The 57,671-nt window shown below is 38.8% G+C and carries 58 protein-coding genes and 1 tRNA gene (1 of these 59 running past the window's edge); 26 read left to right on the top strand and 33 right to left on the bottom strand.

Annotation, left to right across the window (positions count from 1 at the left end; genetic code table 11):
- On the bottom strand, window positions 1-516 hold the 5' portion of the coding sequence (gene asnS, locus EOK74_RS15340) for an asparagine--tRNA ligase (RefSeq protein WP_133470913.1). It extends 882 nt beyond the left edge of the window; only the first 516 of its 1,398 coding nucleotides appear in the window; the start codon lies at window positions 514-516; its stop codon lies off the left edge, out of view.
- Window positions 517-904: 388 nt separating this feature from the next.
- On the opposite strand from asnS, the gene EOK74_RS15335 reads away from it, so the two are divergent.
- Both EOK74_RS15335 and EOK74_RS15330 read left to right on the top strand, forming a co-directional pair.
- On the top strand, window positions 905-1,216 hold the full coding sequence (locus EOK74_RS15335; RefSeq protein ID WP_133471035.1) for a hypothetical protein: 312 nt from the start codon (window positions 905-907) through the stop codon (window positions 1,214-1,216).
- A gap of 114 nt (window positions 1,217-1,330) precedes the next feature.
- Complete coding sequence (locus tag EOK74_RS15330) at window positions 1,331-1,672, top strand: 5-carboxymethyl-2-hydroxymuconate Delta-isomerase (RefSeq protein WP_133470912.1); 342 nt, start codon at window positions 1,331-1,333, stop codon at window positions 1,670-1,672.
- An 8-nt stretch (window positions 1,673-1,680) separates the two neighbouring features.
- Here the strand turns inward: EOK74_RS15330 and pdxR are convergent, their stop codons facing one another.
- Window positions 1,681-3,138, bottom strand: a complete 1,458-nt coding sequence (pdxR, locus tag EOK74_RS15325; protein WP_133470911.1) for a MocR-like pyridoxine biosynthesis transcription factor PdxR — start codon at window positions 3,136-3,138, stop codon at window positions 1,681-1,683.
- Between the two features lie 91 nt (window positions 3,139-3,229).
- On the opposite strand from pdxR, the gene EOK74_RS15320 reads away from it, so the two are divergent.
- The 6 genes from EOK74_RS15320 (at window position 3,230) to EOK74_RS15295 (ending at window position 9,424) form a co-directional block, all read left to right on the top strand.
- Window positions 3,230-3,850 (top strand): GNAT family N-acetyltransferase, encoded by a 621-nt coding sequence (locus EOK74_RS15320; RefSeq protein WP_133470910.1) that lies wholly within the window; start codon window positions 3,230-3,232, stop codon window positions 3,848-3,850.
- Window positions 3,837-4,481, top strand: coding sequence for an FMN-binding negative transcriptional regulator (locus EOK74_RS15315; RefSeq protein WP_133470909.1), 645 nt, complete (start codon window positions 3,837-3,839; stop codon window positions 4,479-4,481). The genes EOK74_RS15320 and EOK74_RS15315 overlap by 14 nt, the downstream gene beginning before the upstream one ends.
- Before the next feature lie 20 nt (window positions 4,482-4,501).
- The gene (locus tag EOK74_RS15310) at window positions 4,502-5,032 is read left to right on the top strand and encodes a DUF6817 domain-containing protein (protein ID WP_133470908.1); all 531 of its coding nucleotides are present in this window, start codon (window positions 4,502-4,504) and stop codon (window positions 5,030-5,032) included.
- 287 nt (window positions 5,033-5,319) lie between these two features.
- Window positions 5,320-6,693, top strand: coding sequence for a Na+/H+ antiporter NhaC family protein (locus EOK74_RS15305; protein ID WP_133470907.1), 1,374 nt, complete (start codon window positions 5,320-5,322; stop codon window positions 6,691-6,693).
- A 504-nt stretch (window positions 6,694-7,197) separates the two neighbouring features.
- Window positions 7,198-8,931 carry a diguanylate cyclase domain-containing protein gene (locus EOK74_RS15300; RefSeq protein ID WP_133470906.1) on the top strand — a complete coding sequence of 578 codons (1,734 nt, stop codon included), beginning with the start codon at window positions 7,198-7,200 and terminating at the stop codon, window positions 8,929-8,931.
- 25 nt (window positions 8,932-8,956) lie between these two features.
- Window positions 8,957-9,424, top strand: coding sequence for a DUF2919 family protein (locus tag EOK74_RS15295; RefSeq protein WP_133470905.1), 468 nt, complete (start codon window positions 8,957-8,959; stop codon window positions 9,422-9,424).
- 35 nt (window positions 9,425-9,459) lie between these two features.
- Here EOK74_RS15295 and EOK74_RS15290 read toward each other — a convergent pair whose 3' ends face one another.
- Together EOK74_RS15290 and tcdA are read right to left on the bottom strand one after the other, a co-directional pair.
- Entirely contained in the window at window positions 9,460-9,873 is a 414-nt protein-coding gene (locus EOK74_RS15290; RefSeq protein WP_133470904.1) for a hypothetical protein, read from the bottom strand.
- A gap of 94 nt (window positions 9,874-9,967) precedes the next feature.
- Window positions 9,968-10,792 carry a tRNA cyclic N6-threonylcarbamoyladenosine(37) synthase TcdA gene (gene tcdA, locus EOK74_RS15285; protein WP_133470903.1) on the bottom strand — a complete coding sequence of 275 codons (825 nt, stop codon included), beginning with the start codon at window positions 10,790-10,792 and terminating at the stop codon, window positions 9,968-9,970.
- Between the two features lie 176 nt (window positions 10,793-10,968).
- On the opposite strand from tcdA, the gene EOK74_RS15280 reads away from it, so the two are divergent.
- The 3 genes from EOK74_RS15280 (at window position 10,969) to EOK74_RS15270 (ending at window position 14,383) form a co-directional block, all read left to right on the top strand.
- Entirely contained in the window at window positions 10,969-12,390 is a 1,422-nt protein-coding gene (locus EOK74_RS15280) for a mannose-1-phosphate guanylyltransferase/mannose-6-phosphate isomerase (protein WP_133470902.1), read from the top strand.
- Window positions 12,391-12,431: 41 nt separating this feature from the next.
- Complete coding sequence (locus EOK74_RS15275) at window positions 12,432-13,877, top strand: phosphohexomutase domain-containing protein (RefSeq protein WP_133470901.1); 1,446 nt, start codon at window positions 12,432-12,434, stop codon at window positions 13,875-13,877.
- A 110-nt stretch (window positions 13,878-13,987) separates the two neighbouring features.
- Window positions 13,988-14,383, top strand: a complete 396-nt coding sequence (locus EOK74_RS15270; RefSeq protein ID WP_133470900.1) for an ACT domain-containing protein — start codon at window positions 13,988-13,990, stop codon at window positions 14,381-14,383.
- A gap of 105 nt (window positions 14,384-14,488) precedes the next feature.
- Here the strand turns inward: EOK74_RS15270 and lipA are convergent, their stop codons facing one another.
- The 14 genes from lipA to leuS form a co-directional block, all read right to left on the bottom strand.
- Window positions 14,489-15,451 carry a lipoyl synthase gene (gene lipA / locus EOK74_RS15265; RefSeq protein WP_133470899.1) on the bottom strand — a complete coding sequence of 321 codons (963 nt, stop codon included), beginning with the start codon at window positions 15,449-15,451 and terminating at the stop codon, window positions 14,489-14,491.
- On the bottom strand, window positions 15,444-16,103 hold the full coding sequence (gene lipB / locus EOK74_RS15260; RefSeq protein WP_133470898.1) for a lipoyl(octanoyl) transferase LipB: 660 nt from the start codon (window positions 16,101-16,103) through the stop codon (window positions 15,444-15,446). The genes lipA and lipB overlap by 8 nt, the downstream gene beginning before the upstream one ends.
- Before the next feature lie 24 nt (window positions 16,104-16,127).
- The gene (gene ybeD / locus EOK74_RS15255; RefSeq protein WP_133470897.1) at window positions 16,128-16,391 is read right to left on the bottom strand and encodes a DUF493 family protein YbeD; all 264 of its coding nucleotides are present in this window, start codon (window positions 16,389-16,391) and stop codon (window positions 16,128-16,130) included.
- Complete coding sequence (locus tag EOK74_RS15250; protein ID WP_133470896.1) at window positions 16,391-17,560, bottom strand: serine hydrolase; 1,170 nt, start codon at window positions 17,558-17,560, stop codon at window positions 16,391-16,393. The genes ybeD and EOK74_RS15250 overlap by 1 nt, the downstream gene beginning before the upstream one ends.
- A 145-nt stretch (window positions 17,561-17,705) precedes the next feature.
- Window positions 17,706-18,515, bottom strand: a complete 810-nt coding sequence (locus EOK74_RS21220; protein ID WP_133470895.1) for a septal ring lytic transglycosylase RlpA family protein — start codon at window positions 18,513-18,515, stop codon at window positions 17,706-17,708.
- 32 nt (window positions 18,516-18,547) lie between these two features.
- A complete protein-coding gene (mltB, locus tag EOK74_RS15240; protein WP_133470894.1) occupies window positions 18,548-19,516 on the bottom strand; it encodes a lytic murein transglycosylase B in 969 nt (322 codons plus the stop codon).
- Between the two features lie 69 nt (window positions 19,517-19,585).
- Window positions 19,586-20,704, bottom strand: coding sequence for a rod shape-determining protein RodA (gene rodA, locus EOK74_RS15235; RefSeq protein ID WP_133470893.1), 1,119 nt, complete (start codon window positions 20,702-20,704; stop codon window positions 19,586-19,588).
- A gap of 4 nt (window positions 20,705-20,708) precedes the next feature.
- Window positions 20,709-22,634: a penicillin-binding protein 2 gene (gene mrdA / locus EOK74_RS15230; protein ID WP_133470892.1), complete on the bottom strand. Its 1,926-nt coding sequence runs from the start codon at window positions 22,632-22,634 to the stop codon at window positions 20,709-20,711.
- Window positions 22,635-22,636: 2 nt separating this feature from the next.
- Window positions 22,637-23,107, bottom strand: a complete 471-nt coding sequence (gene rlmH, locus EOK74_RS15225; protein ID WP_133470891.1) for a 23S rRNA (pseudouridine(1915)-N(3))-methyltransferase RlmH — start codon at window positions 23,105-23,107, stop codon at window positions 22,637-22,639.
- An 18-nt stretch (window positions 23,108-23,125) separates the two neighbouring features.
- Window positions 23,126-23,443, bottom strand: a complete 318-nt coding sequence (gene rsfS / locus EOK74_RS15220) for a ribosome silencing factor (RefSeq protein WP_133470890.1) — start codon at window positions 23,441-23,443, stop codon at window positions 23,126-23,128.
- Between the two features lie 53 nt (window positions 23,444-23,496).
- Window positions 23,497-24,189: a nicotinate-nucleotide adenylyltransferase gene (gene nadD, locus EOK74_RS15215; protein ID WP_133470889.1), complete on the bottom strand. Its 693-nt coding sequence runs from the start codon at window positions 24,187-24,189 to the stop codon at window positions 23,497-23,499.
- 3 nt (window positions 24,190-24,192) lie between these two features.
- The gene (gene holA, locus EOK74_RS15210) at window positions 24,193-25,227 is read right to left on the bottom strand and encodes a DNA polymerase III subunit delta (protein WP_133470888.1); all 1,035 of its coding nucleotides are present in this window, start codon (window positions 25,225-25,227) and stop codon (window positions 24,193-24,195) included.
- Window positions 25,227-25,769, bottom strand: coding sequence for an LPS-assembly lipoprotein LptE (locus EOK74_RS15205; RefSeq protein WP_133470887.1), 543 nt, complete (start codon window positions 25,767-25,769; stop codon window positions 25,227-25,229). The genes holA and EOK74_RS15205 overlap by 1 nt, the downstream gene beginning before the upstream one ends.
- A 5-nt stretch (window positions 25,770-25,774) precedes the next feature.
- Window positions 25,775-28,366, bottom strand: a complete 2,592-nt coding sequence (leuS, locus tag EOK74_RS15200) for a leucine--tRNA ligase (RefSeq protein ID WP_133470886.1) — start codon at window positions 28,364-28,366, stop codon at window positions 25,775-25,777.
- A gap of 377 nt (window positions 28,367-28,743) precedes the next feature.
- Here leuS and EOK74_RS15195 point away from each other — a divergent pair, with 377 nt between their 5' ends.
- Complete coding sequence (locus tag EOK74_RS15195) at window positions 28,744-31,131, top strand: Lon protease family protein (protein ID WP_133470885.1); 2,388 nt, start codon at window positions 28,744-28,746, stop codon at window positions 31,129-31,131.
- An 88-nt stretch (window positions 31,132-31,219) separates the two neighbouring features.
- Entirely contained in the window at window positions 31,220-31,711 is a 492-nt protein-coding gene (locus EOK74_RS15190) for an FKBP-type peptidyl-prolyl cis-trans isomerase (RefSeq protein WP_133470884.1), read from the top strand.
- A gap of 91 nt (window positions 31,712-31,802) precedes the next feature.
- Here EOK74_RS15190 and yhbY read toward each other — a convergent pair whose 3' ends face one another.
- Window positions 31,803-32,099, bottom strand: a complete 297-nt coding sequence (yhbY, locus tag EOK74_RS15185; protein ID WP_133470883.1) for a ribosome assembly RNA-binding protein YhbY — start codon at window positions 32,097-32,099, stop codon at window positions 31,803-31,805.
- A 448-nt stretch (window positions 32,100-32,547) separates the two neighbouring features.
- On the opposite strand from yhbY, the gene ftsH reads away from it, so the two are divergent.
- The 6 genes from ftsH to EOK74_RS15155 all read left to right on the top strand — a co-directional run bounded on the left by ftsH (window position 32,548) and on the right by EOK74_RS15155 (window position 38,117).
- Entirely contained in the window at window positions 32,548-34,500 is a 1,953-nt protein-coding gene (gene ftsH, locus EOK74_RS15180) for an ATP-dependent zinc metalloprotease FtsH (RefSeq protein ID WP_476704078.1), read from the top strand.
- 91 nt (window positions 34,501-34,591) lie between these two features.
- Complete coding sequence (gene folP / locus EOK74_RS15175; protein WP_133470881.1) at window positions 34,592-35,422, top strand: dihydropteroate synthase; 831 nt, start codon at window positions 34,592-34,594, stop codon at window positions 35,420-35,422.
- Window position 35,423: 1 nt separating this feature from the next.
- The gene (gene glmM / locus EOK74_RS15170) at window positions 35,424-36,764 is read left to right on the top strand and encodes a phosphoglucosamine mutase (protein ID WP_133470880.1); all 1,341 of its coding nucleotides are present in this window, start codon (window positions 35,424-35,426) and stop codon (window positions 36,762-36,764) included.
- 99 nt (window positions 36,765-36,863) lie between these two features.
- Window positions 36,864-37,610, top strand: coding sequence for a triose-phosphate isomerase (tpiA, locus tag EOK74_RS15165; protein WP_133470879.1), 747 nt, complete (start codon window positions 36,864-36,866; stop codon window positions 37,608-37,610).
- Between the two features lie 9 nt (window positions 37,611-37,619).
- Window positions 37,620-38,018, top strand: coding sequence for a preprotein translocase subunit SecG (gene secG / locus EOK74_RS15160; RefSeq protein WP_133470878.1), 399 nt, complete (start codon window positions 37,620-37,622; stop codon window positions 38,016-38,018).
- Between the two features lie 14 nt (window positions 38,019-38,032).
- Window positions 38,033-38,117, top strand: a tRNA-Leu gene (locus tag EOK74_RS15155).
- 401 nt (window positions 38,118-38,518) lie between these two features.
- On the opposite strand, the gene smpB is transcribed toward EOK74_RS15155, so the two are convergent.
- Window positions 38,519-38,995 carry an SsrA-binding protein SmpB gene (gene smpB, locus EOK74_RS15150; protein ID WP_133470877.1) on the bottom strand — a complete coding sequence of 159 codons (477 nt, stop codon included), beginning with the start codon at window positions 38,993-38,995 and terminating at the stop codon, window positions 38,519-38,521.
- A gap of 139 nt (window positions 38,996-39,134) precedes the next feature.
- Between smpB and EOK74_RS15145 the strand changes: the two genes are divergently transcribed.
- The 3 genes from EOK74_RS15145 to EOK74_RS15135 all read left to right on the top strand — a co-directional run bounded on the left by EOK74_RS15145 (window position 39,135) and on the right by EOK74_RS15135 (window position 41,303).
- Window positions 39,135-39,566 carry a type II toxin-antitoxin system RatA family toxin gene (locus EOK74_RS15145; RefSeq protein WP_133470876.1) on the top strand — a complete coding sequence of 144 codons (432 nt, stop codon included), beginning with the start codon at window positions 39,135-39,137 and terminating at the stop codon, window positions 39,564-39,566.
- A gap of 4 nt (window positions 39,567-39,570) precedes the next feature.
- The gene (locus EOK74_RS15140; protein WP_133470875.1) at window positions 39,571-39,897 is read left to right on the top strand and encodes an RnfH family protein; all 327 of its coding nucleotides are present in this window, start codon (window positions 39,571-39,573) and stop codon (window positions 39,895-39,897) included.
- Window positions 39,898-40,100: 203 nt separating this feature from the next.
- The gene (locus EOK74_RS15135) at window positions 40,101-41,303 is read left to right on the top strand and encodes an EAL and HDOD domain-containing protein (protein WP_133470874.1); all 1,203 of its coding nucleotides are present in this window, start codon (window positions 40,101-40,103) and stop codon (window positions 41,301-41,303) included.
- Between the two features lie 32 nt (window positions 41,304-41,335).
- Here the strand turns inward: EOK74_RS15135 and EOK74_RS15130 are convergent, their stop codons facing one another.
- From EOK74_RS15130 to ppsR, 10 genes are all read right to left on the bottom strand, one after another.
- Window positions 41,336-41,857: a DUF3833 domain-containing protein gene (locus tag EOK74_RS15130; protein ID WP_133470873.1), complete on the bottom strand. Its 522-nt coding sequence runs from the start codon at window positions 41,855-41,857 to the stop codon at window positions 41,336-41,338.
- Complete coding sequence (locus EOK74_RS15125) at window positions 41,854-42,396, bottom strand: DUF2878 domain-containing protein (protein WP_133470872.1); 543 nt, start codon at window positions 42,394-42,396, stop codon at window positions 41,854-41,856. The genes EOK74_RS15130 and EOK74_RS15125 overlap by 4 nt, the downstream gene beginning before the upstream one ends.
- A complete protein-coding gene (locus EOK74_RS15120) occupies window positions 42,371-43,633 on the bottom strand; it encodes an SAM-dependent methyltransferase (RefSeq protein ID WP_133470871.1) in 1,263 nt (420 codons plus the stop codon). Before EOK74_RS15120 ends, EOK74_RS15125 begins: the two co-directional genes overlap by 26 nt.
- A gap of 8 nt (window positions 43,634-43,641) precedes the next feature.
- The gene (locus EOK74_RS15115) at window positions 43,642-44,367 is read right to left on the bottom strand and encodes a DUF1365 domain-containing protein (protein ID WP_133470870.1); all 726 of its coding nucleotides are present in this window, start codon (window positions 44,365-44,367) and stop codon (window positions 43,642-43,644) included.
- Window positions 44,364-45,617 carry an NAD(P)/FAD-dependent oxidoreductase gene (locus EOK74_RS15110; protein ID WP_133470869.1) on the bottom strand — a complete coding sequence of 418 codons (1,254 nt, stop codon included), beginning with the start codon at window positions 45,615-45,617 and terminating at the stop codon, window positions 44,364-44,366. Before EOK74_RS15110 ends, EOK74_RS15115 begins: the two co-directional genes overlap by 4 nt.
- Window positions 45,614-46,339, bottom strand: a complete 726-nt coding sequence (locus EOK74_RS15105) for an SDR family NAD(P)-dependent oxidoreductase (protein WP_133470868.1) — start codon at window positions 46,337-46,339, stop codon at window positions 45,614-45,616. Before EOK74_RS15105 ends, EOK74_RS15110 begins: the two co-directional genes overlap by 4 nt.
- Entirely contained in the window at window positions 46,336-46,764 is a 429-nt protein-coding gene (locus EOK74_RS15100) for a nuclear transport factor 2 family protein (RefSeq protein ID WP_133470867.1), read from the bottom strand. The genes EOK74_RS15105 and EOK74_RS15100 overlap by 4 nt, the downstream gene beginning before the upstream one ends.
- A gap of 145 nt (window positions 46,765-46,909) precedes the next feature.
- Window positions 46,910-47,554 carry a ChrR family anti-sigma-E factor gene (locus EOK74_RS15095; protein ID WP_133470866.1) on the bottom strand — a complete coding sequence of 215 codons (645 nt, stop codon included), beginning with the start codon at window positions 47,552-47,554 and terminating at the stop codon, window positions 46,910-46,912.
- Window positions 47,547-48,176 (bottom strand): sigma-70 family RNA polymerase sigma factor, encoded by a 630-nt coding sequence (locus EOK74_RS15090; RefSeq protein ID WP_133470865.1) that lies wholly within the window; start codon window positions 48,174-48,176, stop codon window positions 47,547-47,549. Before EOK74_RS15090 ends, EOK74_RS15095 begins: the two co-directional genes overlap by 8 nt.
- A 195-nt stretch (window positions 48,177-48,371) precedes the next feature.
- Window positions 48,372-49,184: a posphoenolpyruvate synthetase regulatory kinase/phosphorylase PpsR gene (ppsR, locus tag EOK74_RS15085; protein ID WP_133470864.1), complete on the bottom strand. Its 813-nt coding sequence runs from the start codon at window positions 49,182-49,184 to the stop codon at window positions 48,372-48,374.
- 208 nt (window positions 49,185-49,392) lie between these two features.
- Here ppsR and ppsA point away from each other — a divergent pair, with 208 nt between their 5' ends.
- Window positions 49,393-51,765, top strand: coding sequence for a phosphoenolpyruvate synthase (gene ppsA, locus EOK74_RS15080; protein WP_133470863.1), 2,373 nt, complete (start codon window positions 49,393-49,395; stop codon window positions 51,763-51,765).
- Window positions 51,766-51,868: 103 nt separating this feature from the next.
- Here ppsA and EOK74_RS15075 read toward each other — a convergent pair whose 3' ends face one another.
- Window positions 51,869-52,087, bottom strand: coding sequence for a tellurium resistance protein TerC (locus EOK74_RS15075; RefSeq protein ID WP_205964673.1), 219 nt, complete (start codon window positions 52,085-52,087; stop codon window positions 51,869-51,871).
- Between the two features lie 259 nt (window positions 52,088-52,346).
- Here EOK74_RS15075 and ydiJ point away from each other — a divergent pair, with 259 nt between their 5' ends.
- The 3 genes from ydiJ (at window position 52,347) to EOK74_RS15060 (ending at window position 56,189) form a co-directional block, all read left to right on the top strand.
- Complete coding sequence (gene ydiJ, locus EOK74_RS15070) at window positions 52,347-55,370, top strand: D-2-hydroxyglutarate dehydrogenase YdiJ (protein ID WP_133470861.1); 3,024 nt, start codon at window positions 52,347-52,349, stop codon at window positions 55,368-55,370.
- 310 nt (window positions 55,371-55,680) lie between these two features.
- Window positions 55,681-55,932, top strand: a complete 252-nt coding sequence (locus tag EOK74_RS15065; RefSeq protein ID WP_133470860.1) for a type II toxin-antitoxin system Phd/YefM family antitoxin — start codon at window positions 55,681-55,683, stop codon at window positions 55,930-55,932.
- Window positions 55,929-56,189, top strand: coding sequence for a Txe/YoeB family addiction module toxin (locus EOK74_RS15060; protein ID WP_133470859.1), 261 nt, complete (start codon window positions 55,929-55,931; stop codon window positions 56,187-56,189). The genes EOK74_RS15065 and EOK74_RS15060 overlap by 4 nt, the downstream gene beginning before the upstream one ends.
- A 72-nt stretch (window positions 56,190-56,261) precedes the next feature.
- Here EOK74_RS15060 and EOK74_RS15055 read toward each other — a convergent pair whose 3' ends face one another.
- Both EOK74_RS15055 and EOK74_RS15050 read right to left on the bottom strand, forming a co-directional pair.
- The gene (locus tag EOK74_RS15055; RefSeq protein ID WP_133470858.1) at window positions 56,262-56,765 is read right to left on the bottom strand and encodes a zf-TFIIB domain-containing protein; all 504 of its coding nucleotides are present in this window, start codon (window positions 56,763-56,765) and stop codon (window positions 56,262-56,264) included.
- A gap of 397 nt (window positions 56,766-57,162) precedes the next feature.
- Complete coding sequence (locus EOK74_RS15050) at window positions 57,163-57,648, bottom strand: hypothetical protein (protein ID WP_133470857.1); 486 nt, start codon at window positions 57,646-57,648, stop codon at window positions 57,163-57,165.
- Window positions 57,649-57,671: the final 23 nt, after the last annotated feature.

Here is a 57,671-nt window from a genome sequence, read left to right as displayed (position 1 = left end):
CGCGCCTTCGGTATCGCTGGCGGTTAAAATTGGTGTACTGATCCAACAATAGCCTTGCTCATGGAAAAAGCGATGGATTGCTTGTGATAGGCAGTTTCTAACGCGAGTTACTGCACCACCTACGTTTGTTCTTGCTCTTAAATGGGCGTGTTCACGAAGGTATTCCATACTATGACGCTTTGGTGCCATAGGGAAGGTGTCTGGGTTTTCAACCCAGCCGACTATCTCAATACTTTGAGCTTCTATTTCTAAAGACTGTCCTTGCCCTTGAGACTCTTTAAGGGTGCCGGTTACAATTAATGAGCAACTGGTTGTGAGTTTTTGAATGTCTGAATAATTCTCAATGGAGTTTAGAGCTATCACTTGGATGGGATCAAAGCAGCTACCGTCGTGCACTGCAATAAAAGATAAACCGGCTTTGGAATCTCTGCGAGTACGTACCCAGCCCTTTATTGTAACCTGTTCACCTATTGAATATTTACCGGCAAAAATCTCTGCCACCGGGGCGTGCGCCATCTATATCTCTCCACTTTAATGGGATTTAAGGTCTTTAGACCTGTAATCAAATTTAAACGTCAAATTACTTTATTATAGTAATTTTGGGGGTATCTAAACCTTGCTAAAACTGTTTATAGATAAACAATTAAAGAAGATAAAAAAGCTATTGAAATTGTTTTACTAGCCGAAAACATAGGCGATGTTACTATAAGACTCGACTAACGTTTCATTGGCTATTATTACAAGGTGTGTAATCTTACGCAGCTAGCGCTTAGACTCAAGAAAAATCGATTTAAAAACACTATTTTGAGAACTTATTTATTATATGAAGCAAAATCAACCTTTACATAGTCGTAGCCCAAATAGGCGGAGAATCCGTAGAGAGAATGATCTGTTTTTTAGGTGCATGGTTTTTGTGAATGTACTAGGCTGGTTTACATTTATAGGTGCCTTGTTGGTTTTTCATAATGCCAGACCCGAATTCGTATCGGGTGTTCAAGCTTTTTGGGGATTGGAAAGACGACAAGAATGGTCACAGACACTCAGTATCTACCTTGTAGTGCTATTAGCTTTATGTGTGGTGATAAGTATCGCTGTTTTAATCATGAAGCGGTTTCGTAACCGACGTGCAAAAGATCATTTTGGGATCAATGGATATGTTTTATTGATAACGGCAATATCTAGTCTGATTATTTTATATTTTGAGTTTAATCCCTGATGTTTTCTGTAATGGTCGCTTGGTGTTTTGAAGGGTGAGTCATTAGTTATTTGAAAAAAGATGTTAGTTTTTTTGGAGGGGATTGAATTACCCTTGCGTTAATTAAGAGGTTTTATGCCACACTGTATCGTTGAATATTCAAAAAATATTGAAAAAGAATTAAGCCTAGAATCTTTGATTAAATGTGTCCATCAAGGAGCAGTAGACTCGGAGCTATTTGAAGAAGCGTCTATTAAAACCAGAGCGATAGCATTTGAGTATTATCAAACAGGGGCTGGCGATATGCCTTTTATCCATGTCAATGTTAAAATTTTACAAGGCAGAAACCATCAACAAAAGAAAATGTTATCCGAGATGATGTTAAATTCATTGACCAAAATAGCCAGGTCTCCAGTTTCTCTCACTGTTGAAGTCGTCGATATAGAAAAAGTGAGTTACAGAAAAACAATTTTGTAATTGTTTGCTTAACTTAATGACTGCGCTTTGGTGTTAATTAACTTGACTAAGATTGATAGTCCCTCATTAAACTTTGTCTCTGGCAGACTTGCAAAGCCAATTCGTAAATAGTGGTTACGGTTACTTTGTGGAACCGTGTGATACTGTTTTTCGTGTTGAATATAAATCCCTTTATGCCTAGCTAAAGCTGCGAGCTTAGACGTGTTTATTGATGTACTCTTGAGTTTTACCCATAAGGCCATTCCACCGTCAGGGCATATAAAATCAAATGAATTATGTTGTTCTAAGCATTTTATAGCGTTTTCTCTACGTGCCATGTAGATGCGAGTTATACGTTTTAGGTGACGTTCGAATCCTCCTTCTTCCATCCATTTTGCTAGTGCTAATTGCATAAGTGCATTGCCTTTATGAGAGATTATCATACGATACTCGGCAACCGCTTTGGCTAGTGTTTTATTCACTGCTAATATGCCAATTCTCGCGCCTGGAAACATAATTTTAGAAAAGGTTGATAGGTAAATAACTAGTTGTTGTGGATCATTTGAAGCCATTGGTGCTAGCGGTTGGCAGCGATAATGGAACTCATGATCGTAATCGTCTTCTACAATAGGAATATTATACCTTGCCGCTAATTGGTAAACAGCCATTCTACGAGCAATCGGTAATGTCACGGTTGTCGGGTATTGGTGTAATGGAGTTAAGTAAATAAGCTTAATGCTTCCACTTTGTATTTTTTGTTCCAAGTCTTCAGGAATTATTCCCATCTGATCTTGCTTTATGGCGACTAAATCGGCACCTGCGTTATTAAAAACAGCCATAGCTGGCGGGTAACCTAGGGCCTCTACTGCCACTTGATCTCCCATCTGTAACAATAATTGCGCAATTATAAAAAGAGCTTCTTGTGAACCATTAGTAATGATGACTTCTCGGTTTGTTATGGCTCGAGATTTACGAAGGTAATTTTCAATTTGTTGCCTTAATTCTGGTACTCCCATTATTTCACCATAGCTCAGTTGTTCAAGGTTAGGCCTTGTGAGAGTTGCAGACATATGCTGTTTAAATTCGTTGAATGGAAACTTAAATAAATCTGGCTGTCCGCCTGAAAAATTATATTCATATTGATTCGCTGGTGGGTGATCGATAGAGGGGCCTGACCTGACTAATCTATATTTAAATTTAGGTTGTTTAGCGTAACTTTTTAATGTTTTTTGGCTACCTTCAATGGGGATGTTTACCCCCACTTTATAACCGACTCGTTGTTTTGACTCAACCCAGCCTTCGGCAATCAACTCTGCAAAAGCTTTCATTATAGTGTGTCGGTTTACATGTAAGTCATCACTGAAGGATTTAACAGAAGGCAAAGTATCTCCGGGTAACAAGTTACCTTTCCTAATGTTTTGTTTAACAGACTCTGCTAACTGCAGGTATTTGGGAGTGCCGTTATCGACTAAGCTAAATATTTTCATTGGTCTATTTAATTTGTTTTTATTGGTTGTTTACGGTAGACCAGTAAGGGGCGATAGTAAATCACCTTTATTTAACCCTTGAGATTAATTGATGTTTACCATTGTTCCTTCACTACAAGATGAATATGTAGCTTTAGAGCCCATGACACTGAAACATATCGACCCCTTATATAAGACTGGACAAGCTTCTTCTATCTGGGAGTGGACAAGTCATCACTATTGTAAATCCGAGCAGGCTACAAAAACCTGGGTAGAGAAGTGTTTATCAAACAAAAAACTCGGCGTACAAATTCCATTTGTGGTTATAGACAAGTGCCAAAACCAAGTGGTGGGCTCGAGTAGCTTTTTGAATATCGTTAAAGAGCATAAAACCATTGAGATTGGGTATACCTTTTTAAACCCTCGCGTACAGAAAAGTCACGTCAACCGGAGCTGTAAATTACTAATGTTAACCTATGCTTTTGAGGTTTTTGAGGTGAATCGAGTCGCCTTCCAAACGCACCAAAAAAACCAACAATCTAGGACTGCTATTTTGGGAGTTGGCGCTAAATTTGAAGGGATACTCAGGTGCGCGCGTATTCAACAAGATGGTAGTATTCGTAATAGCGCGATTTACAGTATTATTAAATCAGACTGGCCTGCGGTTAAGGCCGATTTACAAGCTAAGTTAACTTTTGCACATAATAAAAGGAATAAAAATGTTTGCTCCTAAGTCATTTGCAATGGGCAATCTAGCTACAATGCAACAATTTATTGATGAATTTGGTTTTGGTATTTTAGTTTCGGATGACTCTAGTTGTGTGACTGAAAGTAGGTTGCAGGCGAGTCATTTACCATTTTTATTAAAGTCTGATGAAGGTGAAATGGGGAGCCTTTATAGCCATTGCGCTAGAGCTAATCCTCAATGGAAAGTTCTTGATAAAGCGAATGTTTTAATTACTTTTAGCGGCCCCCACAGTTATATTTCACCAAGTTGGTATCAGGCGCGACCAGCTGTTCCAACCTGGAATTATGCAGCGGTGCATGTATACGGTTGTGTCGAGTTGACTTCTAAAAAACAGACTGTAAAGGCAATCACCGCTCTGGTTCAAAAATACGAACCTGGTTTGCTAGATAATCAAGAAGTCGTTTCTGAACACTTTGTTGATAAACTACTGGCTGGTATTGTTGGCTTTAAAATTAAGATACAAAAAGTTGAAGGTGTGCAAAAATTAGGGCAACAGCGAAATATATCTGATCAACTTGGGGTGTTCCATGGGTTATCAAGGTCTGATCGCTTTGATAGTCTTGCACTGGCAAATTATATGAGTAAGTCTAATCTTGGGATTGGAAATTTAAAGTAGAAATGGCGTTAGGAGCGGCTATGGATATTAAGTTTCGTAAGTTAATTGAGTTAGGGGCAGGGAAGTTTGAACACCTTGATAGTGATTTAATTACTCATCTTGAAAGTACCCGATGTCTATTGAAAGAATGGAATGCTGATTTAGCCCTGCAACAAGCAGGGTTTTATTATGTCGCTTATTTAGAAAATGAACTTAATAACAGTCTAATAGAGGCTGATTTGAGAACTAGCGTAAAAGAAATTGTAGGTAGTGAGGTAGAAAACATTATTTATTATTTTAGTATTTGGGATAAAACGCATTCTTTTAAGCAGCAATTAGCTACCGGTGACTTTGTTTTTTATAATAAAAATAGTGGCAAAGCGGAATCAATACCCCATTTCACTTTGTGTCAACTTTGTGAGCTATTTGTGGCAATTGAGCTTGATAGCGTCTTTGAAGGGGCAAATTATGCATCTATAGATAAAAGCGTTGCGAATGATTTCCTTGTTACATTACAGCCATTTTTAAGTGTCCCTGCTAACCGAAAACTTAAACTAGCTAAGTCTTATTAAGGTATTGCAATATACATTGTTGGTATTTTTATATTCAGGGACTTGCATTAACAATAATAGAAACCGTAATTGTATATAGGGTTCCAGTTACTTAAAGGTACAATTTCTGTTTATGTTTAAAGAAGTAGTGGCACACATATAAGGCTTTGCTGTATTTTATATTAAATGATTAAAGGTGAGTGTGCTTTCCTATAATTTATTCTGTAAATAATGATACATTAAGCTGTCATTATCTGATTCAACTTACCACCATAATTAAAAAAGCTTCATCAAAATAAGGTTCTAGCATGCATTGGTATTCAATTCTCCCTCCCCTAATAGCTATAGTTATCGTTTTTTGGCGTAAAGAGGTCATTCTGGCGCTAGTTATGGCAATACTCAGTGCTGAATGGCTATTGGCTTTTCAAAATGGTTCTGAGGTCTTGTTTTCGGGGTCAATTGCGTCAATCGAAAGAGTCATCGAAATTGTTACCTCTGGAGGCAATAGCCGAATTCTACTGTTTAGCTTGTTGATTGGTGCCCTGTTAGCATATATGCGTAATTCAGGCGGTGTAACCGCCACAGTAGAGTTATTGATTAACAAAGGCGTTGCAAAGAGTAAAAGACAAGTTGGTTTGTTAACTATGTTTACGGGCATAGTGGTTTTTATTGAATCAAACTTAAGTGTTCTAGCTTCGGGGATTTTAGCCCGTGGGTTGTTTGACAAGTTTAAGATGAGTCGGGCTAGACTTGCTTATGTAATTGATAGTACCAGTGCACCTATTTGTATTTTAATTTTGTTAAATGGGTGGGGGGCTTTCATTCTTGGTTTATTGAGTAATTATGAAATGGAGCAAAGTGCGGTATCAGTATTATGGGGAACCATCCCGTTTAACTTTTACGCAATTATTGCTCTGGTAGTAGTGCTGTATACAATTTTGGCCGACAAGGTACATGGTCCACTTAAAGAAGCAGATAAAGAATTAGTTCAATTAGAAGGTGAGCAAGGCCAAATTACTGGGACTAAAGCCCGGTTTATGCTGTTACCGCTTCTAAGTATGATATTTGGAATGATTGGTTTTATGCTTTGGACTGGTGATGGCGTTTTAGCCAATGGTAGTGGCAGCAAATCAGTACTTTATGCCACAGTGTTTGCTTGTTTTGTTGCATATATTTTATTGTTGACCTCTAAGCAAAACACCCACAAAGAGTTAGTTGATACAGGCTTCAAAGGTATGGGGGAGATTCTACCTTTAGTTACTATCGTCTTATTTTCACTGACATTAGGTGCAAGTTTAAAAGAGTTGGGAACTGGGGTATTTGTTGCTGGGTTAGTGGGTGATTATTTACCCCTTAGTTTGGTGGTTCCTGTGTTATTTTTAGCAGGCGCTGTTATGTCTTTTACTACGGGGACATCTTGGGGAACCTTCGCAATTCTTATTCCTATTGGTGTACCTCTTATTGAAACATTAGGCTTACCTCCTTCATTTGTTATTGCCGCTATATTAGGAGGTGGTGTATTTGGGGATCACTGTTCGCCAATATCTGATACCACAGCTGTATCATCTATTGCGTCTGGCTGTGATTTATTGACGCATGTCCGAACGCAAATGCCTTATGCCTTATTTGGTGGAGCATTGACTTTCATCGGGTACTTTGTTGTCAGTTTGATGATTATTTAAGCTAGATGGGGGCCACTAGCTAGCGGTCTATTACTTAACAATAAAGACACAAGCGATTTTAGAATAAATGTAGACAGGGTAATGCAGTTTCGAATGCCTATGAGTTTAATTTAACAACTAAAATAGTTGTTAACTCTTCAGGGGGTACTCATCAACTTTTAACTGAAAATCAAATCTAACTCAACGGATGCACGACTCCAATTTGATTCGCGAACTGTAAGAGATCGAGTATAATAGCGAAATAGTAGGTTTCGGAGATATGTTGGTTATTAAACCAAAAAGAACGCAGTAGCCCCGAGATAAAAGTTCGTGGTGAAGCACTGTTCTCTTATCCAAGAGTAATAAAGTGACAAACTATTGGTTGTTGGGTAACAAGCCATTTTTATTGGCAGGTTTTTCAATTCAGTTGAAATAAGCTGATAATGTTTGTTTTATTTATAATCGTATATATATGAGGTTACTTTGATCAGATTTGCAAAGATCATAACTTTGGGTTTGCTTTCAATGCAATTGCCATTCAGCGTGTTCGCTGATGATCTTGACGATTTTATAAAAGAGGTGCATGTCTCCACATTTGATTGCCCATCTGATAGCTCTATAACTAGAGTTGATAATTATTTAAAGGACATCAATACTTCTATTGAACAATCCATTAAATTGAAAGTTCATAAAGCTCACTGGTTAATTTGTGTAGGCAATAGTGATGCAGCACAACGACTAATTGCTAGTTTGTTAGCTAATAAGAGTTTAAGTGAGTCTTCTGAAAGTTATGCCAGTATTCATTATCAGCTAGGGTTTATTTTTGATGTAAATGATGACCCTAGAAAGTGTGAGTATTATCGAAAATCTGAACAGTTAGCTAAAGATAAGTTTAGCGATATTTATCTTAGTTCTCAATTAGGTTTAATAACTGAATGTGGAAAAGACAAGCAAGACTTTGGTGTTAAATTAGGCCTACTTTTCTCCTTACTTGAGTCCTATTCCAAGCAAAATGACAAAAAAGCGTTGGCACATATTCACAATAATATTGGTTTACTATATAGCTCAATTGGGCAGCGAGTCTTAGCTGCTGAAGAATACGAGAAAAGTTATCGCTTAGGCCTGTCAGTTTACGAAGAAAAAAACCAACTTGCTCCTCTCATAAGTATTATTTCAGCTTTAACGGGCAGTGGTGATTTTGATAATGCAAAGCGAATGATAGATGAGCTCGGAGAAGGCAACCTGAAAGTGAATACGCCATTGACTAATAGTTGGTATCACTTTGCTTTAAGTCGTCATTATTATGTGACTGAAAATTATATAGAAATGAAAAAAAGTTTAAGAACTTGGCAAGCGTTCTTAACTCAAATTTCTAACAAAGAGATGGCTAAGTTATATGAATGGTATGCCACAGCATTATGTTTAAATGAAGGGAATAAAGAATGTGTCAAGGCGTTTCTAGATAAACAACAAGATTCTAAAACCGCCATGTCTGGGAGGTTTGCAAAACAAGAAAGATATTTAAGGTTTTTAGTTAAAGCTCATTTATTTATGGGGAATTTAGAAGCCGCTGGGGATAGTTTTGATAAATACGTAGATATTACAGTAGAGAAAATGCAACAACAGCAAGCTTCGGGAAGGGTGTTAGGGGTTGCTAATTTACATAATAAAATTACTGGTCTTGAAACGAATATTGAAGAGTTTGAAAGAAAACGCTGGCAGGCTGTTTTTAGTCTTCTAGGGATTACTTTGTGTTTCGCGTTACTGGCATATTGGACTGTAGGTAGAGCTTATTTAAGAAAATTAGGCTCGGATCCAGCTACTGGCCTTTTGAACGAACAAGCAGTTTTATCCAAAATTCGGAAAATAAAGTCAACAAATAGTGAGCGAGTAAATGCTCTAGCATTGATTAATGTTAGTAATTTATGTGATATACAAAGCCAATATGGCACTACTGAGTCAGACCTCTTGATTACGCAATTGGCTAGCTGTTTAAAACACGCAACTAGAGATTTGGATATTGTAGGTAGAGTGAGTGCTGATCAATTTATTGTGTGTATTCAAGATATTCAAGAGTCAATTGCAAAAGATTCCTTTAACCGAATTGAAAGCGCGTTGTCAAAAATTGCCGTAGTTACTAAAAATCGTCACAATATAGAGCCCAATATAGTGATGCATGTTTATAATGCCAATACTGGATTGTCAGATGTAGATGAGGTGATATCAGAAATTAGAGAAAACCGTAACAAAGCTACGTAAAGTGCTTAAAATATTGGATAAGTGAGTGAAGCTGTTACTACCCCTTAAGTTTTATGATGCCTCAGGACGAATATTACCTTCGCTGGGTCTATATCTGTGTTTGTTATATTTAAGTCGTAGCTTTTTAATATTTATTGCTTCTTTATCGGGTCGTGACAGCGGTTATACTCTATTACGAATATTTTTTCCTGAAACTAACCTTCTTTATATAAGCCTTGCTATTGGACTACCTGCTTTGGCAGTGCTTGTTATTGTAGGTTTTAGAGAAAAGATTTGGGGCAACAATAGAACTTGGCTGTTTGGGTTTATTAGACCTTGTATGACGATATCAATATTAGGGGATTTAAGCTTCAATCTGATGTTAGCAAAATTCAATCATTGGCAATTTTCTTGGGCTATATCATTCACGACCTTAATTGGGGTCTTATGTTTGTATTTTGTAATTAAAGATAACCATATTAGATTGATGTTGGCTGATTGGAGAAAAGGGTAAAAACTAATTTACAACATCAATCTAAAACTCCTAAATTATTGTAAGTTATTAGCTACGGCTTCATCGAAATAATTTTTAATGCTTATGTTACTGTCATTGACTAAACGTTGGTAACAAACTCCTGCAAATGCGTAGCTGCTGCCTGCATAACTAAGGACGACGTAAGGTGCATCTGGGTTAGACTCATCATAGGTCCAATCTCCACCAATTTTTTCTTTAAATATTTCCCCAACATAGGCCCCATAAATATTGCAAATGGTGAAAACAGCATTTTCTTCCAAAGCTTGGTCTTTATAGCGGCCTAACCATGCTAAAATGACATCATCAACTAAATTAATACTCTCTTCTGAAAAGTCTAAGGTAAGCTTAAATTCTTCTTGGGTCGTCGTTACCGCATTTTGAGCACTATCTAACATTAACTTGGCAAGCTCGGCTGATGTCATTTGCATAATATTTGTCCATTAAATTTATTGTATTCGTTATTGTGTGGTTTATTCGCTAATTTGTCGATGATAAATAATGACTGGTATTGTTTAGCCTTACTTATGTATTAGCCTTAGACTTTTTATCAATTAATTTTTCTATCAACCTAGCTGTTGCAACAAACCCAAAAGTAGCGGTGACCACCACTGCAGCACCAAAGCCATTATTACAGTCTAATTTAACACTGCCATCATTTAGGTTTTTTTGTTTACACACATTACCATCGGGTTGGGGGTAATGAAGTTGCTCTTTAGAGTACACACAGTCAATAGCAAACCGGCGTTTTGGGTTAGTTGAAAAGTTATAAAACCGTCTTAATTCAGAGCGTAATTTTGCTGCCAGCGGATCTTGAATTGTTTTACTCAAGTCAGTTACGGCAATTTGTGTAGGGTCTATCTGCCCCCCAGCCGCACCTATGGTGATAATTGGGATTTTGTTACGTTTACAAAACGCAATCATTGCAGCTTTAGCTTTTATACTATCAGTCGCATCGACGACATAATCATAGTTTGTTGTAATCAATTCAGAAACGTTTTCGGGCGTCACAAAATCTTCGATAGTATTAACTTGGCAAAGAGGATTTATTAGCTTAATGCGCTTCGCCATGACATCAACTTTCGCTGAACCAACCGTATTTGTATCTGCATGAATTTGTCTATTCGTATTGGTAACACAGATATCGTCCAAATCTATCAAAGTTATTTTGCCTATGGCTGTTCTTGCAAGTGATTCTGCCACCCATGAGCCTACACCGCCGACGCCAACTACGCACACATGGGCTTGGTGTAAAATATTAGTACCTTCGACGCCATATACTCGCTGAGTGCCACCAAAACGATTGGGGTCAAACGCTTGATTGTTAACAAGTTGTTTTGAATTTTGCATAAATACTCTTTTATTCTTAACGCTTAGATATTCTACCAGTGCAGTAGAGAAAATTGTTAACGTTAATTTGTCAGTTCTTTATTGAATATGTAGGTAAGCTTTAATACTATTAGTGTTTACTGAATTAGCAGCCACTTCTTGTCTGTCAATATTGGATCAATCAAAAGGAAAGTTAAATGAAACCTGTTGTTTTAGCTGGCGGTAGTGGAAGTCGTTTATGGCCAAAATCAAGAGCTGCATTACCTAAGCAATTTTTGCGATTAACAAGTGACTTAACTATGTTGCAAGATACCATTGAAAGGTTATCTGGCAGTGATGCTGAGCAGCCAATTGTTATTTGTAATGATGCCCACCGATTTTTAGTGGCTGAGCAATTACGTCAACAAGACATCGCACATGGTGGAATTTTATTAGAACCAATGGGGCGCAATACTGCACCTGCTATTGCATTAGCGGCGTTGCATGCATTAAAAAATGACGAAGATCCAGTTTTATTGATTTTAGCTGCTGACCATTTAATAAATGATGCGCCAGAGTTTCATAGGGCAATTAAACAGGCTGAGTTACTAGCTAGCCAAGGCAAGCTCGTAACCTTTGGAATCGTGCCTGATTCTGCTCATACTGGATATGGCTACATAAAGAGAGGAGCTGGTGTAGAAGCGGTTGAGGTTGGCTTTGATGTAGCAAGTTTTGTAGAAAAGCCTGACTTGGCTACCGCACAACAGTATGTTGATTCTGGTGAGTATTATTGGAATAGTGGCATGTTTATGTTCAAAGCAAGTCGTTATTTAGAAGAGCTTGAGAAGTACGCTCCTGAAATGTTAACTATATGCAAAAAAGCCATTGCCACAGAAGCCCCCGATCTAGAATTTGTCCGAGTAGATGCTGATGTATTTGCAGATTGTCCTGATGACTCAATTGATTATGCGGTAATGGAAAAAACAGACTCTGCCTGTGTAGTGCCGCTAGATGCAGGTTGGAGTGATGTGGGTAGTTGGTCCTCTTTATGGGAAACTGCTAAAGAAAAAGACGAAAACAATAATGTTGTTATCGGTGATGCAATCTTAGACGGCGTGAGTAATAGCTATGTTAATTCTGAACAACGCCTTATTTCTGTAGTGGGTTTAGATAATGTTGTTGTTGTTGAAACTAAAGACGCTGTGCTCGTATCTCATAAAGATAAAGTTCAAGATATTAAGAATGTAGTTAATAAACTTAAAGCTGAAAGTCGCCCAGAATGGCAATTCCATCGTGAAGTATTTAGACCATGGGGAAGTTATGACTCAATCGATAACGGTGAGCGTTTCCAAGTTAAACGTATTACCGTTAAGCCTGGCGAGAAATTATCAGTGCAGATGCATCACCACAGAGCAGAGCATTGGATTGTGGTATCTGGTACCGCTAAAGTAACAAATGGTGAAGAAACTTTACTATTATCAGAAAACCAATCTACTTATATTCCTGTAGGTGTAGTTCATGCTTTAGAAAACCCTGGACGTATCCCTTTAGAGTTAATTGAAGTGCAATCAGGAACCTATTTAGGTGAAGATGACATAGTGCGTTTTTCAGACCGCTATGGCCGCGTGGCAGCTAAGTAAACTTTAAGACTCTATTAAATTTTAAAAGATAAAGGGAAAGTATGAAAATTACCTGTTTTAAAGCTTATGACATTCGCGGAAAATTGATTGAGCAACTTGATGAAAATGTTGCTTACAGAATTGGCAGGGCTTTTGCTGAGCAAATGAAAGCTAAAACTGTAGTGGTTGGGGGAGATGTTCGATTAACCTCTGAACCTTTGAAACTAGCTTTATCTGCGGGTTTGATTGATGGTGGTGCCATTGTCACAGATTTAGGAATGACAGGTACTGAAGAGATTTATTTTGCTACCAAACACTTAGGTATGGATGGTGGTATTGAAGTAACTGCCAGTCATAATCCAATTGATTATAACGGTATGAAGTTAGTTAAAACTGATTCTAAACCTGTTAGTGGTGATACAGGACTATTTGCTATTCGCGACTTAGCCGAGACCTACGACAACGAAGAAGTACTCGCTAGGTTAGGTTTTTATGCGAATACAATGGTGACAGAAGAAGCATTTATATCTGGGAAAAGCTCCGTTGAAATCGATAAGTTAAAAGCTTCAAATCAATATAAAGTTATTAGCAATATGGCTGCATATGTTGAACATATTTTATCTTATATTGACCTGAAAAATATAACGCCTCTTAAATTGGTTGTTAATGCCGGTAACGGTGCTGCTGGTGATGCATTAGATGCTATTCAAAGTGCATTAGATAATGCGAATGTCCCCATTGAATTTATAAAAGTTCATCATACTCCCGATGGTTCATTTCCAAATGGTATTCCTAATCCACTTTTACCTGAAAGTCGTGCAGATACCGCAAATGCTGTTAAAGATAGCGGTGCTGATATGGGGATTGCTTGGGATGGAGACTTTGATCGTTGTTTCTTGTTTGATGAAACAGGCGAGTTCGTTGAAGGTTATTATATAGTTGGCTTACTAGCCAAGGCATTTTTAGATAAAGACCCTGGGTCTAAAATTATTTATGACCCTAGAGTCTATTGGAATACTGAAGATATAGTGACCTCAGCTGGTGGCGTGCCCATTAAGAGTAAAACAGGCCATGCCTTTATTAAAGAGCGGATGCGAGCTGATGACGCTGTTTATGGTGGAGAAATGAGTGCTCATCACTACTTCAGAGATTTTGCTTATTGTGACTCTGGCATGATCCCATGGTTGTTAGTGGCAGAGTTGTTATGTACCACTAAAAAGCCTTTGTCACAGTTAGTGAAAGAGCGTATTGCTGCGTTCCCATCTTCAGGTGAGATTAATAGCACTCTGGCTGATCCTGATGCATCTATCAAGTCGGTGTTAGATAAATATGAATCACAGGCTACAGTTATAGATTATACCGATGGTATTGGGTTGGAGTTTGGTACATGGCGCTTTAATTTACGTAAGTCTAATACCGAGCCTGTCGTTAGATTAAATGTAGAATCTAAAGGTGATATTGCATTAATGGAAGAAAAAACAGCTGAGTTATTAGCTTTGCTAAAGTAGATAACAATTTTTTAAAACAATTGTTTAGGTAAAAGCCCAGTGGCATCTACTGGGCTTTTTTATTGCTCAAACATAAAAGAGGTTTTAATACTAAATCAGAGGGGAAAAAGGTGGTTGGAGAAACAAATTTAGAGAAGCTTTTAAGGTCTATGTCTCCAAAATTATTGCCTGAGGAATACGTGTTTTGTTCAGTAGAAGGGCGCTATGGAGACTTTCAAGAATTAAATCCGTTAGCTGTTTATCAAGAGTCAGAAGGCTTAACTTTAGTTCTATTGGCTAAAACTGCGAAAGCTAACAAACTACCATTTGAATCTGTATTTAAAGGGATAACGCTAACTGTACATTCGAGCTTAGATGCTGTCGGCTTGACGGCTGCAGTGGCGACTAAACTTGCTGAAAAAGGCATAAGCGCAAATGTTATTGCAGCGTATTACCATGATCATATTTTTGTCCAGGCAGAAAAAGCTGAATTAGCTATGGCTGCATTAGGTGAGCTTACTGCTTAATCGATTTATTTAGCCCATTTAAGGTATAAACGAAAAAGCCCGCTCAATATAAGTATAAGCGGGCTTTTAGTTGGTTTCATCGTAGCCGTTTTTTTATACTAAATATTATTTTACTTCTTCGCCCGCTGCCTGTTTATCAGCATGGTAACTTGAGCGAACCATAGGACCACATGCTGCGTGGGTAAAGCCTAAGTCTTTTGCTATAGCGTCTAACTCGTTAAACTCATCAGGGTGCACATAACGCTTTAAAGGGAAGTGGTGTTTACTAGGCTGTAAATATTGACCCAGAGTTAACATCTCAACATTGTGGGAGCGTAAGTCTTTTAAAACTTCAGCTATTTCGTGTTTATCTTCTCCCATTCCCATCATTAACCCGGATTTAGTTGGAATGTCTGGGTGCTGCTCTTTAAATTTTTTGAGTAGGTCTAATGACCACTGATAGTTAGCGCCAGGTCGGCACTCACGATAAAGGCGAGGAATGGTTTCGAGGTTATGGTTGAATACGTCAGGTGGACCTTTCTTTAAAATCTCTAAAGCTCTATCCATACGGCCTCTAAAATCTGGTACAAGTACTTCAATTTTAGTTGCTGGGCTATGCTCACGAATAGCGCTAATACAATCCACAAAGTGCTGGGCACCGCCATCGCGTAAGTCATCCCGGTCTACAGAGGTGATAACTACATATTTTAGTTTCATTTCAGCTATGGTGGTGGCTAACTTAATTGGCTCTTCTGCGCTTGGAGGCAAAGGTTTACCATGAGCTACATCACAAAATGGACAGCGCCTAGTACATATATCACCTAAAATCATAAATGTGGCAGTACCATGGTTAAAACATTCTGCTAAGTTAGGACAACTTGCTTCTTCACAAACTGAATGCAATTTATTTTTACGTAAGGTTTTTTTGATATGGTCAATTTTATCTGTACTACTAGGTAGACGAATTTTGATCCACTCGGGTTTACGTAACATTTCAGCCTTTTCGGTCGGCATGATAGTAATTGGAATGTGTTTTACTTTTTCGTCGTCCCGAAGTTTTACTCCGGCAACTGGGCGAGCATTAGTCATCAAAACCTTCTCTAAATGTTTTTGTATTTATACCTAATAACGAACATAAATGATTTGTTATCTTAGCTCCAGCCTCATTCAGTGAGGTTGGTCCATTTAATGTGGCGCAATCTATCATTTCTAGTCCAGCATAGCCGCAAGGGTTGATACGTTTAAATGGACTTAAATCCATATTTACATTCAACGCTAAGCCATGAAACGAGCAACCCTTACGGATACGCAATCCGATGGAGCAGATTTTTTTATGGTCTACGTAAACACCTGGGGCATCTGCTTTGGGGTAGGCTGATATCTTATATTCTTTAAGAGTCTCAACGACACACTCCTCAAGGGCTGTCACTAAATGTCTGACCCCTAATTTATTACGTTTCATGTTAATGAGTACGTACAGCATTTGCTGGCCCGGACCATGGTAAGTAACCTGACCACCTCGATCAACTTGAACTACAGGTATATCTCCGGGCAACAACAGGTGCTCTTCTTTACCAGCTTGACCTTGAGTGAATACAGGCTCATGTTCTACTAACCAAATTTCGTCAGCACTATTAGCATCTCTATTGTTAGTGAAATCTTGCATGGCCTGCCAAATAGGCATGTAAGGCTGTCGGCCTAACTGCCTAACTATCAAGCTACTTTTAATTACCTCACTCATTTCAACTAACTTTCTAATAACAATCTATAAAACAACTCGAACTAATTCTATTTTAGCGAGTTCTTTGTATAAAGTTTCCATATGGTCTTTGCTAGTGACTCTCACACTAAGTGATATCGAGTGATAGTTTCCCTTGGAACTAGGTTTCACAGTTGGGGTGTAATCTCCAGGAGCATGCTGTTGAACGCAAGCTATAACATGTTCTGGTAGCAGAGGATCAGCTAGCCCCATAATTTTAAAGGTTTGCTGGCATGGAAAATCAAGTAATTGATCAAATTTAGTATCCATTATTCTAGACCTACTTTTAACTTTACAAAATCAATCATACGGTCGATAAAGCCACCTTCATTCACTTCTTGAAGTGCTACTAAAGGGTATTCTGCAATATCTTCACCTTCTATTTGTAGGTAAAGAGTACCAACCACTTCACCCTTAGCTAAAGGAGCCTGAAGATTTTTTTCCAATTTAAAATTTGCTTCTAAATTTTTACTCTGGCCACGGGGAATATTAATAGGTGTGTCTTCTAAAATCCCTAAGTCAACGGTTTCTTTATCGCCCATATAAATTCTATGGGATACAAAACTATCGCCAGCTTTATATGGCGTAATGGTTTCAAAAAAGCGGAATCCATATTTAAGTAATTTTTTGTTTTCAATCTTGCGAGCGCGCTCACTTTCAGTACCCATAACCACAGATATTAACCGCATATCCCCTTGAGTCGCTGATGTAATTAAACTATAACCCGCATCAGATGTGTGGCCCGTTTTAATACCGTCAACATTTAAGCTTTTGTCCCACAATAACCCATTACGGTTATATTGCTTAATATCGTTATAGGTAAATTCTTTTTCTGCGTAAAGGGCGTACTCTTCGGGAACATCACGTATGAGCGCAGCAGAAAGTAAAGCCATATCTCGCGGTGTAGTGTAATGGTCCGCATCGTGTAACCCATGACTATTGACAAAGTGGGTGGAGTTCATGCCTAATTTTTGGGCATGCATATTCATCATAGTTGCGAAGGCGCTCTCACTGCCGGCGATATGTTCAGCCATGGCAACACATGCATCGTTCCCTGACTGAATAATAATGCCACGATTAAGATCTGCCACTGATACTTGTTTACCTACTTCTATAAACATTTTTGAAGAGTCTGGAAAATTTTTGGCCCAAGCGTTTTCAGAAATAGTCACTAAATCCGTTTCACTAATATTACCATTGGCAAGCTCTTGACCAATTACGTAACTGGTCATCATCTTAGTTAAGCTGGCTGGCGGAATTTGAATGTCAGCGTTTTGCTCTGCGATGATGTTATTGGTTTGAAAGTCCATTAACACAAAGCCTTTAGAGGCTACACTTGGGGCAGGAGGGATTACCACTGCGGCGGAAGAAGGGAATATACATAAACATATTGCCATGCCACTTAGAAGAGAATTGAAATAAGTTTTTAGGTTACGCATTAAACTACCATTGTTTGATTGAATTTCTAAAATATATGTCGTCTTCTAAGAGAAAATGACAGCTAAAATTTGTGCTGCAATATAGCACTTTTGGTGGATAATTACTGCTTATCAAATAACAATTTAGCAATAAAATCTGAGTTTATCAGTCATAGACTTTATAGGCACTAGGGTAGCCATTGGATTTTAAATGGCTTAGTAAATCAATGGCATCTGCTTCATCGGCCAATGGGCCAATTCTGAGCTTAAATACATTGTTCTCAAATACACTATTGAATGGTCGCTGATACAAGGTTTGCAGAGCGCTACCAATCTTATTAATTTGTGATTTATTTTGCAGTGCCAGCACTTGAATATAAATATCCTTTGTTATGACAACCGTTTCTGTAGAAAGATTCCCTATAGCTTGGGTTCCAATAGTTTTTTGGCCGTTTTTACCAATATGAATTACATCAATTTTTACATCACTTACACCCGTTTTTAGCATATCTAGCTTTAACGCTGTGGCATACGATAGGTCAATCAGTCGACTGCTATGAAAAGGTCCTCTGTCGTTTACCCTAACAATTGCTTGTTTACCATTTGCTAAGTTAGTAACCCGTACAAAAGAGGGGAGAGGCAAGGTTTTATGGGCGGCTGACATTTTAAACATGTCGTATACTTCACCGTTTGCCGTTAAGTGACCATGAAATTTTTGTCCATACCAACTAGCTTTTCCTGTGGCGCTATATCCTTTACCAGTCGACATTGGCCGGTAATTCACACCACGTATTGTATAGGGTTTTAAATTAGCTGCTGCATATGGTTCATATTTTGGTTCGACATCTATGGTGGGGATATGTTTAGGGACCACTTCTGGAGGTGTGTCATGACTTTGATGGTATCGCCCGTTTTGGGCGCATCCAACGAGACTTAATAAAATGATTAATGGCAGAAAAAATTTTAAGATGTTCATAATTAAATTGATTTTACATTACTGAAATATAGTTAGAGATGCATCTCTTGTTTTAGTTGCTCACTAAATTGATACACAGCCAAAGCATATAAAGGGCTGTGATTATATCGAGTAATTACGTAAAAATTTCTAAGCCCTACCCAGTATTCTTTGCTCTGTGGTTGTTTGAACTCAAACAGTTTTACGGAAGTATCTGGGGTTAACGTTTTATCAATTGCTATGTTAGCGTTTTGAAGTTGTTGCCATTGATGCTCATATTTTAAGGACTTCTTTAAAAGTGGTGCATAGTCATTGCCTGTTATATTCGCCTTATAGGCAATGTCTTGACCTTGTCTCCAACCATGCTTTTTAAAGTAATTAGCGACACTTCCAATTGCGTCTACCGGGTTATTTAATAGATCCCGTGTACCGTCATTATCAAAATCAACAGCATAGTGGCGGTAACTAGATGATATGAATTGTCCCCAACCCATAGCGCCCGCATATGAACCTTTAATTGCAGTTAAATCAAAATTTTCTTCTTTAGCAAGGATGAAGAATTGCTCTAATTCACTTCGAAAAAATTTACTTCTTGGTGGGTAATGAAATCCTAATGTGACTAAGGCGTCTAGTACTGGGTAATTTCCTTTATATGCACCGTAAAAAGTTTCTACACCAATTATCGCCACTATTATTTGTGCCGGAACACCTGTTTCTAGTTCTGCTCGTTCTAATGTCTCTTTATGTGCTTTCCAAAACTCTACACCCTTGGCCAGGCGTTTTTCAGTCAGAAAAATTGGGTAATATTGATGCCAAGGCTTAGCTTCCCATGGTTTGGCGATGGACGAGAGTATCTTTTCATTTTTTACTGCTTTAGCTAATGAAGCTTCAACAGTAGCGCGCTTAAAATTATGTTTTTCCACCATTTTATTTATGAATTCTTGCTGCAAAGCTTCTGGTGATGAAAGGGCATGGAAGCTTATGAATAGACTAATCAATAATAAATATACTAAATTTTTCATGGTGTTCCTTGCAAACAAAGCCTTATTGCAAAGCAATAAAGTAAAATAAAAGTGCTTATCAAACCTAACTTAAACTCTAGACATAATACGTTTCTGGGTACTGATTGCCATTAAAATTCCAAAACCAGCTAGTAGCGTTACCATAGATGTTCCACCATAACTGACCAATGGTAAAGGGACTCCTACTACCGGCAATATTCCAGATACCATTCCCATATTCACGAATACATAAACAAAAAAAGTGAGGGTAATACTGCCCGCTAAAATTTTACAAAATGCATCTTGAGCGCGTATTGCAATCAGCATGCCTCGAATTACAATAAATGCATAAATAGCAAGTAAACCGACCACACCCCAAAAGCCAAACTCTTCGCTGAATACAGCAAAAATAAAGTCAGTATGACGCTCAGGTAAAAACTCTAATTGAGATTGTGTGCCCTGTAGCCAACCTTTGCCTTGTGCACCACCAGAACCAATAGCTATTTGAGATTGAATAATATGGTATCCAGACCCTAAAGGGTCGCTCTCGGGGTTCAAAAAGGTTAAAACTCTTTGTTTTTGGTAGTCTTTCATTAAGAAAAACCACATGATGGGTGTAAATGCTGATACAGCAACGCCTATAAATGAAATAAAACTCCAACTCATTCCAGCTAGAAATAATGCAAATACGCCTGAACTTGCAATGAGCAAAGATGTACCCAAATCCGGCTGACGAGCAATAAGTAAGGTTGGTACAGCGACAAGCCCAAGACCAACTAATATTTGCCACAGCTTCGGGGGTAAATTAAAACGACTGATATACCAAGCCACCATCATAGGTAAGGCTAACTTCATAATTTCTGATGGTTGAAAACGCGTAACGCCCAAGTCTAACCACCGCTGTGCGCCTTTACTTGAGACACCAATAACCAGCACAGCAATTAACATCGCTATACCAGCTATGTAAAAGTAAATGGATAACTTTTGATAAGCTAAAGGTGGTATTTGCGCCACAACTAACATGACTGTTAAGGCTATTCCTAAACGAATTACTTGCCTTTGTATAAGGGCTATATCCTGTCCGCCTGCAGAGTAAATGGTAATTAATCCAACTGCCATAAGTAATAACAAGCCGGATAGTAATATTCCGTCACAGTGAATTCTATTTAAGAGTGATGGCTGATTAGTTTCCAGTTTAGTTCTCAGCATCTGTTTATTCCCCTTCAGTTTCAATTAGTGGGTTTGACTGAGGAGATTGGCCAAGATGTTCGATAACAATATGTTCAGGGAATGTTCGCTCTTTAAAATAATTATCCATCATTTTCCGTGCTATAGGGGCGGCTTGCGCGCCACCATGGCCAGCATTTTCAAGCACAACGGACATAACGATTTCTGGATTGTCATAAGGGGCATAGCCTACATACATAGCATTATCATGGTTTTTCTTAGATAACTTGGTGGCATCATATTTTTCATCTTGCGCGATAGATACTAACTGGGCTGTGCCTGTTTTACCTGCAGATATGTAATGGGCTCCTTTAAATGCATTTCTGGCTGATCCTTGTCTATTTACTGTACCGTACATAGCATCTAGTACAACATCCCAGTTATATTCATTTTTGATGTCGATAGGTCGCCGTTCCTTTATCGCGTTCAAGACTATCTCACCTTGATTTATTTCACCACGAATAACCTGTGGAATGATGCGTTTTCCTTTGTTTACTAGAGTCGTAATAGCCTGGGTAAGTTGCACTGGGGTGGTAGTCCAGTAGCTTTGTCCAATACCTATATTTATTGTGTCTCCAATATACCAAGGCCTATTATAAAGAGCTTTTATTATACCCCGGCTGGGCATAATCCCATCTGCTTCTTCATGAAGATCTATTCCAGTGTAGTCTCCAAATCCAAATTCACTCATGCTTTCGCTAATTCGGTCTATTCCTAACTTGTATGCCATATCATAAAAATAAATGTCACATGAAACTTCAATTGCTTTAGTAACATTCACTAGCCCATGTCCCCAAGGATTATGATCTCGCCATACTCGTGCGACGTTCTTTAATTGATATTTTCCATAATCATTGATTTGTGTTTCTGGCGTTATTACCTCAGCCTCTAACCCAGCTAAAGCAAGTAGGGGTTTGACCGTGGATGCGGGAGGGTATTGACCTTGTGTTGCGCGATTAAATAAAGGCCTATCTGACTTGAGTAATTTTTTGTAATTTTTACTACTGATTCCATGAACAAACAAGTTGGGGTCATAACTTGGACTACTATAAAGCGCTAAAATTCCACCATCTGTGGGATCCATGGCGACTATGGAGCCTCTCTCTCCCGCAAAGGCTTTTTCTGCTGCTAATTGTAATTCCACATCTATGTTCAAAACTATATCTTGTCCTGGGACTGGTGGATTAAAGTCAAGTGTGCGGATTACTCTACCTTGGTTATTTACTTCAACTTCTTGGTATCCCACTTCACCATGTAATAGTTCTTCATGGTATTTCTCAATACCTCGTTTACCTATGTCATAGGTTGCTGCGTAGTTAGCTTCAAAACCAGCTTCACTTAACTTTTGTAAGTCTTGCTTGTTAATTTTTGCAACATACCCCAAAACATGGGTTAGGGCACTGCCATAGGGGTAGTATCTTGCCAAACGAGCTTCAATTGAAACTCCTGGGTATAAGTGCTGTTTTGCTGAGAATATGGCTACTTCTTCAGGCGTGAGCCGGTTTATTAGGGTTACAGGTTTAAATCGCCTGATCCGCTTCATATCCGCATGAAAGTCAGCTATACCGTCATCGTCTATTTTAAGTAACACGCTTAATCTAGCTAAGGTTGAATTGAGGTTTTTGGTTTCCTCAGGAATAACTTGCAAACTAAATACTGGACGATTTTCAGCTAGAAGTACGCCATTTCTGTCGTAAATTAAGCCTCTATTGGGGGCAACAGGAAGTACCTTAATACGGTTTCCATTTGAGCGAGTTTGATAGTCCTCGTAACTACTAATTTGTAAGTAATACAGGTTGGTTAACACCATAGCAATCATAGCAAAGACCACTAATAGTCCTATAAGTGAACGCCAAGCAAACAAGTTAGCTTCAGCTGTATGGTCTTTTATTAGAATTCGCTTGGAAGGCAAGATTAGTCTCTATGATAAGGATGATTGTTATTTATTGACCAAGCCCTGTATAAACTTTCTGCCACAATAACACGAACCAAGGGGTGTGGTAGTGTAAGACTAGATAAAGACCACTTTTGTTCCGCAATTTTTATGCATTCTGGGGCTAACCCTTCAGGGCCTCCAATTAATAGACTCACGTCTCTGCCGTCCATTTGCCAACTTTGCATTGTTTTTGCTAATTTTGAGGTGTCCCAAGGTGAGCCATTAACTTCAAGAGTTACAACTCTATTGCCTTTGGGTATAGCAGCTAAGGTAAGTTCGCCTTCTTTTTGAAGAATACGTTTGATGTCGGCATTTTTGCCACGTTTGCCTGCAGCAATTTCAGTCAGATGAAGAGGCATATCGGCAGGGAATCTGCGGCTATACTCGGTATAACCTTGCTCTACCCAGGCAGGCATTTTCATACCCACTGCAATCATTTGGATCCGCACGACCACTAACTCCTTTTGTTAGCTCCAGAGTTTTTCCAATTGGTAAAAGTCTCTAGCATCGTCTTGCATAACATGGAGTATAACATCACCAAGGTCGACTAATACCCAATCGCCAGTTTCTTTACCTTCTACACTTAGGGGAGCAAGACCTGCCTGTTTAGCTTCGACAATGACGTTTTCTGCGATCGACACGACATGACGTTTTGAGTTGCCTGAACATATCAACATGGTTTCTGTGACAGAAGACTTTTCTGCAACATCTAGGTCGATAAAATCTCTCGCTTTTAGATCTTCCGCTTTTGCAATGACAAAGGCTTTAAGTTGTTCGTGATCCAATGAGTTTCCTTAAGGTTTATAAGTTAATAGTAGTTTCATTCGCCTATAGTTTATCAGAGTTTACTACCTTGCTGATAGAGCTTATGTTGCCGCAAGTATTGATTAACGCTAGTTGGGACTAGCTTTTCAACAGACTGGTTAGTAGATAACATTCTTCTGATGACACTAGACGAAATATTTAAAGGGGAAGTGTTGGCCATATATATATGACCTGCAAGGGCTTTGTGCAAGTTTATAGGGTCTTGAACTTGCCTTTGCTGTAACAAATTATTAAGCATTAATTGATCCTCTGCAGAGCCTACTTGATTATACACAGCTTCTCCATTTCGAATACAAACAACAAAATGACACAGTTCAAATAGGTTTTGCCACTTATGCCACTTAAAAATGCTAATTAATGAGTCGGTACCAATGAAAAAGCATAGAGGTGTATTTGGAAATTTGGCTCTTAATTCACTTAACGTATCGACGCTATAGGTTGGTTTGTTGCGATTGATATCCAATGGCTCGGGATAAAAAACTGGATAATCTTTGCATACTTCTTTGACCATTCTTAACCTCTGTTGACTCGACGCAGTCGCCGCATTTTTATGGCTAGGAATAAAGCATGGGGTTAGTGCAATTTTATTAATACTAGTGATTTTTGCGGCTTCAAGGGTGGGAAATATATGCCCATTATGAATGGGGTCGAAGGTACCACCAAATATTCCTAAAGGCGTATCCAATTGTTTTCCACATTTAGCCATAGGTTATTCTATGCCATAGTCTAATGGTAAATTTTCTAGGGAGTAAGGCATAAACATCATGCATAAGTGGCACAATTCTATGTAAGGGCGTACCACTTGGGTTTGTTTTATTGCCACATCAAATGCAGCTAATTTTGTTTGTAATAAGGCCATGTGATTGAGGGATAAACGCTGCATGGCTGATTGGTATAAAGATTGTCTGCTTTTCCATATACGATATTGATTCCAGTTAATATTTTTACCTTGCTGTTTATCAAAAAGGATACTTTGTAGCGTTTGCCATTCACGGGTTAATGCCCAAGCAACTATAGTGGGCTCTACACCTTCACTTTCTAAGCGATACAACATTTTAATGGTTTTCTTAGGATCACCAGAAAGTAAAACATCTACTAGATGAAATACAGTGAAGCGAGACTGGTCAACCACCGCATCACTAACCTGTTCAAAGGTAGGTGCTCCATTAGGGTAAAGCAATTTTAGTTTTTCAATTTCTTGTGTCGCAGCGAGTAAATTACCTTCACAACACTCTACTAATAGTTGAGAAACCTGGGGGCTTGCTTGGAGGCCACTATCATGCATTTTTTTACCAATCCACTGATGTAAGGCATTACCTTCTAATGGATAGCTTGGAACATAGACTCCATGTTTATCTATTGCTTTGAACCATTTCGTATTTTGAACACCCTTATCAATTTTACCGCCATGAATGACCAACAATACATCTGGGTTTATATTGACGGTTAGGGAAGTAAGGACTTTACTACCTTCGGCACCTGGTTTGCCTGTGGGTATTTCAAGCTCAATGATTTGTCTACTAGAAAACAATGACAAGGTTTGAGTGGCTTCAATTAAGGTATCCCAACTAAATTGATTATCTGCAACTAGGGACTGGCGCTCATCAAACCCTTGAGCGAGTGCCGCTTTTCTTAGTTGCTCAAGGCATTCTAATTTTTGCTGGGGCTCTTCACCAAATATCAGATAGAAAGGCTTTAGGTTGCTAGTATCTGTTAAATTAAAACGATTAGGATAAACTTGCATTAGCTATGATTTACTTGCTGCCAGCTAGTGTAAGAGCTAGCCAATTGGCTGATAATGCGTAAAGCAGCGGCTTGGCGCATTTCTTTTCGAATCAGGTCTAATTCTCTAGATTTTGCCAAAACCGCATCGGGGTCGTCTTGATATTCACGGGTTATATCGAATTCAATAACTTGAGGATCTTCATCTGGCAGTTGGATCAAATATTTTATGGTATATACCAATTCATATTCGGCCACTTGACCCGTTGAGAACAGTGATAATAGTCGTCTCTCTAGTTGATCTGATTTCAGGTATACCCTAGCATCAATATCATCATTAGAAATGTTCGCTTTTAGAGCGTTATCGAAGACTTCAATATCAAAGCCTTCTAACTGTTTGCGTAAAACCCTATATAAAAGAGTGTTTTTTTGCTCAGCGGTTAACTCAAGTTGTTTTATCTCTGAAGGTATGTTGTAGTCGCCACGCAACTTAAATCCACAGCTAGATAAAAACATTGCCATTAAAGCTGATAAAACTAAACCTTTCCCCAATATAAGTTTCATCACGGTTAGTTTGCTACCACATTGAGTAATCTACCTGGTACATAAATAACTTTGCGAATAGTTTTACCCTCGATATGTTGTTGTACATTAGTTTCTGCTAAACCTAATGCTTCTACTTGTTCTTTAGTAGCATCGGCAGCAACAGTGATTTTAGCTCTAACTTTTCCATTTACTTGTACAATAACGAGCTTTTCGTCTTCAACCATTGCCGCGACATCTGCGACGGGCCAAGGAGCTGTTTCTACTCCTTCACTATGACCTAAGTCTTTCCACATAACATGACAGATATGCGGTGCAATTGGCGCAAGTAAAAGCACTAGAGTGTCTATTCCTTCACGCAAAACTGCTAAGTCTTGGGCATTGTCTTGTGGTGCTTTTTGTAAGTGGTTAAGAAGTTCCATAGTGGCCGCAATAGCAGTGTTAAAAGTCTGACGACGACCCACATCGTCAGTTACTTTTTCTATGGTCTTATGAATCACGCGTCTTAGCTTTTTCTGGCTATTTGATAAGTTTGCTTTATCTAGTGGCGCAATATCGCCAGCATCCACGTTTTCTTGTACTAGAGTCCAAAGACGTTTAACAAATCTATGCGCTCCTTCTACACCTGAATCAACCCATTCTAGAGTTTGTTCAGGTGGAGCAGCAAACATTGTAAATACACGGATAGTATCTGCCCCGTACAAATCGATAACTTGCTGTGGGTCGATACCATTGTTTTTAGACTTAGACATTTTAGTCATGCCGCCATGTATCACTTCTTTGCCATCAGCTTTTAGCACGGACTTAATAATACGGCCTTTATCATCTTTTTCGCTATCAACATCGGCTGGTGAGTACCAAGTCTGTTTACCTGCTGCATCTTCACGATAAAAAGAATCAGCTAAAACCATACCTTGGCATAACAAACGTTTGTATGGCTCATCTGACTCAACTAAACCTTCATCACGCATTAATTTATGGAAGAAGCGTGAGTAAAGTAGATGTAAAATGGCGTGCTCGATACCACCAACATATTGGTCAACAGGCAACCAATAGTTAGCTTGCTCTGGATCTAACATGGCTTGATCATTCTGTGCGCTACAATAACGAGCGTAATACCAAGAAGATTCCATAAAAGTATCAAAGGTATCGGTTTCTCGTAATGCGGCTTCACCATTATATTCTGTTTTAGCCCAATCTGGATCGGCTTTAATAGGCGAAACAACACCGTTCATTTGTACGTCCTCAGGCAACTCAACAGGAAGTTGATCACTTGGTACAGGTACAGATTCGCCGTTTTCAAGATTCAGCATGGGAATTGGGCTTCCCCAATAACGTTGACGAGATACGCCCCAATCTCTTAAGCGATAATTTACTTTCTTCTTGCCTTTATTTTCAGCGCTTAGTAATTCCGCGATTTTGTCGAAAGCTTCAGCAGAACTTAACCCATCGAATTTGGCTGAATTGATCAGCTTACCTTTTTCGGTGATAGCGACTTTAGCTAAATCCTCATCACCCTGTGAGGCAATAACTTGTTTAATATCTAGGTCATACTTAGTAGCAAATTCCCAATCACGTTGATCATGAGCAGGCACCGCCATAACTGCGCCCGAGCCGTAACCCATAAGTACAAAGTTAGCTACCCATACTGGTACTTTATCGCCAGTAAGTGGATGAATAGCGTAATAGCCTGTGGCACAGCCTTTCTTTTCCATGGTTGCTAGTTCTGCTTCAGCTACCTTGGTATTTTTGCATTCATCTACAAAAGCTGCCAATTCACTGTTTGATTTTGCCGCTTCCAATGCAATAGGATGTTGTGCAGCAACTGCTACATAAGTCACACCATAAAGAGTGTCTGGACGAGTGGTGTACACATCAAAGTTTGCTTGGCCAGCAACCGCTTGTTCTAGTTCAAAGGTAATTTCTACACCTTCGGAACGGCCAATCCAGTTTTTCTGCATGGCACGAACTTGTTCTGGCCATTCTTCAAGCTGTTCTAAGTCAGTGACTAGCTCTTCTGCATAATCTGTGATTTTAATAAACCATTGCGGAATCTCTTTTTGCTCAACTACTGCTCCTGAACGCCAGCCTCGACCATCGATAACCTGTTCATTAGCAAGCACAGTGTGATCAACTGGATCCCAGTTCACGGTAGCATTTTTCTTGTAAACTAAGCCTTTTTCAAATAGGCGAGTAAAAAACCACTGTTCCCAACGGTAATAATCTTTCTTACAAGTCGCGACTTCGCGATCCCAGTCATAACCAAAACCTAGTGTTTTAAGTTGGGTTTTCATGTATTCAATGTTGGAATATGTCCATTTAGCTGGGGCAGTATTGTTATTGATTGCCGCGTTTTCAGCGGGTAGCCCGAAAGCGTCCCAGCCCATTGGCTGCAATACATTTTTACCTAACATACGTTGATAACGGCTAATTACGTCACCAATTGTGTAGTTACGGACATGACCCATATGTAACCTACCGCTGGGGTAAGGGAACATTGACAGACAATAGAACTTCTCCTTGTCTGCTTGCTCTGTGGCTTTAAATGTTTCTTGGGTTTCCCAATAGGCTTGAACCTCTTTTTCGATGATTTGAGGTTGATACTGTTTTTCGGCCATTAAAAAGTTCCGTGTCGCTGGGTCAGTCAGGTCAAATGACCTACGTATGATTATTGAAAAATTAGCTCGTTAGAATACCTTAGCGACTTAGTGAGTAACAATAGCAAAACCCTTATTAATGGAGCTATTTAATAACTTTTTATTGTTATTAGGAATAATGGCATTTAACTGCTGATATTTTGCACTAACTTTACTTTGGGGAAATGGCGAACGAGTAATTGCTTTATTGCTATAAAGGGCTCTAACCTAGTTATAAAGTGATTTTTGTTTAATTATCAACCAGTAAATAACCTAACTTTACGTATCCGTTTGACAGCTTGTTAATTACGGGTTTCACTACTTGGTAATTATCTATTTAGTCGGCGCCTTATTTTTATATGCAAAGTAACCACGCGTTAACACTTCAGCAATTAACAGCCAAGCCTAGCAGAAGGCTAATCAATCAAGCGCTCAAAGACGAAAGCGCTTTAAGTTCAACATTTATTGGACAGGATAGGGCCCGAGAAGCACTGTCTTTTGGGCTGGGAATTGATGCTAGAGGCTACAACTTGTATGTGATGGGAGAACAAGCCACTGGGCGTTTCACCTTAGTTCATGAGTTTATTGATAAATATGTGAGTAAAACTTCTACCCCAGATGATTGGTGTTACATCAATAATTTTGAGGATGAAAGAGAGCCCTACGCTTTAAAATTACCAGCTGGTGAAAGTAAAAAGCTTGCAAAAGATTTAGGACACTTGATTGATGAATTGTTAGATACCTTTCCAGCTGCTTTTGATAACCCCGGATATCAACGTAAAAAAGCAGCTATTACCCGAGAGTTTGATCAAGGGTATGACAAAGCTATTGCTGATGTTGAGCAAGAAGCTCAAAAACAGGGTATTGCCATGTATGAAGAGGCTGGGGCGATTACCTTTTCTCCAATCATTGATGGTAAACCCATTACCGATGCAGATTTTGCTAAAGTTTCAGAACAAGAGCGACAAACCTTTTACGGTCTAATTGATGTGTTAGAAGATACTCTAAGTGAAGCGTTGATTGAATTGCCTAAGTGGAAACGTGCTACTGCCGAGCGTCTTAGAGCGTTGAAAAAAGAAACTGCAGAACAAGGCATTAAACCTTTATTGAAGGATTTAGAACACCAATACACCGCAGACTTAGGAATATTAAAATTTCTACGGCAACTCAAGCCACACTTAGTAGAAACCGTAGTTGAAGTGTTAGCGGACGATAAAAAAGATGACAAGCATGATGAATATGACAAACGTTCTATTTTAGAAGAGCAATATTTACCAAATATTTTGGTTTCTCATACTATTAACAGTGGTTCTCCCGTGGTGTATGAACCTAACCCTAGCCATCAAAACTTGTTTGGACGAATGGAATACACCAATGTTCAAGGCTCTGTTTTTACTAATTATCGTATGATCCGTCCTGGCGCAATGCATAAAGCCAACGGTGGTTATTTATTGTTAGACGTGGATAAGCTGATAGATCAACCTTACGTTTGGGAAACGTTAAAATTAGTTTTGAAATTTGGCCGATTGAAAATGGACTTACCTCAGCATGACGTGGGTATGGTGAACTCGATTACTTTGAACCCTCAACAAATACCTATTGACGTTAAAGTGGTGTTGTTGGGCTCTAGAGATTTGTACTACACACTTCAAGATTACGACGATGAATTTTATGAATTGTTTAGGGTATTAGTTGATTTTGACCATGAAATTCCTTTAGACAAAAAGACCCTATTTGATTTTGTTGGCCGAGTGAGGAGTCAAGTAGTCAGCTTAGGGCTAGAGAGTATTTCAGCCAAAGCAATGTATAGATTAGTGGAATACAGTTTACGTTTAGCTGAACATCAACAACGTTTGTCTGCTCGCTTTTCTGATGTGATTGAATTGCTCCATGAAGCAGATTTTTTTTGCAGGAAACAGCTTAGTCAAGAGTTAGACGTTGGCCATATTGAGGCTGCATTGGCAGCTAAAACCCATAGAACCGGGCGAGTAAGTGAGGCTGTTCTTGACGATATTAAACAAGGGCAAATACTTATTGCCACTGAAGGTCTAGATGTAGGTAAAGTTAATGGCTTAACCGTACTTGAAGTGGGCGACAGTATGTTTGGAACACCAGCCCGAATTACTTCTACTGTTTATGCTGGGGCAAATGGTGTGGTAGACATTGAGCGAGAGGTCGAGTTAGGTCAGCCTATCCACTCAAAAGGGGTCATGCTTTTAACTGGGTATTTGGGTTATAAATATGCACAGCTGTTTCCTTTAACATTATCTGCAAACATAGCCATTGAGCAATCCTATGGACATATAGATGGCGATAGCGCTTCGTTGGCTGAACTAGTGGCACTTATTTCTGCACTAACTAGCATCCCCGTGCGTCAGGATTTTGCTATAACGGGGTCAATAAATCAGTATGGTCAGGTTCAATCTGTGGGCGGTGTTAATGAAAAAATTGAAGGTTTTTTCAAGCTATGTGAACACAGAGGCCTAACGGGTACTCAAGGCGTGATTATCCCTAAATCAAACCATGTTAATTTAATGCTAGACAAAAAAGTTTTGGCTGCAGTTAAAGCCCAGAAGTTTCATGTTTATGTAGTTGAAACTGTTGATGAAGCCTTGGCCTTATTAATGGACAAAGAGGTAGGAGAGTTAAATAGTAGGGGGCGTTATCCTAAAACTTCTATTAATTATATGGCGGTGACAAGCTTACTTAATATTGCAAATATTGTGGCAGGCGCTGACGACGAATAGCTTATGTGATCCGATAAACTCATAGCTCCTAGGAGAGTTAGCAGTAATTATAGGGTTGTAATTATTAAAAAAGGTTAAGAAAAAAATTATGCAAATTACAAAAGGCACAGTGGTGCAATTTCTATATCGAATTAAAGATACTGAAGGCAAAGAGTTGGAATCTAATTTTGATCAAGAAGCTATTGCTTACCTACATGGTTACAACAACATGATGGTAGGTGTAGAAAATTCACTAGAGTCTATGAAAAAAGGCGATGAGATTGAAGTTGAATTAGAAGCGGCGGAGACCTATGGTGATCTGCAACCTGATAGTGAGCAAAGAGTATCTATTAAACATTTAATGAGCGCAGATAAAAAGCCAAAATGGAAAGCGGGCATGACGGCGGTTGTTAATACTGAGCAGGGACAACGTGAAGTCACTATCGTGAAAGTAGGTAAGTTTATGGTTACCATCGACATAAATCATCCTTATGCAGGTAAAACCTTACAGTTTGAGCTCAAAGTTGTAGACGTAAGGGCTGCAACAGATGAAGAGATTGAGCATGGACATGCCCATGGAGTTGGTGGACATCATCACTAACTATGACTGTTTAAGTCTTTGAAATAAAAATCGGTTGGTGATGAATTAACATCGTTTAAATTAATCACCAACTATAGATGCTAGAAAGTGTCTATTTTCTTGGCAATTCAATTTTCTTTTCGTCACTTGGTTTGTATATGACTAAAGTATGTCCTATTGCCTGTACTTTAATGGCTCCAGCTTCTCTTACTATAGCATCCATAATTAGGGATTTTTCTTCTTTATCATCAGTAGGAACTTTTACTTTAATCAACTCGTGATGATTAATAGCTCCTTCAATTTCGGCCATTACGCCCTCTGTTAAGCCATTATTGCCTAATTGCACTATAGGTTTTAGAGGGTGTGCTAAGCCTTTTAAATACTGCTTTTGTTTGTTCGATAAGGTCATTGGTAGTAATTCTTACAAATTTATTCAAGATGAATGGTTGAAAAGCGCTATTCTAGCGCCATCTCACTGTTATTCCTAATTTGAATGTAGTTCTCTGTAAGGAAAAAATAATTTACACTCGATTAGCTTACTACATTTAACTACTGGGCCAGTAAATTTGGTGGATTAAAGGGTAAGTAAGAGCTGCACGACCTAAGTTTAGAATGTAGTAAGAGTTTAGACTGGCAGTTGAACAAAAGTGACTTTATTTTCGTACAGGTATCTATTTCCAAGTCGATATTAAGGACGACATCATTTTATAGGTGATGGTTGGGGGTTAACTTATAATAGTGAATCACAACGCTGGCTTACAGATAACTTTATCTGCTAGCAGCATGATATAAATTATAGTAGTCTGCTGGTATACAGGTTAGACAAAACAAAATCGTAATTTTAGAGGTTATATAACTTGAGCGACATGGCAAAAAATTTAATTTTATGGCTGGTTATAGCTGTCGTTTTGATGTCAGTTTTCCAAAATTTTTCATCAAATGATTCCAAAGTGGTTTCGACAGACTACACGCATTTTCTCAAAGACGTCAGTAATGGAGTAGTGAGTAGTGCCACCATCGATAGGAACTCCGGAGAAATAAAGGGTGTTAAACGAAATGGTGAGGCTTTTACCACTATCATTCCATATACAGACTTAGCTTTGATGGATCAATTGATCGAAAACAATGTTGCTGTATTCGGTAAAGAGCCGGAAGAGTCCTCGTTATTAACTTCAATTTTTATCTCATGGTTCCCTATGCTTCTATTGATTGGGGTATGGATATTCTTCATGCGTCAAATGCAAGGTGGCGGTGGTAAAGGTGCAATGTCTTTTGGTAAAAGCAAAGCTAGGTTGCTGGGTGAAGACCAAATAAAAACCACATTTGCTGATGTAGCTGGTTGTGATGAAGCTAAAGAAGACGTTAGCGAATTAGTTGACTTTCTAAGAGATCCAAGCAAGTTTCAAAAGCTTGGCGGAAAAATCCCAAGAGGAGTGTTGATGGTTGGCCCTCCAGGTACGGGTAAAACATTGTTAGCGAAAGCCATTGCTGGTGAAGCTAAAGTACCTTTCTTTAGTATTTCGGGTTCAGACTTCGTTGAAATGTTTGTAGGTGTGGGGGCTTCACGTGTAAGAGACATGTTTGACCAAGCTAAAAAATCAGCTCCTTGTATTATCTTTATCGATGAAATTGATGCTGTTGGTCGTAAACGTGGTGGTGGCCATGGTGGTGGTAATGATGAAAGAGAGCAAACATTAAACCAAATGTTGGTTGAAATGGACGGATTTGAAGGTACTGAAGGAATTATCGTTATCGCAGCGACTAACCGTCCTGATGTGCTTGATCCTGCATTACTAAGACCTGGTCGTTTTGACCGCCAAGTTATGGTTGGATTACCAGATATTCGTGGTCGCGAACAAATTCTGAAGGTGCATATGCGCAAAGTACCTTTAGGTGACAATGTCGAAGCATCCCTGATTGCTCGTGGAACCCCCGGTTTTTCTGGTGCAGACCTAGCAAACTTAGTGAACGAAGCCGCATTATTTGCAGCTCGTACAGATAAACGTGTAGTAAGCATGGATGAGTTTGATAAAGCTAAAGACAAAATCATGATGGGCTCTGAACGCAAGACCATGGTCATGTCTGAAGAAGAAAAAACCAATACTGCTTACCATGAAGCGGGTCATGCTATCGTGGGGCGTTTAGTGCCTAAACATGACCCTGTATATAAAGTATCTATTATTCCTAGAGGCCGAGCCTTAGGGGTAACCATGTATTTACCTGAACAAGATAAATACAGCTCGTCGAGAGAAGAGCTAGAGTCTCGTATTGCGACACTCTTTGGTGGGCGTATTGCAGAAGAAATTACGTTAGGCGCAGCCGGTGTAACGACTGGCGCTTCAAATGATATTGAACGCGCTACTGACATCGCACGTAAAATGGTAACCCAATGGGGACTTTCTCCTAAAATGGGACCAATCAATTATAAAGACGACGATAATGAAGCATTTATGGGGGCTGCTCCTTCTTCAATGTCAGCTGAAACTTCTCGTGATATTGATGCCGAAATCAGGTTGTTGATTGATAGAAATTACGCTCTTGCTGAAACATTATTGAAAGACAATATGGATATTTTAGAAGCGATGAAAGATGCGTTAATGAAGTATGAAACCATTGATGCAAAACAAATCGATGATTTGATGGATCGTAAAGAAGTACGTTTGCCCGCAGATTGGGTACGTGACGGAAAAACCGATGACTCAGACAAACCATCTGGTGGGGCAACAGTTGCTCCAGAAGATAATAAAGAGGAATCGAAGGGGGAGTCTCCCAAACCTAATGTTGGCAAACCTGGTGACGCTACACATTAATCTACAATAACTAGAAAAACGCTTTGTTGCTGATGCAGCAAGGCGTTTTTTTGTAAGTAAAGCTTCATTTTTTAAAGAGACAAATTTTTCTATGCAGTTTAAAGATAAATTTTTAGATTTATCACAACCCCGAGTAATGGGGATCCTCAATGTAACTCCTGATTCCTTTTCAGATGGAGGCAGTTTTAATGGTTTAGAAAACGCCTTAAGGCAAACCGAGTTAATGTTAAATGAAGGTGCGGATTTCATTGATATCGGTGGAGAGTCTACTAGGCCGGGTGCAAATGAGGTGACTTTGCAGCAAGAGCTTGACAGAGTTTTACCAGTGATCGAAGCCATTAATGAACGCTTTGATACAGTTGTATCTATTGATACCAGTAAGGCAAGGGTTATGACCGAAGCTGTAGCTGCAGGAGCAGGTCTCATTAATGATGTGAGGGCTTTGCAAGAGGGGACGGCCTTAGAAGCAGCTGCGCAGGCAAATGTTCCGATTTGCTTGATGCATATGCAAGGGCAACCTAGAAAAATGCAACAAAATCCCAAATATAATAACGTTGTTGATGACGTTTTGGCATTTTTAAAAGATCGTATACGTGCATGCCAAAAAGTAGGGATCAACCAAGAAAAGATTATAGTTGATCCTGGATTTGGTTTTGGAAAATCACTAGAGCACAATTATCAACTTTTAGCCGAGTTGGCCGCGTTAAAATCGTTACATGTTCCGTTACTTGTAGGTATGTCTAGAAAATCTATGTTGGGACATTTATTGCAAAGAGATATCAATCAAAGGTTGGCTGGTGGTGTTGCAGTTGCCACTATGGCATTAGAGCAAGGTGCGAAAATTATTCGAGTGCATGATGTAAAAGAGACAGTCGATGCTGTTAAAGTAGTAACTGCAATTAACGCTTATAGGAATATTTAGAATGGGCGAGAGAAAGTATTTTGGTACAGATGGGATCCGCGGGAAAGTGGGTGAGAGTTCGATAAACCCTGAATTCGTTATGAAGTTAGGCTGGGCTGCTGGAAAAGTACTAGCAAGTACAGGCACTAATAAAGTGTTAATTGGTAAAGATACTCGTATTTCAGGGTATATGCTTGAGTCAGCATTAGAAGCTGGCTTGTCTGCAGCAGGTATTAATATAGGGTTATTAGGGCCAATGCCTACTCCTGCCATTGCGTACCTTACTAAAACCTTTCGTTCAGAAGCGGGCATTGTTATTAGCGCTTCTCACAACCCTTATTATGATAATGGTATTAAGTTTTTCTCCGCTGACGGCATGAAATTAGATGATGAGATCGAAACTGCAATTGAAGAGCAAATGGATAAACCTATGGAGTGTGTTGCCTCAGATAAATTAGGCAAGGCAATACGTATTGGTGATGCAGCGGGTCGATATATTGAATTTTGTAAAGGTAATTTTCCTTCAGACTTATCTTTGAAAGGCTTAAAAATAGTAGTGGACTGTGCTCATGGTGCAACTTATCACATTGCGCCAAATGTCCTTAGTGAGCTTGGTGCTGAAGTTATTGAAATAGGCACCAATCCAAATGGTTTAAATATTAACCGTGATGTTGGCGCTACCTCAATGGCGGCGATTACCAAATGCGTGCTTGAAAATAAAGCTGACTTAGGTTTTGCACTTGATGGCGATGGCGATCGCATTATGCTGGTTGATAACAAAGGGAATATTGTCGACGGTGATCAAATTGTCTATATGATAGCTAGAGATACCCTTAAGTCAGGTCGCCTGAAAGGGGGCGTGGTAGGAACCGTAATGAGTAACCTTGGCCTAGAAGTCGCTTTGGCCACTTTAGGTGTGCCATTCGTACGAAGTGCAGTAGGTGATCGATATGTAATGGAACTACTGAAACAAAAAGGCTGGTCGATAGGCGGTGAAGGGTCTGGTCATGTCTTGAATTTAGCTGCAGCTTCAACAGGCGACGGGATTGTTGCTGGTTTGCAAATTTTGGCGGCAATGCTTAATGCCGATATGACACTCAACGAATTAAGTCGTGGAATGGTAAAATACCCTCAAACATTAATTAATGTTAGATTTGAAGAAGGTAGTGCACCTCTAGAAGATGAGTCTGTAAAAGCAGCGGTTGTCGACGCAGAAAATGCCCTTGGTGACAGAGGCAGAGTATTGCTGCGTAAAAGTGGTACTGAACCACTGATCCGTGTCATGGTGGAAGCTAACGATGCACAGGATTCAGCCTCATGGGCCAAACATATTGCCGATGCTGTGCGTAAAGTGAGCAAATAGACCGTTATAATTCGTATAAATATATAAGTCCCTTGTATAATTTCATTGGGTTGGTTAATATCTCGCGCGCTTTTTTATTGGCGCAATAAGGAGTGAAAAGTGCAAATAAATAGTCGAAGATCTATGGTCGCTGGAAATTGGAAAATGAATGGCGATAAAGCACTTGTCAAGCAGATGAAAAAGCAGCTTGAAAAGGCAAGTTTAGAGAATATGGATGCGGTAATCTGTCCTCCATTCCCTTATTTAGGAATGTTTACAGACAGTATTAAGCTAGGTGCTCAGAATATGAGCCAATTTGATTCCGGCGCGCATACTGGCGAAGTTTCAGTATCTATGCTTAAAGAGGTTGGTTGTAGTTATATTATTATCGGCCACTCTGAACGTCGTGAAGATAACTTTGAGTCAAACGAGATAGTCGCTCAAAAAGTTGAAAAAGCATTAAATGCAGACTTAACACCTATTTTATGTTTTGGTGAACCAGAAGATATTAGAGACGATGGGACTTTGTTTACCTATATTGCCACTCAGTTAGATGCAGTATTGAAACAAGTCGGTATTGCACAGTTTGCAAAGATAGTTTTAGCCTACGAGCCAATATGGGCTATAGGTACAGGCAAAACAGCTAGCCCTGAACAAGCTCAAGAAGTACATGCTTTTGTTCGAGGCCATTTAGCTAAATTAGATTCAGATATTGCTGCCAAAATTGTTATTTTATATGGCGGTAGTGTTAAGGGTAGTAACGCTGAGGAATTGTTTTCTCAGGCAGACGTAGACGGTGGTTTGATTGGCGGGGCCAGTCTAAATCCAGACGATTTTTTAAGTATTTGCCTAGCGGCAAATCAGTAGAGGCAGCACATGGATTTTTACGAGTTATTAGTTATTGTTTATTTAATTGTCGCAGTGATGTTGGTGGGCTTTGTCTTGATTCAACAAGGTAAAGGGGCTGACATGGGGGCGTCTTTTGGTAGTGGCGGCTCTAACACAGTTTTTGGTTCTGGTGGCTCTGGTAATTTCTTAACAAGAACTACTGCAATATTAGCGACTTTATTTTTTGTTATTAGCTTGATTCTAGGTAACCAAACTGCTGACAAAGAAAAAGGCCTAGGTGAGTGGGAAAACCTTGAAACTCCAGCAGTAGAGCAAACTATAGATTCTGATATTCCGGTGAGTGATGACGCTGTACAAACGATGCAAAATTCAGATGTACCTGTGGTTGAGTCGCCAATTACAGAAGACGACGTACCGAACTCTTAGTTCATAAAGTTTACGCGGATGTGGTGGAATTGGTAGACACGCAGCCTTGAGGGGGCTGTGGCTTAGGCCGTGAGAGTTCGAGTCTCTCCATCCGCACCAAATATAAATAAAGGCCTGTAGCGATTTTTCGTTACAGGCCTTTATTTTTCTGTTGGTTTATTGTAGTCGTAATAACAATTTGATAAATGTCACGGGCTAGTGTGATAAACGGGCAATAAATATCACTTAAAATCTTTTAGTTTTCAGAGCTATATCCTTAGATCCTTATACAAGGAACGTAAAGTATCTGACATTTTCCGCCTTACTTTGTTAGCTTCCATATTTGTTAATCTATATCGTTATCCGCATAAGATTTAAATATGTTGGTTTCTAGAATGGCGTTTACAGCTAGGAAATATGACATTGGTAAGCTGTAATGCTAACGAGAGCCTAGCAAAGATTAAGTTCTAAATGCCTCTATAAATCTGAGGTAATTGCAATAATAGTGGATAAAGGCCTATTTAGACCTTATGTTTCATCATGCGCTCTTTGTCACGAGCCCAATCTCTGTCTTTCACTGAGTCACGTTTGTCGTGCTCATGTTTACCTTTACCTAGGTAAATTTCCAATTTCACCCAGTTGGCTTTCCAGTACATTGCTGTGGCAATTAAGGAGTAGCCTTGACGTTCTACCGAGCCAATAAGTTTATCTAGTTCACGTTGTTTCAATAACAGCTTACGCTTACGTGTAGAATCACATACCACGTGGCTAGAGGCTTGGTTTAGAGGTTGAATGGTAGAGCCAATCAAGAAGGCTTCGCCTTTTTCAATTGTCACATAACTCTCGGAAATATTAATTTTACCTGAGCGGATACTTTTTACTTCCCAACCCTGTAAGGCCATGCCACATTCTAGCTTATCTTCAAGATTATATTGATGACGTGCTTTTTTGTTTAGAGCGATAGTGTTGGTAGTGTTTTTTGACTTCTTTTTATTCATGTGGAGTATTATAGAGATTGTATTTTTAGGCACAACTAAAAAGATGACAAAGACTAATTCTAGGGCCTTAAGTATTAATAATGTTGCTTGATTATGCTAGGCTACAGCGGTTTTCAGCCATATAAGATTAGGAGTATTAATGGCGAATGTATCTCGCAGTGCATTGGTTAGCTATAGCGCTGAGTCGATGTTTGATTTGATCAATGATGTGCAACAGTATCCTGAGTTTATTCCAGGGTGTGCAGATACAAAAGTATTGGAAGAAAATACTGAGCAAATGCGTGCGTCATTGCTTATTTCTAAGGCTGGGGTGAAGCAGTGGTTTACCACTCAAAATGCCTTGAAGCGCGGCGAGTATATTAAAATGAATTTGGTCGACGGACCTTTTTCTAGCTTAACCGGAGGTTGGACTATTCAAGCACTAAGTGATTCAGCATGTAAAATAGAGCTAAATTTAGATTTTGCATTTTCTAGTCGTTTAGTTGAAATGGCCTTTGGTCGTATCTTTAATTCCATAGCTGCGAATATGGTGGTTGCTTTTACAGAGCGAGCTAAGCAAGTTTATGGATAAAGATATGCAAGACAAGACAATAACACTTGAAGTCGCTTACGGGACGCCTCAGAAGCAAGCTTTACTTGAGTTTGAAGTTGCACAAGGTGTGACAGTTGAGCAGGCTATTTTATCATCTGGCATTTTATCTCAATTTCCCGAAATTGAACTGAGTACCTCTAAAGTGGGTATTTGGAATCGTGCTTGTAAAACATCAGATGTGCCAAAAGATGGCGATCGTATTGAAATTTATCGCCCGCTAATTGCTGACCCTAAAGAAGTGCGCCGCAGACGAGCAGAAAAAGCAAAAGAAGAAGGGCGTGCGAATAAAGTGACGGGGGGCAGGGCATAATATAAATAATTAAGTAGGTTTCTCCTTCCTTTTTGGTTTCTCTCTAAAATGCGTACAAACGAAAAAAAACTCGTCATTTGTGTTAATTTTATGTAAGTTTAAGTTACAGTTTAGAGAGTTATTACGTCTACTATCCCAAGTCTCTCTATCGTGCCGCCACCAAAAATAATGGGTAATAGTGTAGTCCGCATTAAAGGTAATTCATGAGTAATTCAGTGTTATTGGCAAGACAACCGATATTTGATGGCAAATGTGATTTATATGCCCATGAGCTTTTGTATCGTAGTGACGTACCATCGTCTTGCAGCGGAGTATCCAAGCCCTCAACACGAGAGCTGCTCGTCAATGCTTGTACCACTTTATTAAGTAGTAATATGAACCTTGGTTTGCCAATGTTTGTAAATGTTGATGAAGAATTTTTATTAGCGGATGATTTTTTCCCGATTGCTCCACAAAACGTGACCTTCGAAATTCTAGAAGATGTTGAGCCTACTGATCAAGTGCTTACACGGGTTCGTGATTTTAAACGTCAGGGATTTAAATTTGCATTGGACGACTACATTCTTGAACCATCAAAAGAAGCTTACTTTACATATCTAAGTGTTATAAAAATAGACGTATTAAATGTCGATTTTAAAAGCTTAAATAAAGCGCTACCAGGTTTAAAGCAAACTGGGTGTTTGCTATTGGCTGAAAAAGTTGAAGATCAAGCTATGTTCGCTAAGTGTATTGAATTGGGATTTGATTTATTTCAAGGTTACTTCTTAGAACGTCCAAGTAATGTTAAAGGAAAAAAAATTGGAGCCAACCAATATGCAGTATTACATCTACTATCTGAATTAAGTAGAGACGACATTGAAGTTGAAGAGGTTGCTGAGCTTATCTCTAGAGATGTGGGCTTAGTGCTCAAAATATTAGGTTTAATAAACTGTCCCCTTTATCAATTGGTTAGAGAAGTTACCTCAGTTAAAGATGCGGTTATTATTTTAGGGTTAGCAACAGTAAAACAGTGGGCTATTATATTGTCCTTGGTTTCTGTTTCTGCTGCACCGGCAGAGTTGTTTAGAAGTATATTGATAAGAGCTAAAACGTTATCCTTATACTCTAAAGGCAGACCTTTTGAGCCATCATCATGTTTTCTTTTAGGTCTATTATCTGGCATAGAAGCCATATTCGAAATTGAAATGGAACTGATACTTGAACATCTAAGATTAGATGAAAGTATTAAAATTGCTTTGCTATACAAAACTAATGATTTAGGTGAGTTGCTTAATTTCTCTATTGGTATGGAACGGTTGGATAATGAGATACTGCAAAGCTTCGATAAAAATGAAGTGAGTGCTTTAAACCAGTGTTATCAAGAGGCTTTGCAGTGGGCAGATGAAGTTATGAATTACCTAGATTAATCTTCATTATATTCCCTAATTTAACCCAATAATTACAGCTTACGAATAGATAAGATTACTTCACCAACATCTATTCCATATTTTATTATTTGAGATTTGTTTAATAAAACGTCTTCGTCAACTAAGTACATCCAATCGTCTAGTGTTACCACTAATGGCTCACCGTCTACCATTATTTCTAAGTCGTAACGCCAATAAAATGCAGCCCCTGCAGATTTGCCAGTTGCTATACCAATCACATCATTTGCAGTACCTTGATAACTGCCATCTTCTAATTCAGTTAGTTTCCAAACCCTGGTATCAGTTTCGCCATCATCATAAACAAATTGTTCATCTAAGATGCCACTCTTACCCTGCCAGGTGCCAGTGATATTAGCAACAAACCGGCGGCTTAGATCTCCATTCATGTCCAATACCATGCCATGTGCGATTAATTCTCCATTAAAAAACTCATTGAGCTTTAGTTCAGGAGTTGTGGTTTGATAGCTATCAATGTCTGCACTAGAACAACTTAACAACAAGAGTGCTAGGAATAGAGGAAGATATGTTTTCATGTTTTGGTCCTAGATGAATGTTTATGGTCGGTCTCAGTATTTGGGCCTGAATTTTTGATCAACCAGTTTGATAGGTAAGCTAACAATGGCAGTAATATTCCCCAAGTGATCCCAAAATAAATAACCTGTTTAGTTAAATTTAAAGGGGTATCTAATGCGCCAAATCGAATAGCTGCGGTATAACTAGCGCATCCTGATATGGCTCCTATTAAAACTAATAGGGGGAATTTGAGTTTCTGCAACCACAATAAACTATGGTTTAAAGACAATACAAATACACACCATAATAGCGCTAGCCATATAGGTAAGAAGCCACTAGCTGTTGTTATCACTGAATAGTGAATGAGTAGTGAGTCTGTTATCCATCCAATTGGCGCTAAAATTAATAACTTTACATCCAAGTGTTTTTTATCACTGAGTACAAAGTGTAAAACCAAGATAAAGCTAATTATAAAAGCTGCATACTGAGTCAGTAGTGCCGCTGAAAACCAAGCTAATTGAAACAATAAGCCATTAATAATCCAGAACTGACGCATCATGCTTGCCAACAAAGTTCATTTTCCTTGCCGTTATATGATGAGTGCTTATGGCTCTTTCTAAAAAAGCGCCTTCGCAGTAACACAGGTAGTAATTCCAAAGGCGCTTGAATTGTCCATCGAACCCAGAGTTTGCCAGTGTAGACCAGTTTTGATTAAAGTTTTTATACCAGTGATTAAGGGTACGGGCGTAATGTAAACCAATATCTTCAACATGATCGATAATCATGTCACTTTGTTCAGCAAATTGTTTACTAATTATCTGTATAGAAGGTAGGCATCCACCTGGGAATATATAACGCTGAATAAAGTCGACACTTTTACGGTAGTGATCGTAACGGTTGTCAGCTATGGTGATAGCTTGCAATAACATCTTCCCTGAGTCATTTAACAGTGAATTACATTTTTTGAAAAACGTAGGTAAAAACTCATGACCTACTGCTTCAATCATTTCAATAGACACTAATTTGTCATAGGTGCCTGTTAATTCTCTATAGTCCTTTTTCAATAAGGTTATTTGTTCAGTGAGCTTGTTCTTTTTTACTTGCATCTGAGCATATTCATACTGGGCGTCAGATATAGTTGTAGTGGTAACTTTACAGCCATAATGTTTGGCAGCATAAATAGCTAAGCTTCCCCAACCAGTACCAATTTCAACCAAATGATCACTAGGCTCAAGCTCTAACTTGTCACAGATTGCTTTCAATTTATTATTCTGAGCGTCTTCTAATGTCTGATTATTTTCATCAAAAATGGCGGCTGAATACATCATAGTTTTGTCTAAAAACTGGGTGTAAAGATGATTGCCTAAATCATAATGACTCAAAATATTTTTCTTTGAGCCAGTTTGAGAATTTTTGTTAGCCAAGTGAGCTAACTTATTTTTGAATTTTGTAGGCCATGATATTGAAGCTTCAACTCTATCTAACTGCTGTTGATGCCTTGCAAAAATTTGTATTAAGCGTGTTAGATTGGGGCTGGTCCATTTGTGTGCTATAAACGCTTCAGCAGCCCCTATTGAGCCACCTCGAACGAAGTCCCTGTACAAGCTTGAGTCTAGCACTACTATTTTCGATGTCAGTAAAGCTTTGCGATTGCCAAGTTGGTAAAGAGTGTTGGCTTCTTGAATTTCAATACATGCATCTTGTAAAGAGTTGAGGGTGTCAAAAACTAACTTTCTACATTTTGTGGTCCACCAATCTAATTGAATAGCCGAACTTAATGTTTGTGTATTTTCCATTAATTACCTCAATGTTCTGGGTGTGCAACAAAAGGCACTTTTTTAAGAAATAGTTTTACAGCTTGCCAATAAATCCCTAATACAATCTTTAGCGTCATACTAGGAGTGCTGCACAGGGTAGATAGAATATTTTTCGCGGTGATCGCCTTTTTGGACATGGCTAAAGTTGCATCAAATACTTTTCTGTCTTGATGGTTTTCAATATGCACCAGCATTTTTTTAGCAGGAGGGTTAACACGCCAGTGGTAATCCATGTTCATCTCCATAAAAGGTGAAACATGAAATGATTTTGGAATAGGCTTAGCGTTTACTAAATTTACCAAATAATAATGACATTCACGCCATGGAGTGTTGCTAACCTCTGCCAGCATATATTGACACTGCAGGTTCTGGTTATAACAAAAGTAAAAATTTATTGGACTAAAATACAAACCTAAACATCTACCTTGGGCTACCATAGTCACCTTGTGTCCATCCCAATTACCGCCTAACTCTAAAACTTTATTCTCTATACGTTGGCGTAAGGTACCTAGTTCACTTTTTATATAATCTTTTTGGTTAAAGCGAATAGGGTGATACCACTTTTCGCCAATCAAAGGTGACTGCTTGAATAATTGTGGCAGTTCATCTAAATCAATAGCCAACATATACAGAGAATAACTAAAGCTATGATTGGTATGTTTGAAGCGTCTGTGACGAACCTTGCCAGCATAAATGCCACTATTTAGTGTCATAAATTAATTCCAAACCTCAGGCCTATGTCAGTAGCACTACGTACTCCATCTTCATGAAATCCGTTGTACCAATAAGCGCCTACAAAATGAGTATGATTAACACCACAAATAGTGTCTCTTTTTTGTTGCGCAGCAATGCAGGCTTGATTAAATACTGGGTGAGCATAGGTGAAATTACGAATTATTTTTTCTGGTGCAACTTGCTCTGATTGGTTTAGGGTTACACAAAAAGTTTCTTTTGACGCTATCCCTTGCAGTATATTCATGTTGTAAGTCACACTCGCTTGCCTGTCAAGATTACCATCTAGTTGATAATTCCAGCTTGCCCATGCGGCTTTGCGTTTAGGTAGTAAACTGATATCTGTATGTAAAACCACGTCATTATTTTGATAATGAATATTACCTAGTATTTCAGATTCTTGTGGTGTGGGATCTGCAAGTAATGCTAATGCTTGATCTGAATGGCAAGCAAATACCACTTCATCAAAATGCTCAATAGTACCATCTTCAAAATGCAATTTAGCTTTATCCAACTCTCGGCTGACTTTACTAATGTTAGCGTTTAAATAAATGTCGTTTTTGAATTTTTCTATCAATGGTGCAATGTACTCCCTAGAACCACCTGGAATTACATACCATTGGGGTCTGTCACTGACATTTAATAAACCATGATGATGAAAGAACCTAATAAAAAAACTTAGTTCAAACTGGCGCATCTCATTTAGACTTGTGGACCATATTGCAGCCCCCATGGGTAAAATATAATGCTGACAAAAATAGTCATTAAATTGCTCATTATCTAAAAACTCACCCAAGGTTAGGTCCAGTGGAATTGAATCTTCTGAAAATAACCGCTTGCAGGTTTTATTAAAGCGTAAAATATCTAAGATAAGTTTCCAAAATTTTGGTCTTAACAAGTTACGTTTCTGAGCAAATAACGTACTTAGACTATGGCCGTTGTATTCCAAACCAGTGTTTTGATTTTTAACACTAAAACTCATTTCTGTTTCTTGAGGATGGAGCTTTAACTGGGAGAGTAATTTCAAAAATCTGGGGTAAGTTTTGTTATTAAAAACAATAAAACCAGTATCGATAGAGTATTCTTGTTGCTTAACTTTAACGTCTACAGTAGCTGTATGCCCACCAATGTAATCGTTTTTCTCAAATACGGTAATTTTGTGTTTTTGGCTTAGTAAATACGCAGAAGTTAATCCTGATATTCCCGAACCAATAATGGCTATGTTTTTCATTTATTTACCAAAGAAGTTGCGATTTTTCGCCACAGCGCAAACGGCAAGGTGGACAGTAATCTAAGAGTGCTGATAAAAAACCTTGGGAATTTTATCGAATGTTTTTTTGCTTGAATGCCATTAAATATCGTTTCAGCTGCATATTCTGCTGTCACTTTACCGGGCATATCAAAGGTGTTTTTATCTGTTAATGGTGTCTTTACAAAGCCAGGTTGGATTAGGCTCACACCAATTTCTTGACTTGCAAGGTCTACACTTAGGCTTCTGGCTAGATAATTTAAACCTGCCTTAGAGGCTCCATAGGCCTGAGATTGTGTAAAAGCTAAGTAGGTAACACTAGAACTCACAATCCCTATCTGTCCAAAGCGTGCCAACTTTGGTAGAAAGGCTTCTAAACAATATCCAACTGATAACAAATTGGTTCGGATAATTCGTTCAAATAATGCACTATCAAATGGATTAACTGACTCCATATATTCACAGTTGCCTGCATTTAAAATAAGTTGATCAATATTATTAACTTCACTGGCAGCATCTAGGGCTTGTTGTAGCTGCGTGATATCAAAGCTTAGTGTTTTGATTTTGGGATAGTCTTGTTTCAAGTTTGCTAATTTAATGGGATCACGGCCCGCGGCGACAACTTCAAAATTTTTCTTGGTATAAATATCTACTAGCGCCTTACCAATTCCTGAGGTCGCACCAGTAATTAACACTCTTTTCATTTACTTGCTCTTTTCTTTAAGTGTTTTATGAGTCGTCCAATAACGGGTATGTATTCAAAAATCATGGCATTGGTATCCACATAATCTTGATGAAAAATAACCCAGCCGTTTTTGAATGTTAAGCGACTATGACCAGTAACATTGATAGGTTTTCCACCATTCAGATAAGGGTGGCAATAAATCATAGTCCAATACAGAAATCCTTTATCAGCAATTTCTATGGACTCATCAATATTGAAAGTAATTGATTGCACATTGCTATAAAGGTGACTGAAGTATTGTTCTAAATCTTTAATCCCATCTACTTTGTGCATAGGGTCAATAAAGACTACATCATGGTGATAAATATCTTTTAAAAGCGCTAAGTTATCTTTATTTAAGTTCTGATAGACACTGACAAAGTGTTCGATTTTGTTTGAATTCATATCATTTACTCTTTATTTATAAGTCACTATACGATACGAAAGATGCTGGGGATCAATTTATTGCGAGTAAATATATTATCAAGACTGGAAATAGCAAACAGGCCCAATAATTGGGCCTGTTTAGATGGAGTGTGATTAAGAGAAGCTAGTAAATGAGCTTCCCTATAGGGTTTAACACTTGGCTAAGGCCTTGTACAAAATGCATAGAGTTATTGGCGACCGTTAAACATAGGCAGCCGTTTTCTGTTGATGGAGAATGTGTATTGGCATCATTCAGCCAAATAAAATCTCCAGGAACGTAGGTATCAAACTCATCCTTAAATTCTCCAGCTAACAGCAAGGTTAACTCGAACCCTTTATGGGAATGCAGTGGAATAGTCCCCCCTTTTTCAATATGCAATAGGTTGGTGTGTACCTCACCTTCATTTAAATCTACTTTAGCCCTTGCTAGTTTTCCTAACTTTAACCAATTAGAGAGGCCGACAGATTGCAGGGCTCTTGGTAGGGTGTATTCATGGCCTTTTAAGTTTACTCGTAAAGGCATGCTTTGTTTGGGGTGGATTTCATAATCATCATCCGTAATGGCAGCGATCATTTCATTGTCTACCCATTCGTCTAATTCAACGTCATCGTCTAAATATTGTGCTGATGTTTCTTGCAATGCTAAAACTTTATGACGGCAGCACTCGCAATGTTCTAAATGGGCAGATACCGCAATTGATAAAGATGCGCCTAATTGACCTTGGGTAAAGGCCAGTAGTAAAGCTGGCGTGGGGTGATGCTTAATCATCAGACTCTCCCATCAGTTGACGCAATTTGTTTAATGCTAATCGTAATCTTGATTTTACTGTACCTATTGGAAGGTTTAGTTGTTGAGCTAGTTGCTCTTGGGTGACTTGCTTATAAAAAAGCCCCACAACTACTTGCTTTTGTTTTTCTGGAAGATACTCCAACAATGCTTTGAGCTCGCGGTTTTGAAGGTGGTCTTCAAAATTATCAATATCCTCTGACACCAAAATGTTATCCACCGGCCATATATCATCGCTAATGGTTTCGGTACGCTGAGTTTGAAGTTTACGCAACATATCAAAACTCATATTACGCATTATGGAATACATCCAAGTGGTTGGGGCCCCCTTATCTTTATGATACAGGTGCGCTTTACGCCAAATGTTAGTCATGGTCTCTTGCACAAGTTCTAACGCTTGTGCTTCATTGTTGAATTGTTTGATGCCGAACTGCTTAATGCGAGGAGCAAACCATTTAAACAGTTTGCTGAAGGCTAGTTTGTCGCGTTCAATAGCTACGTCTTGCAACCAAACGCACAACTCAGGGTGCTTTGTATTACTCACCTGTTTACTAGTGGTTACTACCATATTCACATGATGCGTTCTTAGGTTATTTGCCAGCATTATACTTTTTCCATCAAATCTTATAAACCCAATTACGAACTAGGATTTAAATTGGATCATTTTTTAATCTAATCAATTAGATTAATGATGAAAGATTGAAAATTACTAGCTTAGGAGTTTTACTATATTGTTCTTTCAGTGCTGAATAATTAAAAGTCAGAACCAATTTATTCCTATTAGGTAGTAGTACTAATACTAATGTTTGCGCCGCTGCAATCCTGTTTGGGCTAAAATTTTTGCAGAGATTTCTTCTACTGAATAATAAGTGCTATTTAAAAAGTGTAGTTTTTCTTTGTGATACATATTCTCGACTTCTCTTAACTCCATTCTGCATTGCTTCATAGATGCATAACGGCTATTTGGGCGCCTCTCTGAACGAATTTGATGCAGGCGCTCAGCATGTATGGTTAACCCAAAAAGTTTGTCTTTAAAGCGCCTCAGGGTAGAGGGTAAGCGTAAAATATCCCCCATATCGTCTTCAGTAAAAGGATAATTGGCAGCTTTAATTCCAAATTGTAAGGCTAGGTAAAGACTGGTGGGAGTTTTACCGGTGCGAGAAACACCCACTAATATGACATCAGCTTCATGATAGTTTTTTAGATTGGCACCATCATCGTTGGCTAAAGCATAATTTACAGCTTCTATTCTTATATCGTAGGTTTTTTCGTGAATACTATGAGAACGATGTTTTTCTGGTTTACTTGTTACCCCTAACACTTTTTCTAGTGGTGCTACAAATTGGTCAAGAAAATTATAATTAATCCCTACTGATTTTGAGATGATTTTACGGACTTCTGTATTTACGACTGTATAAAATACTAAAGGTCTCTGTTTTGTATCTTGAAAACTTTCAGATATTTTTTGAACTACGTCTTCTGCATGTTCTGCCGTTTCGACAAATGGAATAGTGACGTGTTTTAACTCAATCGTAAACAGGGAGAGGAGTGCGTGGCCAAAAGTTTCTGCGGTTATGGCTGTTCCGTCCGAAATATAAAAAGCTATTCTCACAACATTTCCTTAACATTGTTGTAATTTAATTACGAAATGCAATTAAATTTTACTTTCATAATAACAACATTCTAAAATCAGCCGCAAGCAAACACTTATTCATTGAAGTATTTGTTTTATTTACCGTTTTAGCGTCGAATTAGTAGTCAGTATGATTAAATTATTAGCTTTGTAAAACAACCAAAAAGTTATCTAGGAGATAGTAAAAATGCAAGAACATGTGTTGTGGTACCAACAACTTGGGATGGGAGATGTTGGTGTAGTGGGTGGTAAAAATGCATCATTGGGGGAAATGATTTCAAATTTATCAAACGCTGGGGTTCAAGTTCCTGGTGGTTTCGCTACAACAGCTCATGCATTTAATTTGTTTTTAGAGCAAAGTGGGTTAGAGGCAAGGATTCATGATTTATTAGACAGCTTAGATGTTGATGATATTCCTGAATTAGCAAAAGCCGGTGAAACGATTCGAAACTGGATCATAGATACGCCATTTTTACCTGAATTAGAAAATGCAATTAGAAGTGCCTTTGAAACCTTACAAGGTGAATCTGGAGATGAAGCATCTTTTGCTGTTCGTTCTTCTGCAACTGCAGAAGATATGCCCGATGCATCATTTGCTGGTCAGCAAGAAACCTTCTTAAATGTGAAAGGTTATGATGCAGTTATGGTTGCCATTAAACATGTGTATGCATCTTTGTTTAACGACCGTGCTATCTCATATCGAGTACATCAAGGTTATGATCACAAAGGTGTAGCATTATCTGCAGGTATACAACGTATGGTGCGCAGTGACTGCGCGACTTCAGGTGTGATGTTCTCAATTGATACTGAGTCAGGCTTTGAAGATGTTGTATTTATTACTTCTTCCTATGGTTTAGGGGAAATGGTTGTGCAAGGTGCGGTTAATCCTGATGAGTTTTATGTACACAAGCCGACTTTAGCCAAAGGTGTGCCTGCGGTAGTGCGCAGAAATCTAGGCAGTAAACTCACCAAAATGATTTATTCAAACGATACTGCTCATGGTAAACAAGTTGAAATTGTTGATATTGACGCTTCAGACAGCTGTTTATTTTCGTTAACTGATGACGAAGTAATGGAGTTAGCTAAACAAGCTGTCATTATCGAGAAGCACTATAAACGCCCTATGGATATAGAGTGGGCTAAAGATGGTATAGATGGAAAGTTGTACATAGTGCAAGCTAGGCCTGAAACTGTTCGTAGTCGTGAAGACTTACAAGTTATAGAACGTTTTATGTTAAAAGGTGAGGCGAAAACAGTATGTGAAGGCCGTGCAATAGGGCACAAAATAGGGGCTGGTATTGCCAAAGTACTGAGTGGCGTTGAAGAAATGGACAAAATTCAGCCGGGAGATGTTTTAGTTACAGATATGACAGATCCCGACTGGGAGCCCATCATGAAAAAGGCCTCTGCTATTGTGACTAACCGTGGTGGTCGTACTTGTCACGCAGCTATTATTGCTCGTGAGTTAGGGATCCCCGCAGTGGTAGGTTGTGGTAATGCCACAGCATCCATTGATAATGGAGAAAAAGTCACTGTCTCCTGTGCGGAAGGGGATACGGGGTATATCTATGGCGATGTGCTTGATTTTGACGTTGTCACTTCTCGCGTAGACGAAATGCCAGATATTCCACTGAAAGTAATGATGAATGTGGGTAACCCAGACAGGGCTTTTGATTTTGGGCGTTTGCCAAGTGAAGGCGTTGGACTTGCACGTTTAGAGTTCATTATTAACCGCATGATTGGTGTACATCCAAAAGCTTTGTTGAATTTTGATGAGCAACCTGATGAACTCAAAAAAGAAATTACTGAGATGATTTCTGGATATGCTTCGCCAGTTGAATATTACATCGAAAAATTGGTTGAAGGTGTCTCCACTATTGCTGCAGCCTTCTATCCTAAAAAAGTAATTGTACGAATGTCTGATTTTAAGTCTAACGAGTACTTTAACCTAGTGGGTGGTTACCAGTATGAGCCAGACGAAGAAAACCCTATGTTGGGTTTCCGCGGAGCCAGTCGTTATATCTCGGATTCTTTCAGAGAATGTTTTGCTTTGGAGTGCGAAGCAATAAAACGCGTTCGCAACAAAATGGATTTAACCAATGTCGAGATAATGATCCCATTCATTCGCACTCTTGAAGAAGGCCAACAAGTCATAGACTTATTAGCAGAACAAGGGTTAGTGCAGGGAGAGAATGGTTTACGAGTCATTATGATGTGTGAATTACCATCTAACGCACTACTAGCGGATCAATTCTTAGATATATTTGATGGCTTTTCAATTGGCTCTAATGACTTAACTCAGTTAACCCTTGGATTGGATAGAGATTCAGGCTTGATTGCTCACCTTTTTGATGAACGAAATGAAGCGGTTAAGGTCTTGTTGTCTATGGCAATTCAAGCTGCTAAAAAGCGTGGTAAATACGTAGGGATTTGTGGCCAAGGACCATCAGATCACGAAGATTTAGCTCAGTGGTTAGTAGAGCAGGGTATAGACAGTGTTTCGCTTAACCCAGATACAGTAGTAGAAACATGGCTGTATTTAGGTGAGCAACACACCTAATAATCATCGAGTGGTTTGCCAACACTAAAAAACCGCAATCTGTTACCAGAGTGCGGTTTTTTTTGCTAATTGGGAATTTTTAACTTTAAAAAGTAGCTTGCCGCTATCCTTTAATTTTACGTCTAAGTAAAAAACGGTCTAAACGACGGGCTGATTTAGACATAGAGTTTTGGCATACCGTTAACCATTGACGGGCTTTGGGTACGTCATAGCTTAGTAGAATTAGACCTAATAACAAAAACAATGAGGAGCCAGGCACAATAAACAATACCACTCCCATAAGGGCGAATATACTGCCAAAAGTGATCCTAATATTTTTCATCATATGCCTTTGCCTAATTAAAAAATTGGTAATATATGTATTCTAACACTCAATAGGACAACGCAAAACAACAGATGTTACAAACTGTTAAATATTAGACTAATTAACTATAAAATTGGGTGTTGAATCCATCAATCTATTATTACATAGGGCTTGGTTATGAAACTTAAACGCAACCTAGTACAAAGTGATATAGAGCCTATTGAAGCAATTAGGTATAATTACGCTAATAATTTAGTTCAAGAGCAGTCCTATAACTATGCTTCCTGTGTTAGATCCTAGCTCGATAATTGAGAGCGATTATCAAGAATTTTTAGCGTTACTAAAAAAGTCGACGTTTAGCGGTGATATAGAGTTTAGCTATGCCAGCCGTTTAGCTGTGGCCACCGACAACTCAATTTATCAACAATTACCCCAAGCAGTAGTGCTACCCAAGTCAACTGAAGACTTATCTCTTATTGGCAAAACTGCCAGTCAATTTGAAAATGTTCGGTTTTCAGCAAGGGGCGGTGGTACTGGCACTAATGGTCAATCATTAACATCAGGCATTATCGTAGACATGTCTCGTTATATGAATAATGTGCTCGAAGTTAATGCTGAAGAAGGTTGGGCTCGAGTACAAGCTGGTGTCGTTAAAGACCAATTAAACGATGCTTTGCGCCCTCTAGGTTTCTTTTTTGCGCCTGATTTATCTACCAGTAACCGAGCAACTGTTGGCGGCATGATTAATACCGATGCTTCGGGACAGGGCTCTCTGGTATACGGTAAAACCAGCGACCATGTATTAGGGCTAACATCGGTATTGGCTGATGGCACTATTTTGAATACTGCGCCAATAACACTCGAAGAAGCTAAAGAACAAAGCAAACAACACTCCTCTTTAGGGAAGATAACCCAACAGCTTTTAGATAGTTGCCTAGGAAAACGAGAGCAGATACTAGAAAAGTTCCCACGCCTTAACCGCTTTTTAACGGGATACGACTTAGAAAATACCCTGAATAAAGATTTAACCAAATTAGATATTAGCCGGGTTATCACAGGCTCAGAAGGCTCATTGGTATTTGTCTCAGAAGCAAAAGTAAACATTACGCCTATCGCTACGTTTAAAGCCTTAGTAAATGTTAAATATGATTCTTTTGAATCAGCATTAAGGCATGCTCCAAGCATGGTAGCCGCGAATGCCACCTCTGTTGAAACGGTAGACAGCAATGTATTAAACCTCGCTAAACAAGACATTATTTGGCATTCGGTTGCCGACTTAATAACAGATGTCGAAGGCAAAGAAGTACTTGGCCTTAATATGGTTGAGTACAACAGTAACGATCAAGCTGACATTGAACAAAAAATTGCTAGCCTCAGCAAGAGTTTGGATGACGCTGAAAGCCTTGGAGTAATTGGTTACCAAATTACCTACGATAAAGCTGACATTACAAAAATTTACGCCATGCGTAAAAAGTCAGTAGGGCTATTAGGCAAAATAAAGGGGTCGAAAAAGCCTCTCGCGTTTGTAGAAGATACAGCCGTACCACCAGAAAACCTAGCTGACTTTATTATGGAGTTTAGAGCTTTATTAGACAGTCATAATTTGAAGTATGGCATGTTTGGCCATGTGGATGCTGGGGTGTTACATGTTCGCCCTGCATTAGATATGTGCGACCCAGAACAAGAAGCTATGGTGCCAGATATTTCAGATCAAGTTGTAGCTTTAGTTGCTAAATATGGCGGCTTGATGTGGGGAGAGCATGGTAAAGGTTATCGCAGTGAATATGCGCCTACATTTTTTGGTGAAGAGCTGTATACCGAATTACGTAAAATCAAAACTGTGTTTGACCCATTAAACAAAATGAACCCAGGTAAAATCTGTACGCCCTTAGAATCAAATGACAGCTTAGTTAAAGTGTCTGGTCTTAAACGAGGGGAGTTTGACAGGCAAATACCTATCGCAGTTAGAACGTCGTTCGAACCCGCTATGAGCTGTAACGGTAACGGCTTATGTTTTAATTACGATACCACTTCGCCCATGTGCCCCTCGTTTAAAATTACTGGCGATAGACGCCATAGCCCTAAGGGTAGGGCAGGTATGGTGCGCGAATGGTTACGTTTATTATCTAAAAACAACATTGATGTAAATGAGTTAGAGCACAATGAGGATCCACCCACTTGGTTTGAGCGATTCAGAAACTCCACTGATAAAAAGCCAGACAATGATTTTTCACTCGAAGTACTAGAGGTTATGGAAGGCTGTTTAGCCTGTAAGGCATGTTCAAGCCAATGCCCAGTGAGTGTGGATGTACCCGGGTTTAGATCGCGATTTTTAAGTATGTATTACCAAAGATATATGCGACCAGCCAAAGATATTCTAGTGGGGAATATTGAGAAAATGGCACCTCTTATGGCCCAAGCACCAGGTTTTGTTAATTTCTTTTTATCCCAAGATTGGGTGAATACGAGTATTAGAAAAACCATTGGCTATGTGAACACGCCTTTGTTATCAAAGCCCACTCTAGAAAAAAGACTCAAGCTTAATCAGCCACAAAGTACTCAATTCGATTTAGGTCATCTACAGCAATTGGACAAAGAAACATTGTCTAAAAAAGTGTGCATTGTGCAGGACCCATTCACTACTTTTTATGATGCTGATGTAGTCGAGTCCCTTGTTAAGTTGATTAGTAAGCTAGGGTATCAACCTATCTTGTTGCCATTCATGCCAAATGGTAAACCGCAACATGTTAAGGGGTTTTTAAAAGAATTTGCTAGCACGGCTAAAACAGCCGCAGACTTCTTGAACCAATTAGCTGAACTAGAAGTGCCACTTGTAGGGGTCGACCCTTCAATGGTGCTATGTTACCGAGATGAATATCAAAAAGTATTAGGCGATGCTCGTGGTGATTTTAAGGTGCAATTGGTACATGAATGGTTAACTCAGATAAAATTACCTGAGTCGAAAACTCCAAGCCAAGCTGCATACGGCTTGTTTGGTCATTGCAGCGAAAAAACAGCACTACCTACTAGTGAAAAACAATGGCAGCAAATTTTCAAGCAAACTGGATTAGAGCTGTCTTTGGTGTCTGTGGGTTGTTGCGGTATGGCAGGTACCTTTGGCCATGAATCAAGCCATCTTGAGGAGTCTACCGGTATTTACAACTTAAGCTGGCAACAAGCAGTCGCCAAATTCAAACCCGAACAAGTGCTCGCTACAGGCTATTCCTGCCGCAGCCAAGTGGCAAGGTTTGAAGCGTTTAAACCTAAACATCCACTGCAAATTTTAGAGAAAAACCTATAGCCTTAATAGAAGAGGGCAGTGTAATAGCTGCCATTCTTCAAAACAATCAGCCTAATTGGACTAGAAAAAAGCGTTGCGACGTGAAATCTGTATAGGTTTAACCATTAAACATCAGAAATATTTGACGTAGCGCGTTGCCATTTTCTATCTCTGACCTTTTTCTACAGCCTCAACGCCCAATAAGGGGCTAAAAATTGTGGGCTAAAATGGAAGCGGACAGCCCACTGTTTTTAGTCCTGTTGAATTGTTTGTTATGTGCTATTACGCTATATTGTACGAATTAACGTACATGAACACTTTGGAGAATAACATGGATGCAATAAGTTATACCTCAGCTAGAGCAAATTTAGCAAGCACAATGGCAACCGTTTGTAACGACCATGCCCCAATTATTATTACCCGTAAAAGTGAAGAGCCTGTTGTTATGATGTCTTTAGAGGATTACAACGCAATGCAGGAAACCACATATTTACTCAGATCACCAGAAAATGCTAGAAATCTTTTAGAGTCTATTGCCGAACTTGAAGCGGGCAACGGAACTGAAAGAGAGCTTATTGAATGAAACTAACTTTCTCAACTAAAGCTTGGGAACAATACCTTTATTGGCAAACCACGGACAAAAAAATACTAAAGCGTATTAATTTGTTGATTAAAGAAATTCAAAGAACTCCAAATGAAGGTATTGGAAAGCCTGAACCTCTAAAGCATGGATTGTCAGGGTATTGGTCTCGTCGCATAAATGATGAACATAGAATTGTTTATAAACAACAAGACGGCTCAATTCTAATTGCACAACTCCGTTACCATTACGGCACATAACGCCCTAAATTGCCGACGAAACGAGCGCAGCGAGTTGAGGCCGGAATAATTAGTTTGTTATACGCAATATGTCTACCAACTATTTGAAATATAAGATGCCAGATCGAAAAATGCATCGACTTTGTCACTTCTCCTACTCCAATTGTCATGTTTATGAGACATGCCTTTTATTTCAATTTTTTCATGCTCTTTCATAAGCTCCATTCGCAAAAGCGAACGCTCTTTTTCATTTAACATCAAAGACTGGATTTTCTCTAGTTCACCGGTGTCTAACCAAATAGCGCCGCAACTTGGACACTCGTCGATCTCTACAACATGCAAAGGGCTATAAAATCTTCGAAGCATTACTGTGTCAGGACACTTGGGGCAAGTAATACGCTTATTTAGTGAATCTAATTCATAATGGAACTGACTGAGATGTTTAGTTAATACATTACCTCTTTTCTCGAGAGGGTTTTCGAATTTACTTAATGTGTCGTTTTCTAGTAAAACACCACCACAAGCTTCACTATAATAAACAGGAACTTTTCCAACAGTCACTTTTTTTAAGGCCGTGTGTGTTCTTGGGCACTTCATGAAATTAAACTTCCCACCACTATGTTTTTGTTATGTACCGACACTAAACACCCTTAATTTTTTAATTTAAAGTAGTTACTTAAACGGACTTTTACCATTGGCTTTTATCGCCTTGCGGAAAGTCCAGAATAACGAAAATACCATTAACACTAAAACCCAAAATCCGAAGAATACACCACTCCAAAAACCATGTGCATAAGAAAAAATTGCGCTACAAGGTATCAAAAACAAAACCATTTTTAGAATAAGTGTTTTATATAACGAGAAGAACATTTTAAAGGTTTCCATTACATCTCATAGGTACATAACGCCCAACTATGGGACTGCTAAAGCTTGGCTAAAATGTGTAGCGAAGCGGAACCGAGCCAAGCTTTAGCAGTCCCACATAAGTTGTTTGTTAGGCACTACGCAGCATATGACCAAATTTCAAATAAATAGCAGCAAGCCAGAATAAAACAAAACTAGACCAATAGATAATTTTATTGCCACTCATCTGGAGAGCGCCATTAGCACCAAATAAACTAATAAGCTTTACTTTATCATCGTAAAGCATTGCCAAAATCATAGTCAACAGCACAACATTTACGAAAGGAGTTCCATGCCAGTTTAATGAAATGGGAATAATTGTAATGCACATATGTATAGGAAGTAGCATCAAAGATGCAACCAAACGAAATTTGGGAAAAAATAAGAGGAATCCGACAGTCGCTTGAGACAAAGCTATAAAATATCCAAATAAGCCAAGATTATATTTAGATAATTCGTCAATTAACCAAACAGGGCCAATAATATTTGGAAACCAATGAATTAGTTTACTCAGTCCTGCGGACGTGTAGATAACGGCAAGCAGCACTTGAGCAGCAATTAAAAATTTTTGAAACATTCACCATCCCTGAACTTAGTGCC

The sequence above is a fragment of the Paraglaciecola marina genome (genome assembly GCF_004360155.1).
GTDB lineage: Bacteria > Pseudomonadota > Gammaproteobacteria > Enterobacterales > Alteromonadaceae > Paraglaciecola > Paraglaciecola marina.
This window is presented reverse-complemented; position numbering and strand designations above follow the sequence as displayed.

Coding starts and splice junctions, on each gene's coding strand:
- EOK74_RS15335 (WP_133471035.1), top strand. CDS start 905: ATGGTTTTTGTGAATGTACTAGGCTGGTTTACATTTATAGGTGCCTTG.
- EOK74_RS15330 (WP_133470912.1), top strand. CDS start 1,331: ATGCCACACTGTATCGTTGAATATTCAAAAAATATTGAAAAAGAATTA.
- pdxR (WP_133470911.1), bottom strand. CDS start 3,138: ATGAAAATATTTAGCTTAGTCGATAACGGCACTCCCAAATACCTGCAG.
- EOK74_RS15320 (WP_133470910.1), top strand. CDS start 3,230: ATGTTTACCATTGTTCCTTCACTACAAGATGAATATGTAGCTTTAGAG.
- EOK74_RS15315 (WP_133470909.1), top strand. CDS start 3,837: ATGTTTGCTCCTAAGTCATTTGCAATGGGCAATCTAGCTACAATGCAA.
- EOK74_RS15310 (WP_133470908.1), top strand. CDS start 4,502: ATGGATATTAAGTTTCGTAAGTTAATTGAGTTAGGGGCAGGGAAGTTT.
- EOK74_RS15305 (WP_133470907.1), top strand. CDS start 5,320: ATGCATTGGTATTCAATTCTCCCTCCCCTAATAGCTATAGTTATCGTT.
- EOK74_RS15300 (WP_133470906.1), top strand. CDS start 7,198: ATGCAATTGCCATTCAGCGTGTTCGCTGATGATCTTGACGATTTTATA.
- EOK74_RS15290 (WP_133470904.1), bottom strand. CDS start 9,873: ATGCAAATGACATCAGCCGAGCTTGCCAAGTTAATGTTAGATAGTGCT.
- tcdA (WP_133470903.1), bottom strand. CDS start 10,792: ATGCAAAATTCAAAACAACTTGTTAACAATCAAGCGTTTGACCCCAAT.
- EOK74_RS15280 (WP_133470902.1), top strand. CDS start 10,969: ATGAAACCTGTTGTTTTAGCTGGCGGTAGTGGAAGTCGTTTATGGCCA.
- EOK74_RS15275 (WP_133470901.1), top strand. CDS start 12,432: ATGAAAATTACCTGTTTTAAAGCTTATGACATTCGCGGAAAATTGATT.
- lipA (WP_133470899.1), bottom strand. CDS start 15,451: ATGACTAATGCTCGCCCAGTTGCCGGAGTAAAACTTCGGGACGACGAA.
- lipB (WP_133470898.1), bottom strand. CDS start 16,103: ATGAGTGAGGTAATTAAAAGTAGCTTGATAGTTAGGCAGTTAGGCCGA.
- ybeD (WP_133470897.1), bottom strand. CDS start 16,391: ATGGATACTAAATTTGATCAATTACTTGATTTTCCATGCCAGCAAACC.
- EOK74_RS15250 (WP_133470896.1), bottom strand. CDS start 17,560: ATGCGTAACCTAAAAACTTATTTCAATTCTCTTCTAAGTGGCATGGCA.
- EOK74_RS21220 (WP_133470895.1), bottom strand. CDS start 18,515: ATGAACATCTTAAAATTTTTTCTGCCATTAATCATTTTATTAAGTCTC.
- mltB (WP_133470894.1), bottom strand. CDS start 19,516: ATGAAAAATTTAGTATATTTATTATTGATTAGTCTATTCATAAGCTTC.
- rodA (WP_133470893.1), bottom strand. CDS start 20,704: ATGCTGAGAACTAAACTGGAAACTAATCAGCCATCACTCTTAAATAGA.
- nadD (WP_133470889.1), bottom strand. CDS start 24,189: ATGGCTAAATGTGGAAAACAATTGGATACGCCTTTAGGAATATTTGGT.
- holA (WP_133470888.1), bottom strand. CDS start 25,227: ATGCAAGTTTATCCTAATCGTTTTAATTTAACAGATACTAGCAACCTA.
- EOK74_RS15205 (WP_133470887.1), bottom strand. CDS start 25,769: ATGAAACTTATATTGGGGAAAGGTTTAGTTTTATCAGCTTTAATGGCA.
- leuS (WP_133470886.1), bottom strand. CDS start 28,366: ATGGCCGAAAAACAGTATCAACCTCAAATCATCGAAAAAGAGGTTCAA.
- EOK74_RS15195 (WP_133470885.1), top strand. CDS start 28,744: ATGCAAAGTAACCACGCGTTAACACTTCAGCAATTAACAGCCAAGCCT.
- EOK74_RS15190 (WP_133470884.1), top strand. CDS start 31,220: ATGCAAATTACAAAAGGCACAGTGGTGCAATTTCTATATCGAATTAAA.
- yhbY (WP_133470883.1), bottom strand. CDS start 32,099: ATGACCTTATCGAACAAACAAAAGCAGTATTTAAAAGGCTTAGCACAC.
- folP (WP_133470881.1), top strand. CDS start 34,592: ATGCAGTTTAAAGATAAATTTTTAGATTTATCACAACCCCGAGTAATG.
- glmM (WP_133470880.1), top strand. CDS start 35,424: ATGGGCGAGAGAAAGTATTTTGGTACAGATGGGATCCGCGGGAAAGTG.
- secG (WP_133470878.1), top strand. CDS start 37,620: ATGGATTTTTACGAGTTATTAGTTATTGTTTATTTAATTGTCGCAGTG.
- smpB (WP_133470877.1), bottom strand. CDS start 38,995: ATGAATAAAAAGAAGTCAAAAAACACTACCAACACTATCGCTCTAAAC.
- EOK74_RS15145 (WP_133470876.1), top strand. CDS start 39,135: ATGGCGAATGTATCTCGCAGTGCATTGGTTAGCTATAGCGCTGAGTCG.
- EOK74_RS15140 (WP_133470875.1), top strand. CDS start 39,571: ATGCAAGACAAGACAATAACACTTGAAGTCGCTTACGGGACGCCTCAG.
- EOK74_RS15135 (WP_133470874.1), top strand. CDS start 40,101: ATGAGTAATTCAGTGTTATTGGCAAGACAACCGATATTTGATGGCAAA.
- EOK74_RS15130 (WP_133470873.1), bottom strand. CDS start 41,857: ATGAAAACATATCTTCCTCTATTCCTAGCACTCTTGTTGTTAAGTTGT.
- EOK74_RS15125 (WP_133470872.1), bottom strand. CDS start 42,396: ATGATGCGTCAGTTCTGGATTATTAATGGCTTATTGTTTCAATTAGCT.
- EOK74_RS15120 (WP_133470871.1), bottom strand. CDS start 43,633: ATGGAAAATACACAAACATTAAGTTCGGCTATTCAATTAGATTGGTGG.
- EOK74_RS15115 (WP_133470870.1), bottom strand. CDS start 44,367: ATGACACTAAATAGTGGCATTTATGCTGGCAAGGTTCGTCACAGACGC.
- EOK74_RS15110 (WP_133470869.1), bottom strand. CDS start 45,617: ATGAAAAACATAGCCATTATTGGTTCGGGAATATCAGGATTAACTTCT.
- EOK74_RS15105 (WP_133470868.1), bottom strand. CDS start 46,339: ATGAAAAGAGTGTTAATTACTGGTGCGACCTCAGGAATTGGTAAGGCG.
- EOK74_RS15100 (WP_133470867.1), bottom strand. CDS start 46,764: ATGAATTCAAACAAAATCGAACACTTTGTCAGTGTCTATCAGAACTTA.
- EOK74_RS15095 (WP_133470866.1), bottom strand. CDS start 47,554: ATGATTAAGCATCACCCCACGCCAGCTTTACTACTGGCCTTTACCCAA.
- EOK74_RS15090 (WP_133470865.1), bottom strand. CDS start 48,176: ATGCTGGCAAATAACCTAAGAACGCATCATGTGAATATGGTAGTAACC.
- ppsA (WP_133470863.1), top strand. CDS start 49,393: ATGCAAGAACATGTGTTGTGGTACCAACAACTTGGGATGGGAGATGTT.
- EOK74_RS15075 (WP_205964673.1), bottom strand. CDS start 52,087: ATGAAAAATATTAGGATCACTTTTGGCAGTATATTCGCCCTTATGGGA.
- ydiJ (WP_133470861.1), top strand. CDS start 52,347: ATGCTTCCTGTGTTAGATCCTAGCTCGATAATTGAGAGCGATTATCAA.
- EOK74_RS15065 (WP_133470860.1), top strand. CDS start 55,681: ATGGATGCAATAAGTTATACCTCAGCTAGAGCAAATTTAGCAAGCACA.
- EOK74_RS15060 (WP_133470859.1), top strand. CDS start 55,929: ATGAAACTAACTTTCTCAACTAAAGCTTGGGAACAATACCTTTATTGG.
- EOK74_RS15055 (WP_133470858.1), bottom strand. CDS start 56,765: ATGAAGTGCCCAAGAACACACACGGCCTTAAAAAAAGTGACTGTTGGA.
- EOK74_RS15050 (WP_133470857.1), bottom strand. CDS start 57,648: ATGTTTCAAAAATTTTTAATTGCTGCTCAAGTGCTGCTTGCCGTTATC.